General features: G+C 40.0%; 55 protein-coding genes, 1 pseudogene, 1 riboswitch and 1 other annotated feature (1 of these 58 running past the window's edge). Of the genes and pseudogenes, 7 read left to right on the forward strand and 49 right to left on the reverse strand.

The window, feature by feature from the left end:
• Positions 1-440: 440 nt before the first annotated feature.
• The 22 genes from ACYQ1I_RS11195 to rhuM form a co-directional block, all read right to left on the reverse strand.
• Complete coding sequence (locus ACYQ1I_RS11195; RefSeq protein WP_459761520.1) at positions 441-827, reverse strand: nucleotidyltransferase substrate binding protein; 387 nt, start codon at positions 825-827, stop codon at positions 441-443.
• Positions 820-1,107 carry a nucleotidyltransferase domain-containing protein gene (locus tag ACYQ1I_RS11200; RefSeq protein ID WP_459765361.1) on the reverse strand — a complete coding sequence of 96 codons (288 nt, stop codon included), beginning with the start codon at positions 1,105-1,107 and terminating at the stop codon, positions 820-822. Before ACYQ1I_RS11200 ends, ACYQ1I_RS11195 begins: the two co-directional genes overlap by 8 nt.
• 314 nt (positions 1,108-1,421) lie before the next feature.
• Positions 1,422-1,844, reverse strand: a complete 423-nt coding sequence (locus ACYQ1I_RS11205; protein WP_459765363.1) for a hypothetical protein — start codon at positions 1,842-1,844, stop codon at positions 1,422-1,424.
• Between the two features lie 283 nt (positions 1,845-2,127).
• Positions 2,128-3,327 carry a hypothetical protein gene (locus ACYQ1I_RS11210; RefSeq protein WP_459765365.1) on the reverse strand — a complete coding sequence of 400 codons (1,200 nt, stop codon included), beginning with the start codon at positions 3,325-3,327 and terminating at the stop codon, positions 2,128-2,130.
• The gene (locus ACYQ1I_RS11215; RefSeq protein WP_459765367.1) at positions 3,302-3,727 is read right to left on the reverse strand and encodes a hypothetical protein; all 426 of its coding nucleotides are present in this window, start codon (positions 3,725-3,727) and stop codon (positions 3,302-3,304) included. Before ACYQ1I_RS11215 ends, ACYQ1I_RS11210 begins: the two co-directional genes overlap by 26 nt.
• Positions 3,720-4,439: an ABC transporter ATP-binding protein gene (locus ACYQ1I_RS11220; RefSeq protein WP_459765369.1), complete on the reverse strand. Its 720-nt coding sequence runs from the start codon at positions 4,437-4,439 to the stop codon at positions 3,720-3,722. The genes ACYQ1I_RS11215 and ACYQ1I_RS11220 overlap by 8 nt, the downstream gene beginning before the upstream one ends.
• A 55-nt stretch (positions 4,440-4,494) precedes the next feature.
• Positions 4,495-5,760, reverse strand: a complete 1,266-nt coding sequence (gene yfmH, locus ACYQ1I_RS11225) for an EF-P 5-aminopentanol modification-associated protein YfmH (RefSeq protein WP_459765371.1) — start codon at positions 5,758-5,760, stop codon at positions 4,495-4,497.
• A gap of 95 nt (positions 5,761-5,855) precedes the next feature.
• Entirely contained in the window at positions 5,856-7,133 is a 1,278-nt protein-coding gene (locus tag ACYQ1I_RS11230) for a M16 family metallopeptidase (RefSeq protein ID WP_459765373.1), read from the reverse strand.
• Positions 7,134-7,160: 27 nt separating this feature from the next.
• Entirely contained in the window at positions 7,161-7,646 is a 486-nt protein-coding gene (locus tag ACYQ1I_RS11235; protein WP_459765375.1) for a GNAT family N-acetyltransferase, read from the reverse strand.
• A 23-nt stretch (positions 7,647-7,669) separates the two neighbouring features.
• A complete protein-coding gene (locus ACYQ1I_RS11240) occupies positions 7,670-9,769 on the reverse strand; it encodes a cobalamin-dependent protein (RefSeq protein WP_459765377.1) in 2,100 nt (699 codons plus the stop codon).
• A gap of 15 nt (positions 9,770-9,784) precedes the next feature.
• Positions 9,785-11,542 (reverse strand): ABC transporter ATP-binding protein, encoded by a 1,758-nt coding sequence (locus tag ACYQ1I_RS11245; protein WP_459765380.1) that lies wholly within the window; start codon positions 11,540-11,542, stop codon positions 9,785-9,787.
• A 31-nt stretch (positions 11,543-11,573) separates the two neighbouring features.
• Positions 11,574-12,935 (reverse strand): B12-binding domain-containing radical SAM protein, encoded by a 1,362-nt coding sequence (locus ACYQ1I_RS11250; protein WP_459765382.1) that lies wholly within the window; start codon positions 12,933-12,935, stop codon positions 11,574-11,576.
• Positions 12,936-12,953: 18 nt separating this feature from the next.
• Positions 12,954-13,898, reverse strand: a complete 945-nt coding sequence (locus tag ACYQ1I_RS11255) for a radical SAM protein (RefSeq protein ID WP_459765384.1) — start codon at positions 13,896-13,898, stop codon at positions 12,954-12,956.
• Between the two features lie 18 nt (positions 13,899-13,916).
• Complete coding sequence (locus ACYQ1I_RS11260) at positions 13,917-14,207, reverse strand: PqqD family protein (RefSeq protein ID WP_459765385.1); 291 nt, start codon at positions 14,205-14,207, stop codon at positions 13,917-13,919.
• 2 nt (positions 14,208-14,209) lie between these two features.
• Positions 14,210-15,268 carry a radical SAM/SPASM domain-containing protein gene (locus tag ACYQ1I_RS11265; protein ID WP_459765387.1) on the reverse strand — a complete coding sequence of 353 codons (1,059 nt, stop codon included), beginning with the start codon at positions 15,266-15,268 and terminating at the stop codon, positions 14,210-14,212.
• Between the two features lie 23 nt (positions 15,269-15,291).
• Positions 15,292-16,812, reverse strand: a complete 1,521-nt coding sequence (locus ACYQ1I_RS11270; protein WP_459765389.1) for a radical SAM protein — start codon at positions 16,810-16,812, stop codon at positions 15,292-15,294.
• A gap of 163 nt (positions 16,813-16,975) precedes the next feature.
• On the reverse strand, positions 16,976-17,122 hold the full coding sequence (locus ACYQ1I_RS11275; protein WP_459765391.1) for a hypothetical protein: 147 nt from the start codon (positions 17,120-17,122) through the stop codon (positions 16,976-16,978).
• Between the two features lie 454 nt (positions 17,123-17,576).
• Positions 17,577-17,984, reverse strand: a complete 408-nt coding sequence (locus ACYQ1I_RS11280) for a hypothetical protein (RefSeq protein ID WP_459765393.1) — start codon at positions 17,982-17,984, stop codon at positions 17,577-17,579.
• A complete protein-coding gene (locus tag ACYQ1I_RS11285; protein ID WP_459765394.1) occupies positions 17,959-18,867 on the reverse strand; it encodes a GNAT family N-acetyltransferase in 909 nt (302 codons plus the stop codon). Before ACYQ1I_RS11285 ends, ACYQ1I_RS11280 begins: the two co-directional genes overlap by 26 nt.
• 447 nt (positions 18,868-19,314) lie before the next feature.
• On the reverse strand, positions 19,315-19,530 hold the full coding sequence (locus ACYQ1I_RS11290) for a hypothetical protein (RefSeq protein WP_459765396.1): 216 nt from the start codon (positions 19,528-19,530) through the stop codon (positions 19,315-19,317).
• A gap of 345 nt (positions 19,531-19,875) precedes the next feature.
• Positions 19,876-21,060, reverse strand: coding sequence for a helix-turn-helix domain-containing protein (locus tag ACYQ1I_RS11295; RefSeq protein WP_459765398.1), 1,185 nt, complete (start codon positions 21,058-21,060; stop codon positions 19,876-19,878).
• 229 nt (positions 21,061-21,289) lie between these two features.
• On the reverse strand, positions 21,290-21,685 hold the full coding sequence (rhuM, locus tag ACYQ1I_RS11300) for a RhuM family protein (protein WP_459765648.1): 396 nt from the start codon (positions 21,683-21,685) through the stop codon (positions 21,290-21,292).
• Between the two features lie 558 nt (positions 21,686-22,243).
• On the opposite strand from rhuM, the gene ACYQ1I_RS11305 reads away from it, so the two are divergent.
• The 3 genes from ACYQ1I_RS11305 to ACYQ1I_RS11315 all read left to right on the forward strand — a co-directional run bounded on the left by ACYQ1I_RS11305 (position 22,244) and on the right by ACYQ1I_RS11315 (position 25,376).
• Complete coding sequence (locus ACYQ1I_RS11305; protein ID WP_459765400.1) at positions 22,244-23,527, forward strand: hypothetical protein; 1,284 nt, start codon at positions 22,244-22,246, stop codon at positions 23,525-23,527.
• A 318-nt stretch (positions 23,528-23,845) separates the two neighbouring features.
• Positions 23,846-25,162: a helix-turn-helix domain-containing protein gene (locus ACYQ1I_RS11310; protein WP_459765402.1), complete on the forward strand. Its 1,317-nt coding sequence runs from the start codon at positions 23,846-23,848 to the stop codon at positions 25,160-25,162.
• A 31-nt stretch (positions 25,163-25,193) separates the two neighbouring features.
• Positions 25,194-25,376: a hypothetical protein gene (locus ACYQ1I_RS11315; RefSeq protein WP_459765404.1), complete on the forward strand. Its 183-nt coding sequence runs from the start codon at positions 25,194-25,196 to the stop codon at positions 25,374-25,376.
• 56 nt (positions 25,377-25,432) lie between these two features.
• On the opposite strand, the gene ACYQ1I_RS11320 is transcribed toward ACYQ1I_RS11315, so the two are convergent.
• Together ACYQ1I_RS11320 and ACYQ1I_RS11325 are read right to left on the reverse strand one after the other, a co-directional pair.
• A complete protein-coding gene (locus ACYQ1I_RS11320) occupies positions 25,433-25,756 on the reverse strand; it encodes an AzlD domain-containing protein (protein ID WP_459765406.1) in 324 nt (107 codons plus the stop codon).
• A complete protein-coding gene (locus ACYQ1I_RS11325; protein WP_459765408.1) occupies positions 25,746-26,462 on the reverse strand; it encodes an AzlC family ABC transporter permease in 717 nt (238 codons plus the stop codon). The genes ACYQ1I_RS11320 and ACYQ1I_RS11325 overlap by 11 nt, the downstream gene beginning before the upstream one ends.
• A 125-nt stretch (positions 26,463-26,587) precedes the next feature.
• On the opposite strand from ACYQ1I_RS11325, the gene ACYQ1I_RS11330 reads away from it, so the two are divergent.
• Positions 26,588-28,087 carry an aminotransferase-like domain-containing protein gene (locus tag ACYQ1I_RS11330; protein ID WP_459765410.1) on the forward strand — a complete coding sequence of 500 codons (1,500 nt, stop codon included), beginning with the start codon at positions 26,588-26,590 and terminating at the stop codon, positions 28,085-28,087.
• A 1-nt stretch (position 28,088) separates the two neighbouring features.
• Here the strand turns inward: ACYQ1I_RS11330 and ACYQ1I_RS11335 are convergent, their stop codons facing one another.
• From ACYQ1I_RS11335 to tnpA, 19 genes are all read right to left on the reverse strand, one after another.
• Entirely contained in the window at positions 28,089-28,709 is a 621-nt protein-coding gene (locus tag ACYQ1I_RS11335) for a response regulator transcription factor (protein WP_459765412.1), read from the reverse strand.
• 47 nt (positions 28,710-28,756) lie between these two features.
• On the reverse strand, positions 28,757-29,842 hold the full coding sequence (locus ACYQ1I_RS11340; RefSeq protein WP_459765414.1) for a sensor histidine kinase: 1,086 nt from the start codon (positions 29,840-29,842) through the stop codon (positions 28,757-28,759).
• A 38-nt stretch (positions 29,843-29,880) separates the two neighbouring features.
• A complete protein-coding gene (locus ACYQ1I_RS11345; RefSeq protein ID WP_459765416.1) occupies positions 29,881-30,567 on the reverse strand; it encodes an ABC transporter permease in 687 nt (228 codons plus the stop codon).
• Positions 30,564-31,298, reverse strand: a complete 735-nt coding sequence (locus tag ACYQ1I_RS11350) for an ABC transporter permease (protein ID WP_459765418.1) — start codon at positions 31,296-31,298, stop codon at positions 30,564-30,566. Before ACYQ1I_RS11350 ends, ACYQ1I_RS11345 begins: the two co-directional genes overlap by 4 nt.
• Before the next feature lie 2 nt (positions 31,299-31,300).
• Complete coding sequence (locus ACYQ1I_RS11355) at positions 31,301-32,245, reverse strand: ABC transporter ATP-binding protein (protein ID WP_459765420.1); 945 nt, start codon at positions 32,243-32,245, stop codon at positions 31,301-31,303.
• Between the two features lie 162 nt (positions 32,246-32,407).
• Entirely contained in the window at positions 32,408-33,304 is an 897-nt protein-coding gene (dapA, locus tag ACYQ1I_RS11360; protein ID WP_459765422.1) for a 4-hydroxy-tetrahydrodipicolinate synthase, read from the reverse strand.
• 12 nt (positions 33,305-33,316) lie between these two features.
• On the reverse strand, positions 33,317-34,834 hold the full coding sequence (locus tag ACYQ1I_RS11365) for an FAD-binding protein (protein ID WP_459765424.1): 1,518 nt from the start codon (positions 34,832-34,834) through the stop codon (positions 33,317-33,319).
• A complete protein-coding gene (locus ACYQ1I_RS11370; RefSeq protein ID WP_459765426.1) occupies positions 34,831-36,729 on the reverse strand; it encodes a TRAP transporter permease in 1,899 nt (632 codons plus the stop codon). Before ACYQ1I_RS11370 ends, ACYQ1I_RS11365 begins: the two co-directional genes overlap by 4 nt.
• Positions 36,730-36,830: 101 nt before the next feature.
• Positions 36,831-37,892 carry a TAXI family TRAP transporter solute-binding subunit gene (locus ACYQ1I_RS11375; protein ID WP_459765428.1) on the reverse strand — a complete coding sequence of 354 codons (1,062 nt, stop codon included), beginning with the start codon at positions 37,890-37,892 and terminating at the stop codon, positions 36,831-36,833.
• A 16-nt stretch (positions 37,893-37,908) separates the two neighbouring features.
• The gene (gene pdxA / locus ACYQ1I_RS11380) at positions 37,909-38,946 is read right to left on the reverse strand and encodes a 4-hydroxythreonine-4-phosphate dehydrogenase PdxA (RefSeq protein WP_459765430.1); all 1,038 of its coding nucleotides are present in this window, start codon (positions 38,944-38,946) and stop codon (positions 37,909-37,911) included.
• 42 nt (positions 38,947-38,988) lie between these two features.
• Positions 38,989-40,143: an iron-containing alcohol dehydrogenase gene (locus tag ACYQ1I_RS11385; protein WP_459765432.1), complete on the reverse strand. Its 1,155-nt coding sequence runs from the start codon at positions 40,141-40,143 to the stop codon at positions 38,989-38,991.
• Position 40,144: 1 nt separating this feature from the next.
• Positions 40,145-41,404 (reverse strand): four-carbon acid sugar kinase family protein, encoded by a 1,260-nt coding sequence (locus ACYQ1I_RS11390; protein ID WP_459765434.1) that lies wholly within the window; start codon positions 41,402-41,404, stop codon positions 40,145-40,147.
• Between the two features lie 271 nt (positions 41,405-41,675).
• Positions 41,676-43,601, reverse strand: a complete 1,926-nt coding sequence (locus tag ACYQ1I_RS11395; protein WP_459765436.1) for a sigma 54-interacting transcriptional regulator — start codon at positions 43,599-43,601, stop codon at positions 41,676-41,678.
• A 162-nt stretch (positions 43,602-43,763) separates the two neighbouring features.
• Positions 43,764-44,090, reverse strand: a complete 327-nt coding sequence (locus ACYQ1I_RS11400; protein WP_459765438.1) for an MGMT family protein — start codon at positions 44,088-44,090, stop codon at positions 43,764-43,766.
• Between the two features lie 138 nt (positions 44,091-44,228).
• On the reverse strand, positions 44,229-45,947 hold the full coding sequence (locus tag ACYQ1I_RS11405) for a carbon starvation CstA family protein (protein WP_459765440.1): 1,719 nt from the start codon (positions 45,945-45,947) through the stop codon (positions 44,229-44,231).
• Between the two features lie 92 nt (positions 45,948-46,039).
• Positions 46,040-46,292, reverse strand: a binding site (T-box leader).
• A 161-nt stretch (positions 46,293-46,453) separates the two neighbouring features.
• The gene (thiE, locus tag ACYQ1I_RS11410; protein ID WP_459765442.1) at positions 46,454-47,089 is read right to left on the reverse strand and encodes a thiamine phosphate synthase; all 636 of its coding nucleotides are present in this window, start codon (positions 47,087-47,089) and stop codon (positions 46,454-46,456) included.
• Positions 47,079-47,894, reverse strand: coding sequence for a hydroxyethylthiazole kinase (thiM, locus tag ACYQ1I_RS11415; protein ID WP_459765444.1), 816 nt, complete (start codon positions 47,892-47,894; stop codon positions 47,079-47,081). Before thiM ends, thiE begins: the two co-directional genes overlap by 11 nt.
• Before the next feature lie 24 nt (positions 47,895-47,918).
• On the reverse strand, positions 47,919-48,410 hold the full coding sequence (thiW, locus tag ACYQ1I_RS11420) for an energy coupling factor transporter S component ThiW (protein WP_459765446.1): 492 nt from the start codon (positions 48,408-48,410) through the stop codon (positions 47,919-47,921).
• 157 nt (positions 48,411-48,567) lie between these two features.
• On the reverse strand, positions 48,568-49,044 hold the full coding sequence (tnpA, locus tag ACYQ1I_RS11425) for an IS200/IS605 family transposase (RefSeq protein WP_459762763.1): 477 nt from the start codon (positions 49,042-49,044) through the stop codon (positions 48,568-48,570).
• 185 nt (positions 49,045-49,229) lie between these two features.
• Positions 49,230-49,343, reverse strand: a riboswitch (TPP riboswitch).
• A gap of 289 nt (positions 49,344-49,632) precedes the next feature.
• Here tnpA and ACYQ1I_RS11430 point away from each other — a divergent pair.
• The 3 genes and pseudogenes from ACYQ1I_RS11430 (at position 49,633) to ACYQ1I_RS11440 (ending at position 52,207) form a co-directional block, all read left to right on the forward strand.
• The gene (locus tag ACYQ1I_RS11430) at positions 49,633-50,442 is read left to right on the forward strand and encodes an RDD family protein (protein ID WP_459765448.1); all 810 of its coding nucleotides are present in this window, start codon (positions 49,633-49,635) and stop codon (positions 50,440-50,442) included.
• 11 nt (positions 50,443-50,453) lie between these two features.
• Positions 50,454-50,786, forward strand: coding sequence for a PadR family transcriptional regulator (locus ACYQ1I_RS11435; protein ID WP_459765450.1), 333 nt, complete (start codon positions 50,454-50,456; stop codon positions 50,784-50,786).
• Positions 50,787-51,157: 371 nt separating this feature from the next.
• Positions 51,158-52,207 (forward strand): annotated as a pseudogene (locus ACYQ1I_RS11440) (IS256 family transposase).
• An 893-nt stretch (positions 52,208-53,100) separates the two neighbouring features.
• On the opposite strand, the gene ACYQ1I_RS11445 reads toward ACYQ1I_RS11440, so the two are convergent.
• The 6 genes from ACYQ1I_RS11445 to ACYQ1I_RS11470 all read right to left on the reverse strand — a co-directional run.
• Positions 53,101-53,451 (reverse strand): hypothetical protein, encoded by a 351-nt coding sequence (locus ACYQ1I_RS11445; RefSeq protein ID WP_459765452.1) that lies wholly within the window; start codon positions 53,449-53,451, stop codon positions 53,101-53,103.
• Between the two features lie 234 nt (positions 53,452-53,685).
• Positions 53,686-54,417, reverse strand: coding sequence for a hypothetical protein (locus ACYQ1I_RS11450; RefSeq protein WP_459765454.1), 732 nt, complete (start codon positions 54,415-54,417; stop codon positions 53,686-53,688).
• 221 nt (positions 54,418-54,638) lie between these two features.
• On the reverse strand, positions 54,639-55,121 hold the full coding sequence (locus ACYQ1I_RS11455) for an L-2-amino-thiazoline-4-carboxylic acid hydrolase (RefSeq protein ID WP_459765456.1): 483 nt from the start codon (positions 55,119-55,121) through the stop codon (positions 54,639-54,641).
• 38 nt (positions 55,122-55,159) lie between these two features.
• Positions 55,160-55,870 carry an ABC transporter ATP-binding protein gene (locus ACYQ1I_RS11460; RefSeq protein ID WP_459765458.1) on the reverse strand — a complete coding sequence of 237 codons (711 nt, stop codon included), beginning with the start codon at positions 55,868-55,870 and terminating at the stop codon, positions 55,160-55,162.
• Entirely contained in the window at positions 55,857-56,633 is a 777-nt protein-coding gene (locus ACYQ1I_RS11465) for an ABC transporter ATP-binding protein (protein ID WP_459765460.1), read from the reverse strand. The genes ACYQ1I_RS11460 and ACYQ1I_RS11465 overlap by 14 nt, the downstream gene beginning before the upstream one ends.
• Positions 56,634-56,665: 32 nt before the next feature.
• A protein-coding gene (locus ACYQ1I_RS11470) for a branched-chain amino acid ABC transporter permease (protein ID WP_459765462.1) crosses the window boundary here: on the reverse strand, positions 56,666-57,671 show its 3' portion. 47 nt of this gene lie beyond the right edge of the window; the window shows 1,006 of its 1,053 coding nt (coding positions 48-1,053); the start codon falls outside the window, past its right edge; its stop codon occupies positions 56,666-56,668.

Raw genomic sequence — 57,671 nt, forward strand, 5'->3', positions numbered from 1 at the left:
TGGTTATTCCAGATAAAGCTATTGCACCTGCTAACAACATTATGGCTATCCTTTTAGTCATTTTTTTATTCTCCTTTCCATAATATTTTGTAATACTGCTAAACTAATTAACTAAATATACTACCTCCTCCCATCTATCTTCTTTAGTATTATTTACTTCAGACATAATTAGTTATTTTATTTCTACATGCTTTTTATTTCGTTATATTTTGCTTTATAAAATCCGTAAAGATTCTACCATATCTTTCAACATTAGGATATCATGCTCTTTTTTCCAAATCAACCAATTTTTGAAAAAATTTTATTATGATTTTAGACTTATTCATATTTTAGATGAGAGAATTTAGGGTAAATAATCATTTAGAAAATGTTTATTCTAATCAAAAACAACCCCTAGAAAAATTTCTTTAAAGAATTCACCAAAGGTTGTTTTGTAATTTCTATTGAATTTTACTTAAAAGCATTTGAAATTCACTAACATAGATATCTACGATTCTTTCAGCGATTTCCACAGCCATGGTTTCTTGATAAATATGGGAGGTCATATTTCTATCATTTAACATAAGGAGCCAGTTTTCTTCATTACTAATGAGCCCCTGGGCGTAGGCCTCTTTAATAACTGCTTTGGGTGAATTTTTATCTGCAATCCCTAAATTTTCAAGATATACCTTAGTGGTTTTCCAGGAAAGCTCATAGGTAAATTCAAATCTTTGTATAAGCCCGTCACGAATAATGCTGCTGTTATGGAGCTTATATTGGTCGACGGCTTCCTTTAATCTTGCCAATGCGTTCTTAAAATTAAACAATTTATTGTCTAACTTATTCATAGATCGTCACACCCTCTTCCTGAATACTTCTTACCAATAATTTATCTGTATGCTCTCTTATAAATACAACATCTATTTTTTTCAATGTATTAATTTCCTCTATATCAGCACAGAACAGCGCCCTGTCAATATCTGATAGATTAGCCCCAAAGACGGCAATATCATAATCGCTGTCGGAAGAATGGTCTCCTCTTGCCCGGGAGCCAAACAACAGAATTTTCTCCACCTTATATTTAATTGCAATTTCTCTGATTTGTCGTAAAATATCTTCCTTCATCATTATTTGCAACCTTCTTTTTCTTTAATATGGTATATGCCACTATATTAGCATATAAATTCTGCTATGACAAATGAAAGTACACGACAGGATTCTTGCCAATAATAAAATTGGTGAACCATTAAATCGGCTCCCTTAGCTTCTTTATCTCATCTTCCTTACTAAAGAGCACGCAGCCGCCGTCATGCTCCTCATCTAAAGAAATAACCTTCAGTAAATGGTTATTGAACCCTTCACTGAAGGTCTACAAAATATGCTTAATTAAGCCTGCGGCTTTTCAAAAATATACACCAGCTATTTTTCACTCTACATACCCGTTAATTTAAATCTTTAATCTCTTCATAAACCGATCGTGTTTTTTCAGGATTTTTATAGTTAATAATGATAATTTCTTCGTCGGTGGTAATTTGTATATAGGGCCCATTTCCTGAGTGTAAAAACAGCCTTGCCCTTTCAATTTCATCCATTCTAAAGGTACCTTTTTTAAGGCTGAACATTGATAGAGCATTGATCTTATTTCTTACGGTGGGTATCTCTTCCCTTAATGTCACCGCTTCTATCGAATCGGTTTGAATGGTTATGCCATACATGCCGCCTATTTCTAAGACATTATTCTCATGCGTAACTTGACTTTCCCGAGTACCTAAAAAAAAGACTACTGCCAAGCCCAACACAACTACAATAGAAACAATCATCTTGACCTTGGATAAATTATTTTTACCATTAGAGCTTTTTAACATTGATCATCTCTCCTATTCCCTATTTTTTTATGACATTTTATGACACATGGGAAATTATGTACTTTGATAATTTGAAATAAGTCATAATTTCCGTCATGTGCCTCAACAAAGTCTTTAGGGTGTGTCTGAATACTCCGAAGGGTGCAAATTTTACTGAATTTTTATTCCAAGCAAGGCGCTTTTTTGAAGGCATACCAGGAGTACGTCAAGGAAAAGCAACGCTGCGTGGGACAAAAAAGCGGTGAAAGATGCCCTTGAGTGGGTTTTCAGACACGCCCAAGTATTAAGGGGCTATATCAATGAATTTTTCTACATACATTTCATAAATTACATAGCGTGTTATGATATAAAATACAAACAGTAACCCACTTAAAATTAATATGATGCTGCTGACCTGCCACCCCCCCAAGAGTTTTACTAATCCGTAGCCGAAAAAACCTACAATCATTCTAATTAAAAGAGAAAGTAAGATATTCAGATTATTCTTGACTGCCGCTGTAGGATTAGTCCAATTTAAAAATGGCCTTTCGATATTAATAATCATGTCGATGCTTGAAAAGAACAGCGTTGCCGTAATGCAAAAGGCTATTGCAATTAAAATTGAAGTTAAATCTATCGGTATAACGAATAATACCAATATACCCAGAATTAAAGAACCCATCAGCTTTATCACTAAGGTAGAGTAGATTCGATACCTAATATTGTCTTTGGCACTGACGGGTAGCACCTTGGTTTCCCAAAATGCCTTTCCCTCCCTTGTAATGACAGTGGCCGACAGACTTCCTAAAATAGCCGGAGTTGTGATTACCGCCGTATAAATAAAGAGTCGATAGGGGGCCAGGGCCTCAGATTTGAAAATATCCATTCCAACCTCGCCGGTAAACAGTACAATGACAAACATTAATATGGGTACAAATATGGTCAGCACCGTATTTAAGAAAAATATAGGATTGCCCAGGATAATATTGATATGTCTTCTTACCATTTGGAATCCCTTACTTTTGCTTTTATAATACAGCTTTCCTCTGACAGCAGGAGCCCCCTCCTGATTGAATTTCATCAATGCCCGATTATACAACATCTTGGCAAGGCCCCTTAAAATCCATAGCAACACTAAATTGAAGACGATAAACAACAGTCCATGAAGCATTGATCCCTCTATCGTTTTGGTTAGCCAAATACTTGGAGGAAAACGACGGCCAATGGCCATTAACGGGCCATCTTGCTGAAGCAGCAAATGATTAAGCTCCTCAGGCCTCATTTGTATATTGCTAGACATCATCTGTATTAAAATAATAGCCCCGATCAAAATTAAATTTCCCACCACAACCATTAAATTTCTTCGCTTTCCGCTGCCTATTACAGACATAAAGGGTAGCAGAACAATTGTAGCAATGATCATGGGTACTAAGGGAGAAATCAACAGGGCTAAGATCCCCACTAACAAGCTTACAACCTTAAGGCCTCCTATGGTTCCGTACAATACAATTGAGGTACCTAAAAAAAAAGCAGGAAATAACCAAAAGATAAATATAAATCGATGCCAGCTTGGAAAAAACAATGGTATCCTCCCTAATCGGCAGGGTTGCAATGAGTCTTAAATCCTTAGCATAAAAGAATATCGAAATAATAAGGGGAATACTGGTAAAAACAATTAGAATGGTGTTGGCTATGTACATGTAAGTAATCGTCAGCTCTGGAAACCCCACCATTAAAAAGGTATGATACAGCTCTAAAACCAATTGAGCGGCTGGTAGAAGCAAAAGAACCGGTATAAACATAACCAATATACCCAAGTACTTGTTTTTTACATTTAACTGTTGCGTATATTTACTAAAAAAATCTAAAACCTGTATTTTAGTCAACGATACAAATTTATTCATCCTTCGTCATCTCCAGAAAAATTTCTTCTAAGGTAGCACTGCTGCTCTTTTTAATATTTTCCAGCGTATCACAGGCAATGAGCTTGCCCCGATGTATAATTGCCACCCGATGGCAAAGATTTTCAACTACTTCAAGTACATGGGATGAGAAAAACACCGTTCCGCCCCTTTCACAGTGTTCCCGCATAATGTCCTTTAATATTTTAGCTGAATGGGGATCTAGCCCTACCATGGGCTCGTCAAGAATAAAAAGGTTGGGATTGGGCAACAGGGCCCCTGATATTAACAGCTTTTGCTTCATACCGTGGGAATAGGAATTAATGGTTTGACCAAGGGCATCATAGATAAGGAAGGCCCTTGTATATTTTTCGATTTGCTCTTTTCTTTGCTTAAGGTCTACCTCATACATATCGGCGATAAAGTTTAAATAATCAATTCCCTTTATGGCATCAAAAATAGTAGGATGATCTGGAACAAAGGTAAAGTTCTTTTTTGCCTCAACGGGCTCCCTGGCTATATCTTTACCGTTTATTTCAATTGTTCCCTCTGTTGGAGCAATAATTCCAGTAATCATTCTAATGGTTGTAGTTTTGCCCGCCCCGTTTGGCCCAATAAAGCCGATGATTTCTCCTTTTTGTATTTCTAAATCCAAGTTATCTACGGCTTTTTTGTTATTAGCGTAGACTTTTGATACATTTTTAACAACCAACATAATTTACACCCCTTTGTTGTACTCTGTCCTACTATGTCCCTTTAAGCTAAACCAATCAATGAGAACTAATAATAGATGCTGCAAAATAATCTAAATTAAAATACTGATTAAATCCACGACGAATGTCATCTATGGAAATACTTCGATATATTTGAAAAAAATCAAATACTGTTACACCCTTAAAGCAGGTATAGGGAAAAATCTGACATAGCCAATCCGTAGAATTGACTGCTTTAAAAAAATCCCTGGCGTATAGACGCTTAATCCTTTCAAGACGATTTTCATCTAGCTCAGCTTTATCAAATTCCGCAACTTTTTCAAGGAATTTTTCAATTAATTGATTGGTAAACTTTGATTTTGCTTCAATATACGAAAGCCCATAGCCTTCATCCATTAGAACATTAAAATCCAATTTCTTACTTATTATATTATTATTTATTAAAGCCTGTTGCAAGGGCGACTTTTCTCCCGTCAGCATTTCAAGTATAAATATTACTATCGTTTCCTCCTGTATCATTGATTTTAACTGTATTTTTTCAACATCAATCTTAAAGCCTAAATTAATTATCGGCTCAGAAATTTCCATAGTAACCTCTATCCTATTTAGATTAATTTCCTTTTCCCAGGAAAGGCCTGTCAATGGATTGCAAATGGCAGTGTCATTGAATTGAAATCTTCTATCTATTAAATTGATTATTTCATTTATATCAATATCGCCAATAATCAGCAACATCATATTTGCGGGCTGATAAAAGCGCTTATAGACCCTTTCAAGCTCCTGCGAATTAATCCTGGCAATGCTGTCCTTTGACCCCAGTATATCTGAATTAATCGGGTGATCTCTATATAGCCCCTTCAATAAATTATAAAAGACCCTGCGCTCTGCCTTATCATGATACAACATAATCTCGTGCTCTATTATTTTTCTTTCTGTAACAATGGCTTCGTTGCTGAAGTCTGGGTTGAAAATATGGTCTATGAAGGCCTCAATACATTGTTTTAACTGAAATTTAGTACACTTCAAAAAAAAGCTGGTATGACTGAAATCCGTCAGGGCGTTGGCAAAGCAGCCCATTTCTGCAAATCTTGAAATGAGGTTTCTATTTTTACCCTTAAATAGAATATGCTCCAAAAAATGAGCAGTACCATTGGGAGCATCCCCTATGGTAAGGGAATCGTATACCGAGCCGTAGCGGATGCTCCAGGTAAAGTGGCACGTACCATAACCTTTTTGAGGAATCACATGGATCTTTAAAGCATCGTTGTCGATGACGTAAAGCTCCTCTTTAATTTCCGGGTAATAAAGTTTACTGATCTTCATTTAAAATCCCTCCAAAGGCCCAGTCCCTGTATCACCTAAAATGACTGCTTATCTCTTTGAATGCTTAACATCTTATTTTCAGGTGATACAAGGTACTAGACTTCAGCCCTTAGCTGATAAATAGTGTCCAGCTTAATTTTCTGGGAAGCCCTCACCACCGCTTCCTTGGTTACGCTGTTTATTTTCTCAATATAAGTATCGATATCGTCCAGTGTACCTGCCAAATACTGCTTTAAATAATAGTCAATAATCGTAAACTGTTTATCTTTAAAGGAATTAAAATCCGCTGTCAGGCTTTGTAGGCTTATGTTCAGCTCCTCATCAGTAATGCTTCCTTCCTTAATCTGCTCAACCTGCTTCAAAATTGCTTCTGTCACCTCGTCTGCCCTGCCAATATCTGTGCCACTGCTAATCACCTGAAGACCTTTAAATTCCTCATAAAAGGAAAAGGCATCATACACCAAACCCATTTTTTGCCTTAGATTTTCAAAGAGCCTGGAATATAGACCGCCCCCAAGAATACTGTTATATACCAGCATAGCATAGTGGTCGGAATCACTTCTGATAATATTGGTTCGATAACCCAGAGCCAGTCGTTCCTGGCTTAAGCTTGTTCTTTCAATGATTTTTTTAGGAAACTTAATTTCCTTGTTGGTTTTATTCAAAACCACTGGTTTTTTTTCTGGGTGACTTTTAAAAACATCCATGGCCCTTATGACTGCTTCCTCCTCCATATCACCAATGACTATTATACAGATTGGTAATGAGGTCATCATATCCTCATAATGCCGATGAATGATTGGCCTATTCAAATGATTTAAGTCCGCTATATGATTATATTCCCCAAGGCTGAAGGCCTCCTCCTTACACATTTCCTCCAGACATCGGCTAATGGCATAGGCTGATTTTTTTTGCATTTTACCCTCAGCAAAGTGTTTCAGGTTATTAATTTCCTGAAGCAAATCTCCTTCCGGCAGCATGTTATTTTCAAGCAAAGGCCCTTGTAAAAATTGATACAGGAAGGAAAACACGTCTTCAAAGCTATTGGTTCCCATATATTGATCTGAAATATATTCAGCATAAAACTGTATGATTTGATATTCTCCCTTCCTTGTGATTTTACTCCCCAGGCCTGTTATCATCAAATCCTCCTTCAATTCTTCAACTGCCCCTGCGGAAGGATACATATGGCTTCCCTTAGTTAAAATTCCAGATACAATGGCATTTTTAAAAACCCGCTGTCGATCCAAATTATCCAGCATAAATAAATTAACTGAGTTGGTTTTAAACCTGGTGCTGTACATATGAAACACATCGATTCCATTTACAGCGTATATTTTTTTCATCCCTTCTGCTGCTTCAACCTTATTCATTTTCACCATTCCTTCGATATAGTCCTTCTATTCAAATATCATTCCATATAAAACAAGATCATGGTTTTTCCTTCTGGCATGACGCAGGTAGCCCTCTTGTTTAAATAAATGTCTAATCATTAGCACCTGCCTATCAATATTTTCACCAGGTACTGCAACAGAAATTTTTATCATGCCCTTGTCTTTTCCGTATTCAATTAATTGGGTAAGGAGCTGGGACTCTATTTCTGCCCTTCCATCCTGGGGCTTTACATAAAAGGTTGTCACAGAAAGACTATCATTTTCTGGATCGGTCATTTTATTGGCCAGGGCCCCGATTATGCCTACCATTCCTTCCTGGGAGGCAGCATAAAAGATAATTTCCACCCCTCTTTTCAGACGCTCCCTTACTATATCTCCTCTACCATACATCATTGCAGCTGCTTGAGGTATTTCTTCCCCAGCGGCAGAAGCAATCAGTTGACTTATTTCCTCTGCCATTTCCTCATCAGCCTGGTACACTCGAACTTCCATTTAAATTACCCCCTTACCTTTTATTAGTTTGCCTGTTTAAAATCAATAACCCCTTTTTGATAAAGCTGTTTCATTGAAGTAATTAGATCATTGACGATATAGGCCTTTTCAGTATAATCATCGGTATATTCCCGAGAAATTAGTTCTGCCACTTCCTTCGTGTTCAGTAATTCATTTCCAAAGGATAAATTTAAAATAGCATATAGGGTTTCATTGATTTCAAGTAGGCTTGTTTCGCCGTCTACCTTGGCATATAGATACATTTTTTCTTTCTCTAATTTCTTGGGTTCTTCCAGCTTTTTTTCTAAAATCAAGCTTTTATGCAGGCTGACAAAATCATATTGGAGCTTGATGACTCGATAATTAGGCTTTAAAAAGGGTCTATTGTGTAAAATATTGACTACAGTACCCTTTTCAGCAGCCTCTTCCCTTACCTCCTCCAGCATTTCAAACTGTACCAGCAGATAATCCAGCAACTCAGAAAGAAATTCCTTTACTCCAAAGCCCTTCCTTTGATAAACCCCGGCATATTCTTTGAGTAGCTTTAAAACAAATCTTTCATTATGGGCAATCCGCTGGGGTGAATTCATTAAGCCACTATATTCATAAAATCCATCTATAAATTGCATAAATTCCGTCACTGTACCAAAGGCCATTACCAAGTATTTCAGAGCGTATTTGAATATGTTCTTTAGCTCATTATCTAAAAACACCTTTTTAAATAGAATTTTTTGTTTTTCCTCCGGTATGGAATGGATACGATGTACCGTGATATTGCCATCCTTTTCAGTCAGACTCTTTTCTAAATAGCTTGACAAACTGTCGATGGTAAGGGAGGAATCATATTGTTCAGGCTGACAGAATAATGGTGAAGCTGGATCTGATGAAAGCCTCAAATAAAAGGCTTCAATATAATGGGCATATTCGCTGTTCAGCTTCCAGAAGGCCTTTCTGTTTTCCTCTACATCATCCTCTGTTTCATAGGGCAAGGGATAAGAAAAATACACCCAGGTATAGATTTCTTCCTGCTGGAGCCTTTCAATGGTTTGATAGAGCTCTTCATTTGAAAAATAAAAGCCCCTGACCTTTCTTCTAACTTTTTCAGAAATCGTTTCAGGCGAAATTTCAAAAATAAGGTTGGCAGTCGTTCGCTTAAATTTGGTAATCACTTCCTGTGAGGGCAAGCCCCAAAAACCATAAATGATATTGATATCAAGCTTTTCTTCTTGAATTTTCCTTAGCCAGCCAGTATACCTTGGCTTTGTCGGATTCGGATCAAAGCATACGTAGAAATCCCTGTAGCCATGGGCCATTGCTTGCTTAATCGTTTTGATAATATGATCATCATCCATATACATACATTCGTCTCGATAATTTAGTATTTTTTGCGCCTTTTTTCCGCCACCACAAAAGAGACAGTCTACACTGCACCCCTTACCCGTAAGCAAAAAAAAGGTCTTTCCCATCTTGAAGTCTGATATTGGAAAACTGCCGATAAAGCCCATATTAAGGGCAAAATATTGACTGTTTTTAGCTGCCTCGTATTGATATAGGTATCGGCTGAAGTTTCCGTACTCTATCCCTTTAAGGTCTTGATAACAGCTTACATAATAAACATCATTTACAGTGCAGATGCCATTATTTCGCCATATTAGATTTGGTATTTTGTCTAGGGTAGGTTTATTTTCTTCAATGGCCTTGAGCAGCATCAAAGTCGGGATCTCGCCATCCCCCTTTATTACTGCATCAATATAGCAATACGTTTCAATAAGCTCCTGGGCATAAAAGCTGGCTGTGTACCCACCCATAAAAATATATATCTGGGGATTTATTTTCTTGATTTCCCTGGCAATATCCAGACATTCCTTCAACATTGGAAACCAGTGGGCAGAAAACCCTATTGCCAGTGGGGAATCCTGTAGGTATTCCGCCAAATCAAAGGTACCCTTTATATCCTCCTCAACCTTGGTATGAATAATTTTTGTATCAAAATCATTTTTGGTCAGGTAATCTGCAAGTCCCCAAAGTCCCATGGTGATAATGGGAGTAATATCGTTGTACCTACTGCAGTGAAACAGATATACCTTTTTATTGTTCTTATTCAAATTTACCACCTTTTTCATTTAAAATTTAGTGTTCTACGATATTACCTTATTTACTTTTCCGGTAATTTGATTGAGGCTTTCCATATATTTTTTATAATTTTTCTTTAGGGCATCATAGCTTCCAACCTCTATAACAGTACCCGCCTCTATCAGTAGTATCCGATCCACGTGTTTTAGTACCTCAGTTTTATGGGTGATCAGAATCATCGTCTTATTTTTTATTCCAGTGGCCAGAATATTGTTTAAATAATTTTCCGATTCCAGGTCATAGTTAGACGTGGCTTCATCAAAAATTAAAATTTTAGAATTCCGGGCCAGGGCCCTGGCAACTGCAATCTTTTGCCTTTCTCCACCGGAAAGCTGTGCTCCATTTCTGCCGGTTATACTCTCGTAGCCATGGGGTAGTAAGTCAATGAATCCCTCTGCTCCACTTTCCCGGGCAGCCCTTTCTATTTTTGAAGCATCTAATGAAGAAAACAACGCAATATTTTTTTTGATACTGGTATTAAATAAATAAACCTCTTGATTGACAACGCCAATCATTTTTCGGTAGTCTTTAAGGTTAATTTCTTTAATATCCAGTCCATCCAGCAAAATTCGCCCCTCTAAAGGCTGATAAAACCTCAGCAGCAGGTTGATAATGGTTGTCTTGCCAGATCCATTGGCACCAATAATCGCTACTTTTTCTCCCCCTTTTATTTCAAAGCTGATATCCTTCAGAACAGTCTCCCCTTGATCATAGGCAAAACTGACATTTTCAAATTTTATATTCCCTCCTATTTCTGCACCAATTTCCTTATATTCTGCCTGTGACGCTTCTTGTTCTATTGTTAAAAAGGCCAGATGTCTTTTTGCAGAGGGCAATATACTGGAAAAGCTATAGGCCACATTTAAGATGGCCGATATAGGTTGTGTTACATATACACTAAAGGTAATGAAGGCGAACACGCCCCCTATGGTAAGATCATAATTGAAGGCCAATAACGCCCCCATTACCGTTAATGTATTAATAATAATCTGGTGAATCAGCATTTCAGACAGTTCATTCATTTTATCCATAAAGGCCATTTTAATATTGAGCTTTACGATATTTCTTTGCTTCTTCACAAACTCACCTATTTTAATTCCATCGATACCCCATAGCTTTATTTCCTTTATGCCGCCCACCGTATCACCAAACCAGGCTGAGTATTCACGGTTAGACTGCATATATTGAATATATAGTGCCCGTCTTTTCTTTGAAAGGTATTTAACAATGAAAAAACGAAAGGGAATAATCAATAGAATTAATAGGGTTAGCCTCCAATCAATGATTGTCAAGCCAATAACGCCACCCAGCATTTTAAAAATACTGGTGACGACAAAGAACATGCTTCTGTCTGAAATCTTAGAAATATTTGCCACATCTGCTTCAATGGTATTTAAGGTTTCTGCAAAGTTCTTTTGATTAAAATATGATATTTTTAATTTAAGCAAATGCTTAAAGGCCTGATTCCTTAGATTATACGGCAGCATGCTGCTAATATAAGCCCTGTATTTTGTCTCTAACAGTCCAATTCCTTGATCAATCACCACTAAAGATATAGTGAGTGCTGCAAGTCGAATTACAGCAACAATATCTGACTTCAATAAACCGTTGTCCATTAATTCTCTGCTGACCAAGGGAAGTAATATATTAATGCCTGCCGAGGCCATTACACATACAATCACAATAATCAGTTTACGGCTATATGGCTTAAATAGTGAAAGCAGCCATTTAATAATCCTACGATCCTCCTTTAAGCGAAACATGTAACCCCCCCCTTATCCAATCAAAATTAAGCTATCGGTCTAAAATCATGATGCCCCTGGAATAATACAGGTTGATTAGATTATTGACCTTGTCATATCCATCATTTCCCAAATTAGGATGTGTCTTTTGAAAAAAGCTGTTGGCCTGTAAGTCCAGGCCATACCATTTAGCCTGATCATAAAGGGATTCATCAACCTGAATATTAAAATCCCTCCTTCGTCTCCATAAATCAGAGGGTATGGGGCTCCACCAGCTTATATTACTTTTAATTCCATATTCTTCATAGAGATTTGCTGCAAATTGAACGGTTTTAATACACTCCTTTTCTGTTTCCCACGGCAAACCTACAATATAGGTACAGAATAGGGAATCAACGATATCATGATACTTGTATTTTTTAAGTATGTTCTCTATGACATCGGTTGTATAGCCCTTTCGTACCAGCCTTAGCCCTTCATTATAGCCCGATTCAATTCCCAATAGAAATCTGAATATCTTATTGGCCGGTAAAGCCTCCATAATTTCCTGATCTGCTAAATCTCCTAGCCTGCCTTCAAAAAAACAGCTATAGCTGTCTTGATCCTCTCTCATACCTTCAAAAATGCTTAACATTCTGGACTTATTGGCAGAAAAGCAATCATCAGCAATAAAAATAATTGGCTTAACGCATTTTTTTTCAGCCCATGCTACGGTCTCCTTCATCTTTTTAAAGGCCTTCTCTGCAGTTAGGCTCTTCCAGCTTTTTTTGTGGGGAATTCCACAAAAGGCACAATTATACAGACATCCCCTTGAGGTTTCACAGGGAATTCCGATATATACCTTATCGGGTAAAGCTTCAAAATTAGGAAACACCACCTCGTTATATTCTGCTTCTGTCATTGGTGCCTCATCGGGATTTCTAACAACATTACCCATCTTGTCTTTAAACGTAATTCCCCGTATTTTCTCCAAACCCCTCAGACCTTGATCTTTAATGGTATTGATCACTTCGGGCAATTTCTTTTCACCTTCGCCTCGTATAACAATGTTCGCACCAGTCTTTTTCAATACGTAGGAATCCAGCTCGGAAGGATGAACGCCACCCAGAATAATGGGAATATCCTTGCTGACGCTGCGAATTGCCTCAATAACCATTGCGGTTGAATACCAGTTGAAGGAATTAGAGGAAAGAGCGACCAGATCGACATCGTGCAGCAGGTCCATTGCCAGTCGTTCAATATCCTCTAACATATCGAATTGATGATAGTAATAAGGGTCTACTATTTTTACCTCATATCCGTGCTGTTTCAAAATTTCTCCCAATAGATAAATTGCAGTCGATGTTTGATTATTAATTCCTTTAGTGAAGCTGCCACCTATGGTTACTGTAGGAAATGTAATTAAGATCTTCATTGTTCCCCCCGCCTTCTTCTATATGGCTTTCTTAATAAATTCATCCATGCTTACTTCTATTTCATAATTGGTAAGGTAAAGAAATTCCTGCTGACCATAATACTTAAATTCTCTGAATTTTTGTCTGATATCCCCGTGAAACCAAAAGTTTTTCATGTGGTTATTCCAGATTTCCTTCAGGTCATGGTCTAAAATGTTGCCGCCAGAAATCTGCAGCCATTGATTGAGAATTGTATTGCCCTTTTCTTTAACATACACTGAGTAATAGGGTTGCTTCTTATTGATTAGATTTTTTACATCGGTATTATCATCCCTTACAAATATTCTAAAATTCTGTTGGTATTTTTTCTTATACTCTGAAGTATCAACCATAACGTCATTTAAATCTGATTTTGAAAGCTGAAGAGCTTTAAGGGCCTTTTCATTAACATTCATAATCGGTATTAAGGTAATTTGTTCAATATTAGAATAGTCTTTGAGACTTTGAAGTATTTCCGGCAGTTGCTCCTTGCTCTTACCATTGAGAAGTAAATTAATTTCTACGGGCTTGTCCCGAAAGGCAGTAAGGGTATGAAGGATATTTTTATAAGACTTCTCTCCAATTAGCTGGTTCAATTTATCGGTTATGGGCAGCACCAAACTGCTGCTTAAGGCTGCTGCTTTCATTCCGGCAGCTTCTCTGATTAAATCGCAATTGGTACTTAATTTTACAAATATATTTTTACGTTTAAATACTTCCATTGCCTTGACCAGGGTATCGCCATACATCAGGGGCTCTCCCCCGGTAATATTGACAATTAATGGGTTGCAATCCGCAATTTTTTCTGCAATATAAAGGACTTCCCTTTCCTCTAATTTCGGTGTTAAATGATTGGAGGAACAATTATAGCAGAATTCGCAGGAGCGGGTACAAGCCCTGGTGATTTCCCACTCCACAAGGGCGGGCGAAGCAAATAGATTCATCGTAAGCCCCCCATTCAATCAGCTATCTGCCAGGAGCTTGATAATTTGATTTTTACTCATAAAATTCAGAAAATCCTCTACATCTTTTCGAATAATATCGACACTGGGGGCGTCGTATTCTTGATATAATTTCTCTACGATATCATTCACAGATGTTTTGCCGTCACACAGCTTGAAAATGGTAGCGGCTACAGGATTTAATATATTGATATTTCCTAGTTTAGGGTTTAAGTAGGTAATATAGTCTCCCGTATCACCATCCCATCGCCATCTGATTCCCAAAACTTTTGGATACAAGCTGCCTTCCATATTCAAATAACCTCCTTAATGAAAATTTTTCCTTCAGTATTATCAAGTATTTCTCCATCCTTAATGACCACATCACGATTTAAAATATCAACAACAGTAGGGTGTACCCATCCATTTCTCATCCGTTTCCAAATATCCTGATAAGACTCTGTTTTCAAGTTGCCAAAATAAATTTCTAAATATGGAGATAAGCCTAAATTGCCTTCTGCGGTAATTCTGGCCATTGTAGTTATATCCAGCTCCCGACCCGATTTAATATGTACTGTGGGATCTCCGTACTCTATCTTTAATTTTTTATTATCATTATGCTTAATTAAGTCTAGTATTCTATTGTATTGCTCGTCTGTGGGCCTCACCTGGTCTGTATCCTCCTTAGCCCTGCCAGAAATACCAAGCTTTTGCGTTCTCAATGCCGCTGCCCCTAATTCATAGCAAAGCTCATAGACCCGTTCAAAGTCGTCTGCATTATGACGATTGGCTGCAAAGGCAACATGCACGTACATGCCTAAATCAACAAATAGCTTAATGGCATTAATCGCCTCATCATAAGAGCCTTTTCTCCTTCTAATGGAATCATGAATTTCTGCTGTGGAGCCATCAAGACTCACCTGAACGGTATTGACACTGGCTGCAATCTTCTGTGCTTTTTGTTTGTTTAAATTGGCTCCGCTAACCACTGTTCCTACATTGATGCCTGCCAATCTTAAATACCTGATTAAATCAAAGTACTCGGGCCTCATGGTGGGTTCCCCGCCGGTGACACAAATATTAAACAGCTTAGATTCAATTAATTGATCTGCCACATCAAACAACTGCCTGGAGCTTAACTCATCGACCTGCCTGGGTGAATTGTTATAGCAGTAAATACAATTTTGCGGACACTTGGCTGTAATTTCCCAAATTAACATCATAGGAGAGGCCAGATATTTGGGAAACAGCTGTTTTTCCTTAGCTTTTCTAAATTGTTCTATGGCATTATCGTTTAAATCCATAATATCCTTTGCATAATAGTTGTTATCTGAATATACCTGAATCAAACCATTTCGGGATTTTAACGTCATTTTAACCTTCCTTTCGCTGGTTTTTATACCGTCTTGCCTAGCTTTTTCATCTGTACCTTTCTGCAATCTTCCCCAGGACTACCTACCACCTCGCCATATTTTTGGAATGCCCTGACATGACACCCGCCTGTACAATTTTGAAATTCGCAGCTTTCATAGCAAGGTAAATCATAGCTTCTTATCTTTCTAAAGGCATCGGCCTGTACCCACACCTCTTTAAAATCCATGTTTAAACAATCACCGGGAGTAATTTCAATGCTGCTGCCCGCAGCAGGACACAGGATCACATTTCCATGGGGATTAATAGAGCAATGGAATTTTCCTGCACCGCAGAAGGGTAATATACGGTTGGGGTCCATAATTTGCATTACCTTATCGTCTTCATCCCGCATAAAGGTACTTGTTGGTACCACCAGGAAAAATTCATCGCCATACTCCTGGTTGGCCCACTCCTTTACCTCTCTATAAAATTTTTCCAGCCTTGCCCCTTCTTCTATGGGTATATTGATTTCATCCCAATTGCTTCTAGCCCTGCCACCAGGCTCAAGGGGGATTGCTACCAATTCCCTCACTCCAATTTCATAGGCGGTTTTAATGATTTTTTTCAGATTGTATATATTTTTTTTGGTGGCAGTAACATTACACCTGACGGGTATTCCATTTTCAAGACAGGCTTGAATACCCTTTACCGTTTTTTCGAAGGAGCCTTTAACTCCTCTAAATTCATCATAGGTTGCTGCATCGTAGCCATCAAGGTTCCCCTCAACCTTGTAGCATCCTAATTCCTTTAATTTTTGAGCAGCTTCATGATCTATGTAGGTCATATTGGATAGCAGACAAAAACCACCAAATCTTTCTGTAATCCGTTCCATAATTTTAAAAATATCCTTACGCATCATGGCTTCACCGCCAGATACAAAAACCTCAAATACTCCAGCGTCAGCCAAATTGTCTATTACCTTAATCCAATCCGCTGCACTTAACTCACCCTCTAGGTATCCCTGGGGAGTAACGTTACAATCAGCATCTGCAAAGCAATGAATACATTTCAGGTTGCAGTTATGGGTAAATTCAATTAATACATTTAATGGCGCCGATAGCACATTGGGCTCTAGTCCCAAAATCCCCTTTCCCTTAAAAAAGGGGGGCTTTTCCCGGGATTGAACATTAAAATTCAAACCATATTCCTCAAATCTTTTTTGCACCGTTACTGCTGCCTCATCCTGGCCATTCAACGCTTTAAACTGATTGATGTCAAAGCCTTCATCCTTTACAATTCGCCTGTTTAAGGCAAAACCAATATAATTGATTACATCATTGTATATAGTCTGCTCGTCTGAATCATATTCTTCCTGCATTTGACCGATAATGTCATTAACAGTATGCCTGCCATCACACTTTGAGAGTATGTCATAGGCGATCTCATTGACTACATCGATGGTAAGGCTGTTTCTTAACATATATATTCCTCCCCAGGATTCCTTCCTGAGCCTGCCGTTGAAGCTGGGAGTACAGTTTAATAGCTGGTCGATATTAGTACGCATATATTTTTCTCCTTCTACAGTATTTTTTGTTCTATTCACCTTTGGAAAAAGAAAATCTGATAGCTTTTTTATTTATATAAGGGATAGGTGTAATTAGCGTTATTTATATTTGTTAATTAAACGCTACTGCAAAACTGCTTGTACAAATAAATCTTATATGGAATTAACCCCAGATCCAGGCTGGCCCGATTCCAATAGCCCAACCAGCACCTCCAACAATACCACCCACAACTACAGCAACGAGTGCGCCATCAGGTTCAATTTCACCACCAAAACTAACAGAAGCCGGTGATTGATATGCCTTTTTCATCGTTCTTCTCCCCCTTTCTTAACCTATCCCTTTATATACAAGAATAAAGAACCTAATTGAAACTTATAGCAGCTAACCTCTATACATTACAAAACATATAGATTTATTTTAACATTTTAAATTTTGTTATTTTATTTTTAAACATTATAACATTATAAATAGTGAATATTTTGTAAAAATTTGAAGATTCAACCTTTTTATTTATTACATTTTGATTACAATGGATAATTATTATCTATTAGAAGTTGTATATTGGAACATCTTTAACTCATTATTTAAAGTGGAAAGCCGTTTTTAACTACAGCATAATAGATAGGTAGTCTCGATAATATAATGAGAGAGTGTTAGAGTGGGATTTTTAGGCTATAAAAAAATGAAGTTCCAGAGTATAATGATAAATGTCGTTGTGGTTTATGTCTTATGTATTGAGTTGCATGTCGGCAGCCTGGTTTGTTTATAACAGATAGATCGTATGGAAATCCAAAAAAACAACATCAATATCATCAATATCTATTGCTTCTTTTAATGGTAAAATTGGAGCATTAAACATTCCTCCAACAGTTGATATGTTTCGTTTTTTTTGTAGGTCATAATGAACGATAATTTTCCTTTGAATTAAATTATCTAAGATATTTTGAACTTGTTTTGCATCAATTTTGAATTGCTCAGAAATTTCTTTTATAGCAGATGGTAAAGTTTTAGGTATGTAAAATCTATAAATAAATTCCTGTAAAAGTCCACTGATTGGTGTTTGCCAACCTTCTGTCGTACTGTAAAGTATATTTTCTCCTGAATCATGCAATATACATAAACTTCCATGAGTTTTATACAATTTTTTATCCATTGAAACCACAGCCTTCATATATCTGTGAAATGACAGTTTCATAGAAACCTAATTTCTGATATAAATTCGCAGCTTGATTATCAAAGTCTGTGCTTAAAAAAACCTTCTCTTTACCTCTTTTTTCACTTTCATTTAAGACATGTCTTATCAAAGAAGCACCTACCCCCTGACTCCTGCAATTACTTTTAACACCAACATATTCTAATCTCGAAAAATTTGTGCCTTCTACCATACAAAATTGGACAACTCCAACACATTCAGCATTTGAATCTCTATAAACTGCAACTTTACCCTCAGTAAATAATTCTTCTTCGATATCACTTGATTCTTCCCAATTAAATACATTATAAAATACATTCATAGCTTCAGCTTTCATTTTTGAATCACATATGGATACCGTTTCTATACATGATAATTTTATATATTGACTTTTCCAATTCACTAAATCAAAACACATTTCTTTCTGAGTTTTTTTATAAGTCCAACCCAATGATTGAATAACTTTTTTACTAACTATATTATTATCGGAAATAACCACTTGTATTTTTTTAAATTGTTTTGCATATTTTACAAGGTATTTTTCTATAATTTGGCGAACATTTTCTTCAGAATGATATTCTTTTCCCAATAATGGTCCAATTAAATAGGCAAATTCATTCTCTGGACTGAACAGTAATCCAATTAAACCAATAAAGTGCCTTTCATCATAAATAGCTATCAGAGAATTTTCAAGGGTGTTCTTATAAATTTCAATTTCTGAAACAAGTTCTTTAAAATTATCACATCTTGGATAACCCATCTCAAGAAATTTCTCTTTATGTATCTTTTTAATTAACATATCTGATAACTTATAGTGAACTTCACTAAATTCTTTTAAATTAATTATCTTGATTTGATACATTTAATACTCCTCCTCCAATAAGTCCTGTTTCCAATAGCAATGTATATATAATCATCAAGACACAAGTATGTTTTTAATAACTAAATAAAATATGTTTTACTTATTTTTGCTTTAAGATTACATTAATGTGTTCTTGGACGACTACCTCCTAAAATAGTCAAATCCATATCAAAAGGATTACTTTCACATACTTCTACATTTAAATTACCAATTTCTTTTTCAATTTCTAAAGTATTGCTTTCAATTGAAAGCTCATTTAATTTTTTTTCTAAATCTTTTTAAACTCATATTTTATATGAAGGCAATTGATTCGGACTTAAAAGATTGGTGTAAAAGAAACCACAGGAAAATGAAAATTTATTTTGAACCAAGTGGAGCATTAGTGACATTAAGTGGATATCTTGTGACTCAAGTAATGTCAGTCTGCGAAAGACAAGATTTGGATTGTCAGATGGTTACTGTTGATAGTTCTGCATGGAATTTATCACCGTGGCATAAACAAGTGTAATAAAGGTAGGTGCAATTAGAAAAACAACTTTGAATAACCTTTACTGTGTGTTCTATTTGCATAAAATCATAAATCAAGCAAGGGGTTTCAACTTTTTTAGCATAATAATACAAACTTTCTTCTGGAGATTTATATAAATATTGACTTTTATCCATTATTAACCTCTCCCTTCAATTTTATTTTATAATGAAGCATTAAAAATATTCTCCTAGTAAGTTCTCTTCAGGCCTTTTTCAGCTTTTTTGATTATTTTAAATAATATTAATATCACAAGCTGTAAGTTATTACTTATTGTCTAATAATATCAAATAAATTCTGAATATTTTGTAGAAATTTGTATATTCATAATTTTCTTATATATAAAATTCTTTTCCATATCCATACCTAATTTCATTGGCAAATTAATTTATTTACTATAAGTTGATTAAATATATACAATCATAAAAGAGGCCGGGCATATTTACCCAAACCTCTTAAATTCAAACTGAAATTTAGTGCTCTTATCGTTTTCTTGCCTTGATAACAAAAGTTACCGGAAGCATCTTTGCTTTTTGGGCAAAACTACTGTCCTTCGATTGCAATATTTCATTATCAGACTCCTCAATCATTTTCTCTATGACAAATCCAGCTTTTGCTAGCGCATTCACATAAGTTGATAGTTTACGGTCTGATAAGGATAGTACACCACCATCAACAGATACCGAATACCAAGATTCATCAAAATAACATTTCTTGAAAACAAGCATATCATTTTCTACTGCAACACATTTGTGTACGGGATGAGACCAACTGAAAATAAAAACACCATCTTTTTTGAGATAAGAAGCAATCCGACAAAAAGTACCCTCAAGGTCTGTAGTCCAGCCTATGCCATAGACCGAATAAACAAAGTCAAAATAATCTGCTGGTATGCCACATTCCTCTTCCATAGGGGAGCAAATCAAATTTGCTGAAAAATTGCATGCCGCTAAATGTTGCTCCGCCTTTTCAATCTGTTCTTTTGATATATCCATGCCCCATAGTTCAGATGCTTTGCATTCACCCATATACTGCAAGGAGTGACCAGTTCCACAGCCTATCTCCAGTATCTTTTTTCCTGATATATTGCCAAAAAGTTGGCACTTTTCTTCTGAAACAAATGCGCCATAGAAGGGCAGGGCAGTTGTTCCTACAACATCATTCCCTTTTGTATTCCAGAAAATTTCGTTTGTTTTATGTACAGTATCCTTGTCCATATCGACCGTTATAGCATAGCCAACCTCTCCGGCCCCAATAATGTTTGCTCTTTGATTTGAATCCTTCTCCACGACAACGCCCTCCATTAATACTAATTTGAAGGTAAGGCGTGGAAAAGGTTTAAACGTTACCCCCTTGTCTCGAACCAAGGATGGTGCTAAACCATGTAATTGACTAAAGGCTCTAGAAAATGCAGCTTGGGATTGATAGCCATAACGCTGTGCAATGTCAATTATTTTTTCTCCTTTTTGGATATCCAAGGCTGCCACAGTTAATCGCCTGCGGCGAACATACTCGGATAATGAGATTTGAGTTAGGAAAGAAAAAATCCGCCGAAACTCCCATTCAGAGCAGTTCATAAATTGCGCTGCTACGTAATAGTCTATCTTGTTAGAAAGATTGTTTTCAATATATGCCATTGCCTGGTTCATTCGCTTCTGCCAATCCATAACCTCACCTCCTGTAAGGATTATATCAAAGAGTTTGAAGACATTCTTTGCAGTAGGTGTATTTAAATGCAAAGTTTTATCATCACCATGACAGAAAACCTTTGGTTGTTCTTCATCACACTCAAGGGCCTAATCCTTTGATATTACGAACTTTTATAATTTTTCAAGTTTAGTGAATACTTCACAATGCGTTGTATATGTTTTACAGATGTTTTTATAATACGAATAGTCACTTATTACTTTCATCATTCTTAATGCTATTTGTTAATCTGTCAAAATCAGATTGAAAGATCCTGTCCTGAATGATACGGTATTTTTCAAATTCACTCTCTGCAAATTCCTTTGCAATAGTAGCCGTCACCTTTCCTGCGTTCTCTAATATATCCTTTTTATTGAATTGTAAGAATTCGTTTAGCTCCTTAGCCCAGTCTTCCATTCTCATAGGGATGTTTCTTTCAGCTTGGCTTTCTACCCCCGGATTACAAATTTCGCAGCACGCTGTTGCCCATTGTCTAAATTGCGTTGCTCTCAATGAATTCACACGATAGCCAACGGATATGATGGCATCAAGATTACTGAACAGAACATCTCTGTTTATTTCTCGGGTTCCCTCTTTTTGAACTATCCGATTTTTTCAGATAATTGCTTCTTATGTTATTTCACCATCAGCATAGATTTTTTTAAGGTGCACAGATCCAAGTAATTCACTCGAGGCCTATTCTTCTACTATATAATTTAAAAATGTTTTTTCTCATCTACAGTTTAAAAGATAAACAAGAACTTAATTCATATTACAGATTTATAGTTTTGCTTTCATTTTTTGTGTTTTTTCATAACTAGAATTATTTGAATGACATTTTCTCTTTCATGTAATTAATTAAAATTGAATACCAAATATTATATTTGTTTTCTAATATCTTACATTTTAATATTCGGCATAAATTCCAAAGTACCTTTTTTGATGTTAAAAAAATTATAAATGTTATTATATTTGCCTCAAGATTGAAAATTATAATATTTTTAGACAAAATGAGAAGTTTTTTCTCTTTAGATATTGACAAATGAAGCCATTATGTATATATTTGTGACAAATGGAAGCGTTTTACTTTTAGGATAAAAATTTGGGGGAAGTGAGAATCAAATGAAAATACTTAGCGCGGGGGAAAAAATCAAAAAGCTACGGATGGATATAGGGCTTAAACAGGAGCATTTAACCAACAACGAAATAACCAAGAGCTTAATCAGCATGATTGAAAACAACAAAAGAAACCTTACTTACCGGGCTGCCACAGTCATTGCCGAGGCTTTGAACAAATACTATGTCAACCTTGGCAGGGAAATTACAGCAGATTATTTACTGGAAACCGAGGTGGAACAGGCCCAACGCCTTATCAGAGAAAGACTTGAGGAAATGAGACCTCTAATTGATCAGCCTAATATAGCTCAAGAAAGACAAACCGAAGAAAGCTTTGAAATGTTAATCAGCTTTGCCCAAGAGTGGAAGCTGGATTTACTTGTGGCTGAATTGATTGAGAGAAGAAGTGAATATTATTTTAATTCTCATAAGTACAATGAAGCTATCAGCAACATATTAACAATAGTTGAATATTATCTTTCTTTAAGTGATTATAATAAAACTGTAAGGCTTTATTTTCGTATTGCCTATAATTTTTTTCGTTTAATGTTGTATCAACAAGCCTTAGTATATTATAATCGTGCCCTTGAATTGATGGATACTTGTACCATTGAAAATGCAGAAAGGGGTAAATTAATAGCATATTATAATCGTGTATTATGTTACTATAATCAAAAAAAATATGACTTAGCATTAAAAGAAATTTCACTGTTTAAAATCTATTCAACGGAAGAGGATGATTATCATTTCCTTATATTATTAATGGAGGCAAATATTTATAGAGACCTTAAAAATTATGATAAAGCGAAAAGAATCTATAATAAATTATTAAAGCAATCGTCTAAATTAACTACTAATACAAAAACATTAGTATATGAAAATTACGCCGAATTATGCCAACTTACAGAGGATTATGATGGATGTCTTAATTACATTAAACATTCCCATAACTATCCAAAAGATGAATTAGATTCTTCCTATATTCCTTATTTGTATCTATGTGAAGCTACAGCCCATTGGAAATTAGGTAATCATCAAAAATCTCTTGATCTGACACAAAAAGGAATTGAGCTTTGCAAGAAAGCATTAAATGTTGAAACGCTATTGGATTTACACTTCTTGCTAATAGAATTATTTTATGAACAAGAATATTATGAGAAAATTGAAGAAAGTCTGCATCAATTAGAAGATTATCTTAAATTATACAGTATTAATAAAGGTTTAATCGACATATACACCTATCAAATAGAATTTTACAGCCGAATAGGGGAAATAGAAAAATGTAAGGAATGTACTGCTAAATTAAGGGCCCTAAGAAAAGAAGCAGTATAGATTATAGTAGGAACCAATGAATTTATTGGTTCCTTTATTTGTCCCCCTAAAAAAGTAACTAACATTTCAAATCAAAACTCCATCCTTGTTACATGAATTTAACACAAAGTTTAGTTAAAAAAAAATTATTTTGTACAAAAAAATGCATATTTAATAAGAATTCTGTAATTTTCAATAAATTTAGGGTATATTATGTTTTTTTCGTTCAACACGATTTGACTTTACAGATTGACAAGGAGTTTATTTATCGTTATATTATTATTAAATGGAAGTGTTTTACTTTTCTGAATTATAGGACAAAGGGGGGATAAAAAACTTATGAAAATTATCAGTACGGGGGAAAAAATTAAGCAGTTAAGAATCGACATTGGATTAAATCAAGATGACTTGACAAACGACGAAATAACACGAAGCTTAATCAGTATGATTGAAAACAACAAACGAAATTTAACCTATCGTGCGGCTAAAGTTATCGCTGATTCATTAAATCAATACTATATTAATTTAGGGAAGAAAATTACACCTGATTATTTATTAGAATCTGAGGTTGAACAGGCCCAACGGTTAATTAAAGAACGGCTCGATGAAATGCAGCAATTAATTGATCATCCTATGGTGGGAAACGAAAATCAAGTAGTTGAAAATTTTAAAAAGCTTATAGAATTCGCTAGACAATGGAAACTTGATTCTATGGTAGCACAGTTATATGAAACAAGAGGAAAATACTATTTTAATACGTATCGATATAATGAAGCAATAAGCGACTCAATCAGTGCACAGGAATATTATTTAGAGAAAAAAAACTATGATAAGGCTATTTCTTTATATATTCGTATCGGCAATTGTCATTATCAGTTAATGCTATATGATCAAGCTCTACTTTACTACAATCGGGCATTTAATATTGTTCAAAATTATTCAACTGAAAATACCAGTAGAGATAGAATGCTATTACATTATAATCTCACTCTTTGCTACAGTAGTCAGAAAAAATACGACTCAACTCTACAAGAAATCGCAAGCTTCAAACAATTACCCGAACATGAAGAAGATATTTATAATCTAATGTCGTTGTTAGAAGCTAATACTTATCGTGATCTACGTAACTATGATAAAGCTATACGATTGTATAATAAGCTATTGAAAAAACAGCTTTCAGTAAATACAAAAATGCTAGTATTTGAAAACTTTTCCCAATTATATCAAGCAAAAGAAGATTATGAGAAGAGCCTACAATATATAGATGTTTCATTTGAATTTAAAGACGATATAGAAGCTAATTATTTACCATATTTATACCTTAATAAATCTCGGATATATTGGAAGTTAGGGAAAATCAAAAACGCTATCTCTTTAATAGAAAATGGGCTGATTTTAGCAGAAAAAGTGGCTAAATTTGAAACAATACTTGATTTGCATTTTTTATTAGTTGAGATATACCTTGAAACAAATAAATATGTTAAGGCAAAAAATATTTTGGAAAAGCTAGAGTGTTTTATAATTGAAAACAATCTCAAAGATATGTTATTTTACATTTATACATATTATATTGACCTCTGTTATCTAACTGGGGAAATGGAAAAATGCCTAATCTATACATCTAAACTAAGAGCAATTAGAAGTGAAGGTATATAATTAATCATAATAATCTTGGGAGGTAATTATAATGAAAAAATTAAGTAAAATCTTATCAATAGCAATATGTTTTTCACTATTCGTTTCTGTCCAGGCTATTGGAATTAATTCTAATTTTAGCAAGTGCAAACAAGTTAGGGACAAGTCTATAATTACACAATCATTTAATGGTGGTTTTACAACCTTTAGTAACCCTAACCCAATGGAACGTTAAACATCAACAGAGTATTTTTCAATAAAGGCACAGTACATTTACTGTGCCTTGTTTTTTCATCCCCCCACTACCTTCAACAAAACCATTGTAGTCATTCCCAAACCTAAAGTCCAAACAATACTTTTTGATTTATAAGCCACTAGCGCTGCTACTATACCGCTCAAAAGATAATGGTTAGATAGTGAAATATCCAGGGTGTCCTGGGGCATCAATAAAGATGGAACGATTAAAGCGGTTAAAATGGCAATCGGTACGGGCTTAATCCATCGGTGAAGCCATGGAGGAACCCCGGTAACCTTGAACAATGCAAAGGCTCCAATCCGAGTTAAAAAGGTAACTACTGCCATGGCTAAAATAATGATCATTACATTATAACGCATTTTTCTCATCCCCCTTAGTCAGCAGTCCCCCCACCAGGCATGAAAGCAGACAGGTAATGATAATATACCATTTTCCCGGCAAGTAAAGGGCTGTGATGACAGCCGTAATCGCCGCCACAATACAGATGATTCGATTATTCCTGTCTGACAAAAGGGGCAATAGTAAAACTAAAAAAGTTGCCGGCATGGCAAAATCAAGGCCCCAATCCAAGGGATTAGGAATATAAGCTCCTAGAGAAACCCCCAGGGCTGTAGCAGCAAACCAGGTTCCATATAAGCTCAGGCCTACCCCCAGGTGGTAGTGGCTGTTGTATCCATGGCTCATTATTCTGGAGCTGACTACAGCAAAGGCTTCATCGGTCATTAAAAAGGCCAGCAGCGACTGTAGGGGCACCGGCAGCTTTTCCATATGGGGTGCCAGAGAAAACCCCATTAATAAGTGCCTTAGATTTAATAATAATGTTGTGGCCACAATAAGCCCTCCTGTTATACCGGCCCCCAGCATGGTAATGGCGGTAAATTGGGCGGAGCCTGCGAAAACAATGGCAGACATCATTATCGTTTCCAGGGGCTTCAGCCCCACTGTGATTCCCATAATACCACAGGTAATACCAAAGGGAACGGCCCCGATCAACAGGGGAATGCTATCTATTGCGCCAGCTTTAAATTCATTGAGTACAATCGGTCTGTCAATTGTCTTCCCCATTACAACTTCTCCCTTCTCAAAAATAAAAATAATATATTTACTTTACCAGGCAGGAGAATCAAAGTAAATATCCAATTAGATAATAATAATTATAAATTGGATACCAAAAGGGGGTATTTTAAAAAATGGATATGTACAATTTACTTAATTCCCATGAGTTGGATGCCGATTCAGGAAAAGCAAGATACCTTCAAATTGCCGATTTAATTACCAGCTATATCGAAAACCAGATCATAAAAAGCGGAGCAAAGCTCCCCCCTGAACGGGAGTTGGCAGAAATGTTCAAGGTGAGCAGAACGACCGCCATTAATGCCTATCGAATTTTAGAACAGCGAGAATTGATTGAAACCCGAGTAGGCAGTGGCACCTACGTATTGGCCCAAAATAGTAATCCTCAGGGGGAGGCAGAATTACCTTGGTCTCAAATTATTCCTCCCATGCAGCAAAGCCCAACCGCCAATTTACTTCGGGATTTAGTAGCAAACGTTGAGACTGAAAATTCTATTTCCTTTGGAGCAGGTGTACCTGACCCTGATATTTATCCCCTGAACTTTTTTAGAACAGTGGAAAATATTGTTTCAGCCCCTGCCTTAAGCCATATTCCAACTGAAGGCTACTGGCCCCTGCGTGAAGAGCTGGTTAACTTTGTACGGGAAAGAAAAATTGCGGCGGCCCTTAATCAGATTATGGTCGTATCGGGTTCCCAACAGGCCCTGTACCTCATCAGCAGAGCCCTGGTGACCGCCGGCGACTATGTTGTGGTTGAATCCCCCGCCTATCTGGGAGCAATACAAGTGTTTGAAAATGCCGGAGCCAGGCTTCTTCCCTTTTCCCTAAAGGATTTTTCCCTCGATCTGCTGGAGGACTATTTTATCAGATATCGGCCCAAGTGCATGTACGTCAATTCCTGCTATCAAAATCCCACTGGCAGATCCCTTTCACCGGGAGAGCAGGCTGGATTAAATCAGCTGGCTAAACGATACCGGGTACTCTTAATTGAAGATGATCCCTATGGCTTACTTTCCTATGAAGAACAGTCCCCCGCCCCCATTCGGTCACTGGAAAGGTCTGAGGGAGTAATTTATATTTCTACCTTTTCTAAAATACTTTTTCCTGGCCTAAGAATTGGTTTTATAGTAGCCAATGAAGCCCTTTTAGATCGATTGACCATGGAAAAGCAATTGGTTGATCTCCATAGCAGTAATTTATCTCAATTGTATTTAACACAATATTTAAAGGAGGGACATTGGAAGGCCCATATTAATATGGTCAGGGAGATATACAAAAAAAGAAGAGATGTGATGGCAGAAGCCCTGAGGCATTATTGTAGCGACTTGATTGACTTTTCCCTACCCCAGGGGGGCTTTTATATTTGGTGTCGAATTAAATTTCCGGTTTCCACCACAGCCCTCATGGATGAGGGGGCCAAGGCTGGCCTGGTGTTTGTTCCCGGTGACGCCTTTTTCTTTCATACAAGAAATCAACCCTTTGTAAGGCTGTGCTATGTCACTCAGGGGGAAGATGCCATTACAGAGGGGATAAAGCGGCTGGCCAAGGCCCTTGAGGCCCTTAAAAGACGAAGTAAAGAAGGTCTTTCCCCTGCTTCTCACCACCCTATTGTTTAACCTAATCCTCTGTATGGCTTTTCCAATAGTAGATTGCCAGCTGGGTTCGATCTCGAAGCTCTAGCTTATCTAATATGATAGATAGCATATTCCGTACCGTCCCCTGGCTAAGGTAAAGCTGTTCGGCAATTTCCTGATTTGAAAACCCCTGGGCCACCAGCTCGGCTATGTCTCGTTCCCGGGGGGTAAGCTGACGAAGGGGCTTTCTACGGGGCTCCATAATTTGTTTTAAAACATTATTGTCAAGTACCGAGCTGCCTGATTCCATAGCCCGAAGCTGTTGAGCCATGCTTGAAACCTCAGTAGATTTTATCAGATAGCCCTCGGCCCCCGCCAGCAGAGCCAGGCGAATATTTTGTTCATCCTGAAAGGTTGTCAGCATCATTACCCTGACCTGGGGCCACCTTTGCTTAATCTGTCTTGTGGCCTGTATGCCATCCATTATGGGCATTTGAATATCCATTAAAACCACATCGGGTAAAGCCTTTTCCGTTTCACAGATATTAATGGCCTGGGCTCCATTTTCGGCCAAGGCTATTACCTCTATATCCCCTTCCCGGTCAAGCAACACCTGAAGGCTTTGACAAACCAGGGGATCATCGTCAACGATTAAAATTCTCACGGTTTTGCCTCCTTTATTATATTATCTTCTCAAGTCAGATTAATTATTTAGTTCATTGGCAAGACACAAATCAACCGGAATCCCCTGCTGCCATCGGTGGTAACACTGCCCCCCACTGCTTTGGCCCGCTGTCTTAGCCCCCTGAGACCCATTCCTGGCCTTAAGACTGTCGCCCCGGTTCCATTATCCTCTATAGAAAGTCTTACAATATGGGGAGTGACATCTAACAGCACTGTAACCCTTGTAGCATTGGAATGACGAATGACATTGGTCAGGCCTTCCTTAAGGCAGGGCTTTAAAATACTCCATAGATAGACCGGTATCCTGGCGGTATCCCCCTCTACCTGTAAATGAAGGGGACAAGCAGTAAATTCCCTGCAAATGCTTTGAAACTCATCAATTCCAGGGGGCTGAATGGGTTTAATGGCATAAACCCGCTCCCGTAAGGCTTGGGCACTGCCTAAAAGCCGTTGCCGGGCTTGAAGGAGCATTTCCCTTGCCTTGGGATCATTCTCCTGCCATAGCTGCTCAAAGGCCTGTAGTGCTAAAACAGAGGCTGTAAGCTCGTGCCCCACGTCGTCATGCAGTTCCTGGGCAATTCGATTTCGCTCAGATAGCTCTGCCATTCGGGCCGTTTGAATATTTGCCAGCAGTAATTCGCCCTTGAGCTTTTCCAATTCATACCGCTGCCGCCGCTCCCGGTCTGCCTCCTGCCGATAGGCCCTGGCACCCCATTGCCAGCTATGTATTATGGTACCCGTCATGGCTGACTGCAATAAAATAACAGCAAGGGCTACTGAAAAATGAGGGTAAAAAATGATATAGGCTACAATGGGCAAGCCAAACCATGGTTTAGCAAGAATCATTGCCTCAAACAGAGGAATGGCCAGTCCGTATGCTGCCTGGGGCCAGAGAAAAGCCATACTGATGCAAGCGGCCTGATCTAGGAGTACAGTCCACCCAGGCAGGTTAAAGCGCCACCTGGCCAAAGCTAATAAAGCCAAAAACAGCAGAAGGACTACCCCCAACTGACTGCTGCTTCTTACCCATAGCAGACTCAGCAGGAGTAATCCCAAAATCCTATAGATCATAATACTTCCTTCTGGCGTTAATTTTTCCCATTCCTTTTCCATGCTCTACCACCCTCTAATACTCGTCAATAACGATCATTTTACACAATCCTTCTTTTACTACCCAATATTAGAAAAGACAAACTAAACAGAAGCATCATACCCAGGGGTAGGAGCAGTTCTCTAGCAGGTTTGCCCATAATTGCCAGCAATACGCCCTCTGCCAGCCAATAGGTGGGCAGAAACATTGCCACCCGTTGAAGAACTGCCGGCATAATTTCAACGGGCCACATAACACCACCGATCATTCCCATTAGTATAATTATACTTGACAGAAGGGTAAAGGCTGCTTCTTTATTGCGACACAGTGTATACCAGGCCAAACAGAATCCAATGGCGGTTAATGAGAAAAAGGAATAGATAATGAACAGCCAGAGGGGAGCCATTAGGGTTTCACCATGATATAGCTTTCCCAATATTACTACCACCCCATTGAGTAAAATTAAAAGCATAGAATAGGCCAGCAGATTTTGACTTAAATATTGAAAATGGGTGATGGGCGCTACACCGATTCTCAGCAGGGTTCGGTTACTGCGGTCTTCTAGAATGATACCGGCCAATCGGGCTGCAATGAAGAAAAGCAGCAACCCGTAGTATTGAAAGCCCATGGGAAGGGGATAGAAATCCCCCACTGGCAGAAAAACTGCTGCAATGGGTAATATCAATATCATAGCCACATTAGATAATTTCCGAAAAAACCTTTTAAATACAAAGTAAAATATCGTCATACCAGCTTCCTCCTTCCCAAAACCGTTGCCAGTAATGCCATTACCGCCGATGCTGCCAATAAAATTCCCAGGCTTAATACCCCCCTGTCTATATTTTTTTGGGTAACAAAGCTAAGAATCGCATTTTCCCCCAAAGAAACAGGATTTCCATAGGTTGTAAGGAAATTAAAGAGGGCATTGTCGGGAAGGCGAAACCAAACGCCTGCCAGGGCCATTGAACCCAGGCCATAGACCTCGCCCAGACGTTCTGCATGCTTAAAGTTTTTAACCCCCATTGCCAGCATCAGAAAAACAAGCTGGGTAAGCAAGGAAAGACTCACCAGTACAAATAAAACGAGGCCTATGCTTCCCCAATTCACGCCATAAACCAATTGAGTATAAATCACCATGACCAGCCCTTGCAGGGCACTGAACAGCGTACAGGTTATCAGAATGGAAAAGGCATGAAGATGGACAGGATAGGGCAGAGAATAAATGCGCCATTTTTTAGCACTAAACAGATCTTCCTTGATATATTCCATTGTATAAAAACCGCCAAATAACTGAAAGGAAACGATTATAGTAATGGAAATTCCGTCGATTACCGGAATTCCCAGCCTCTCATTGAAACCATTGCCTGAAATCATAGCAAGTATCGTAATAATTAGCAAGGGTATGCCTAATAGTATGATTAATGCCAAATACCCCCGAAGCATCCTTCGTAGCGTGAAATAGCTAGACTTTAAAAGCATTTCTATTCCCCCTCTCCATCCCTCAGGCGCTTGCCCGTCAAGGTCAAAAATACATCCTCCAGGGTGGGCTTATCTGCATTGATTGATTTAACTCCCCCGGCTTCCCTTGCAATGTTTAAGGCTTGATCTAAATTCCCCGAGCCTGCCCGGGAGATGATGGTAATTGTTCTACCCTTCAGAATAACCTGTTTAACCCCTTCGATTTTTTCGAGCCTTTTCAGGAGCATTTCTGTAGGCTCCATTACCTCAAGCTGAATTTTTTCCTCATGTTGAATCCTTTCCACCAATTCATCAATGGTTCCCTGGGCAATGATATGACCTTGATCCATAATTACCACCCGGGATGCAATGGCCTGAACCTCCTCCATATAATGGGTTGTATAAAGAATACTGGTACCCTGTTGTTTTAATTCCTTGACGGTTTCAAGTATGTGATTTCTGGATTGGGGGTCAATTCCCACGGTAGGCTCATCCATAATTAAAAATTTTGGCTTATGCAGTAAAGCACAGGCAATATTCAAACGCCGCTGCATTCCCCCTGAGAACTTTTCGGGGAGCTTTCTGGCAAACTTAGTCAGACCTACGAATTCTAACACTTCATCCACACGATTTTTTAATACATTACCCCGCAGTCCATAAATACCGCCGAAAAATTCAAGATTTTCCCTTGCGGTTAGATCTCCAAATACAGTAATTTCCTGGGTAACCAGGCCCAGCTGTCTTTTAATCTCTATTATATGCTCTTTTTGTGGTTTCCCGAAGACCTCAATTTCCCCCGAATCAATTTTAATCACCCCTGCCAGGGCATGAATAAGGGTCGTTTTACCTGCACCATTGGGGCCCAGCAGACCCAGTATTTCTCCCCCGGCAATATCTAAATCAATATGGTCCAGGGCCAAAAACGAACCGTAGCGTTTAACAACCCCCTGCATATGTGCTATTACCATTTGAATTCCTCCCAGCTTATTATTTTATTAATATTATCATAGCAAAGGAAGGCTATACCGAATAGTGACAAATGTAATGGTGACATATGTAACTGCCTATTAAACTAAAAAACCCTGCAATTAGGAGTACATGCCTCCTTTTACAGGGTTTAAATCATGATATTAGGATTTTTTGTAGGCCTGGTAATGGGTATCTATGGTCTTGATAATGGCCTCCCTGGCCTGGGGTGAAATGATTCCAAAGGGCCTTCGACAGGGGCCCACAGGCTGACCGATTAAATTGGTAGCAGCCTTAATAATGGAATTGGGGTTCCCGTATTGAAAGCAGTCTCTGATGGGTCTGATGGAATCCTGGGCAGCCCTGGCCTTTTCTATATCGCCATTTTTCCAACGCTGATAAATGCTGACCATAATTTCGGGTAAAACATTGGCTACAGCCGTAACGCCCCCCTTGCCCCCCGCCATCAGGGTCCATAGAATTAACGAATCGTTACCCGACAATACTGAAAAGGTACTGGCATCTGTTGTCTCAATATAACGAAGTATGTTATCAAAGCTCCCGCTGGAATCCTTTATTCCCACAATATTGGTATGCTTTTTCACCAGTTTTTCAACTGTTTTATACTCGATCTGATTCCCCGTTCGGGCAGGAATATTATATAGTATAATGGGCAAATCTGTTGACTGGGCAACGGCGCTGTAATGTTCAAAAATTTCTTCCTGGGAAATGGCTGCAAAGTAGGGTGAAATAATGGAAAGGGCATCTACCCCTATTTTTTGGGCCTCCTTGGAAAGCTCAATGGTGTCCTTCGTTCCAACACAGCCGGTGCCCCCATAAATGGGCACCCTTCCCCCTGCTTCTTCAACAAAGATCTCTAAAACCCTCAGCTTTTCATCCTTATTCAGAATATAGGCCTCTCCATTGGTACCCAGGCAGAAGATACCGCTGGCTCCGGCACGGATTTGCCGATTAATCTGATTTCTAAGCTCCTGCTCATTGATGCTTCCATCCTCAAACATTGGGGTTACAACGGCAGGTATAATTCCTTCTATTTTCACAGACAACACTCCTTATATGATGATACTTTTTTGATAGGTTTGATCTGTTTCAGGATAATCTGTACGCATATGGGTGCCTCGGCTTTCCTTTCTTTCCAGGGCAGCCCGAACCATAATCAGAACAGACTGGGTAATTTGATAGGTCTCTGTATCTTTTTTAATTTCAGGCCTGCTTAAAATTTCTTCTAATTTTTCCTGGGCCGTCGCTAAATCATGGCCGTTTCTGTAAATTCCCAGTACATTGAGGGCAAGCTGCTTAACCTGGGGTACAATTTGTTGATATACCCCCTGATCTTCCAGATAATCTACAGGAAATTCCTCATCTGGTATAGCGATTTGCTTTTTAGCAATGGCCTCGGCGCACAACAGACCTGAAAGAGTGGCCTGAGCGGCCGCATTCCCTGCCAGCCGGCAGGCACCATGGATTGATCCTGCCGCTTCTCCGACGGCATAAAGGCCCTTAACTGTTGATTCGTAGTCTGAGTTAACCTTAATGCCCCCTGAATAGCTATGGGCCATGGGGCCCACCTCAAGCAGCTCTGTTGCAGGATCAATGCCTGCCTCAACCAGTCTATTATAAAACCAGGGGTAGGCCTTTAGGGTCTCAATTGGGATATGCCTTAAATCGGCATAAACCCCTTGGTTTTTGGTTCCCTTTCCGGCCTTTACCTGCTTCCATATTTCATGATTAATGAGGGTTTTAGGGGCCCCCGCCTCTCCCTGGGGCCTGACCTTAAGCATAAACCGTTCCATCTGGGTATTTAACAGATGGGCACCTTCCCCCAGCATGGCCGTGGGGCAGGGTTCTCCCAGGGCGCCAGGGGGGCTAAGCACCACCATTGGCTCATATTCTAGAAATTCCATATCCACCAGGGCTGCACCGGCCTCCCTGGCAATGGCTATGGTATTTCCCTTGATATCCTTTGGATAGGTGGAAATACCAAATAAATTTCCTACGCCACCCCAGGCGGCCACTACGGTAGAGCCATAGGCATTATAGACACCTTCTTTGTCCTTTACGGTAATCCCATAGACCTGATTATTCTCAGACAGGAGCTTTACACATTCACTGCCTAAATAGATATGAATCCCCTTTTCTGTTAAACCATCCTTCAGCTTTTGAAGTATTTCGTTTCCGATTAGTGTATCGGTATTACATAGAGAACGGGGATAGGTTGAGCCCGATGCATGTCTCAATCTGGGGCTTCCATCCTCTAGGGTTGAAAACTCAACATCCCATCTTTTCAACAGCTCGTAGCCGGCCCTGGTGGCATGGCACATTGAAGATACCAGTTCCCGGTCATTAATTTCATAGCCAGCCCTTAGCATATCGTTTATATACTGCTCTGGTGTATCACCATAGGGGTTATTTTCTAGTACAAAATTAATGGCTGCAATATAGGGAGTACCGCCATAGGCTGAAGCATAAATTCCTATATTTCGTTTTCCCAGCTCGTAAAGCCTGGCAGCCGTGGCCAGGGCCCCAAGGCCCAGACCCACAATAATAACCTCATGACGATGCTGCTTCATTCTGCACTCTCTCCTAACTTCACTGATTTTTTATTTCTTTTCATCAACAAATATCCAATCATGATGATTCCCAGACAAGACCCAACTACGTCGGTAATCAATTCCGGCACAATCAACGTAATGGCAGCCACAAACAGAATGGCCCTTTCATACTTTTCAAGGGGTATAAAGAGGTATCCAGCCATGGCCCCAGCAAACAAATAAGTTCCAAAGAAAAGGATGACCGACGACACCACGATCTCTAAGGGAGTACCAATCAGCAGGATCCCTGGATTAAATACAAAGATAAAGGGAATTAAAAAGGCCACCAGTGAAAACCTGAAGCCCGTCCACCCTGTTTTCCAGGAATCTGCCCCGGCGATTCCTGCGGCGGTAAAGGAAGCTAAACACACAGGGGGTGTGATTTGGGCCATAATACCAAAATAAAATACAAACATATTGGCAGGCAAAGCCGGAATGCCCAGTCTGATCAAGATTGGAACAAATAATACATTAGAGACCAGGTAGGCTGCCACCGTTGGAAGGGCCATTCCCAGCAGCATACAACCTAGGGTCGTTATGCCCAGGGCCAATATAATATTGCCGCCCCCTACCCTGGCAATAATTGAAGATACCTTCGTGGCCAGACCCGATTGAATCACGATACCAATAATAATACCGCAGGCAGCCGTTGGTATGGCAATTTCAGAGGCCTGCTTAATGCCCTGAATGATGGATTGACCCAATTCCTTAAGGGGTACATAATTCTGGCCCCCCAGAATGAACCTGCTGATTACGTTGATAATCAAAACACTATAAATTCCCATCAAACCTGCTTTCATCAGGGACGCTCCAGAAACCATATAATACACCAGCACAAAGGCAGGAATGAGTAAATAAAGCCTGGGAAGGATTCTAACGGAGTCAAATTTAACCGCATCAGAATCGGCGTTTAGATGCTTTTTCTTAGCTATGAAATGAACCAGCAGTAATACCGATAAATAATAGGCAATGGCAGGAATCAAGGCACCAAAGGCCACCCTTGAATAAGGTACCCCCAGCATTTCTGCCATAATAAAGGCTCCGACCCCCATGATGGGCGGCATAATTTGGCCGCCGGTGGAGGCAATGGCTTCAATGGCCCCGGCCTGTTCGGGCTCGTAGCCGACCTTTTTCATCATAGGAATGGTCATCACTCCTGTGGTAGATACATTGGCAACTGCACTGCCGCTGACCATTCCCATCAAACCAGAGCTGATAACAGCAGCCTTTGCCGGGCCGCTGGAGCTTTTATCGGAAAATTTCATTCCAATATCAATCAGCAATTGGCCACCGCCGCAGGCAGAAAAAAGTACACCAAACATAATAAAATAAAAGAGATAGCTGGCCGATGTATAAAGGGGTGTACCTAAAATCCCATCGGGCCCCATAATCATCAGCTCAGTAAACTGCTTCAGGTTGGTTCCTCTAAATTTAAACAATGCAGGAGCATATTTTCCGAACCAGGCATATAAAACAAAGACACCGATAAAGCAGGTTAAGGTTAACCCTAATACCCTTCTTACTGCTTCAAACAGGATTACCATCATGACAACCATGGCAATCATATCGATCCCCTCGATGGGGGATATATAGGGTACTCTCCCCTGCAGGCGGGAGGTTTGGCTGACAAAATAATAAAATAAATAGGTAATTCCTATGAAAATAGGGATATCGATCAGCTTCATCCACGGTCTTTCACCGCTTTTATCCGCCGGATTATTAATAAAAACTATCAATAGTGCAAAGAGTAAGTGAACTGGACTTTGAAGCATCGGATGTAACGGTGAAACAATGGCTATATAAAGCTGAAAGATAATCCAGGCAATACTGACCGCCACCGATGCTAAAAATTTTGACTTGTACTTCATTTTCATACGGATTCCCCCGTTTAGTATAATATTATTGCTTATCATCTAAGTGGTAATGAATACAGCATAGTAAGCTGCCTCTATGCTGTATTCTTTTCTATTGTGTTTTATTTCATATAACCCATTTCACGATAGTACCTGATGGCACCTGGATGTAGCTCGGCTCCAGTTTTGGCCGGTTCCCAGGCAGTGGCAGGATCAAAGGTTGAAAGGGCATTATGGGCATTCACCAAGGTTTCCTTTCCTTCACAGATTGCCTTGGTAATGGCATAGGCTGTAGCCTCATCAATATCTGCCGAAGCCAGTACCACCTGGGGTGAACCTACTGATTTAATTTCCCTGTCTTGTCCCTTCCAGGTTTCAGCAGGAATGTTAACGTTTCCCCAACCGATATCGTTTAGTTTTTGTCTGGTGCTTTCAGAAAGCTCAGGAAAAAACATTTTTGTAGTCATACAAAGCTCTGTAGTGGCGGATTGGCCTGCTGCCACGTGATCAATGGTCATATCGGCCTTGCTGTCCTTTAATAAGCTCACAATGGCATCGGAACCGGTTTGGGTTACACTGCCGCCCCAGGACTCTATTGTGGCATAGTCAACACCTAGCACTTCAAAGACCTTGGCTGCTGCCATTTCACCAAAGGCACCGGATGACTTGACGGCAAGGCGAATTGGATATTGATTTTCTACAATTTCTTCCACCGTTGTAAAGCCGGTTCTATCAACAAATTCCTGGGTAAATAGAATGTTAACAAAATCCTGTCCTAATCCCCCCACCAGGGCCCTTACATTGGTAGTGGGCGGATTGCCTAAAATACCATCTTCTGCCGCCCATCTGGCGGGGGCTGCATTTCCAAGGGTTAGATCGGCAGACCCATTGTCGATAATAATAGGTGCCCCTACACCACCGGGAGAAGTGGTTTGTACGTCAATTAATGAACCCTGGGGCAAGGCTGCCTCCATTAGCTGGGTAATGGCGGAAGCATAAACATACATACTGGTTCCTACACTTTGGGTTGCAAAATTCAATTCAACAGGCTGAAGGCTTTCACCTTGCCCCTGGGACCCTTCGGGGCCCTGGGTTTCATTGGAGCCACAGCCTGCCACCAAGGCCATTAACATCATAATCGAAATTACAAATGCTGCTGCTTTAAACGCTTTTTTCTTTTTCATTTTAATTTCCCCCCAATTATTTTCTTTGATTGTTTATGAGTTGAACACCATACTCAATGGCATTAACCAGACTGATCTCGCTGGCTGTTCCTTTGCCGGCACTTTCAAAGGCTGTACCGTGATCAACAGAGCTTCTTATGATTGGTAGACCCAGGGTAATATTAACACCACTGATTTCACCCCATTTTTGCTTTTCACGGTCATAGACAAAGCCCACCATTTTTAAGGGAATATGACCTTGATCATGGTACATGGCCACCACAATATCATACCACCCGCCCCTGGCCTTAGAATAAACTGTATCGGGCGGTACCGGGCCATCCACCAGCATACCTTCACTTATTGCCCTTTCTATGGCGGGTATAATTTCTTCTTTTTCCTCCCACCCAAAGAGGCCATTTTCACCTGAATGGGGATTTAAACCCGCCACTCCAATTCGTGGATTTGGTATTCCCAGGGCCTGACAGGCCTCATGGGCTATTTTGATAACATTGTAGACCCGTTCCTTTTTCACTCGATCACAGGCCTCTCGAAGGGACACATGGGTCGATACGTGAACCACCCTCAGATCCTCATGGGCCAGCATCATCGAATAGTTTTGGGTACCCGTCAGCGCTGCGTAAATCTCTGTATGGCCTGAATAATGGTGACCTGCCAGGTTTAGAGCCTCCTTGTTTAAGGGGTTGGTGACAGTACCATGGATATCCCCTGCAAGGGCCAATTCGATGGCCCGCTTTACGTATTGAAAAGCTGCATTTCCAGCCATGGCCGATACATTTCCATATTCAAGCCTTTCCAGATCAACCACCTCAAGATCATATACGTCAATGGTACCGTAGGTAAATTTAGCCTCTTGAACATTTTTAACGGAATTAATCTTAATATGCTTCATTCCAACAATTTCTGCTGCCTTGGCCAAAACCTTTCCATCTCCAATGACAATGGGCCTTAAGGTGTCGTACAATGGTTTTTTAGCCAGGGCCTTAACGGTAATTTCTGGCCCGATTCCTGCCGGGTCTCCCATGGTAATTCCTAAAATAGGTAAAGAATTCATTGCTTTTTTCCCTCCTTTTTTCATTGCATCTATGTCTTAGGGCTACATTACTTTTTGGTAGATTTCTCTGATATCCTGTAGACTTAAAGGCTTAACGTTGTTATCCAGAAGTCTGGTCACCTTGCTGGCGGCCTCTACTAAGAAGTCTATATCCTCAGCCTTCACTCCAAACTCCTCTAAGCTCGTAGGAATTTGAGTATGATCTACGATTTCAGCAATTAGCTTGATAACATAGCCGGCCCGTTTTTCTGGGGATTCTGGGGCCATGGCGGGATTAACAGCATCGCAGATCATGGCCAGCTTATCCTGGCAGGCATCTTGATTAAAGGCCATCACCTGGGCCAATAAAATGGCGTTAGATACCCCATGGGGAATACGGTATTTTCCCCCTAACGGGTAGGCCAGGGCATGAACCGCTGTGGTTCCGCTGGATGTAATGGCAACACCGCCATAGAAGGAACCCAGTAGCATATTGGTTTTGGCCTCCATATCGTCAGGGTTATCGTAGGCAGCCTTAATACTGGTTAAAATCAGCTTTGCTGCCGCTAACGCATAGGTATCACTAAAGGGGTTGGCTTTCTTGGATGTAAAGCATTCCACTGCATGGGCCAGGGCATCTACCCCCGTTGAGGCCAGTATGTCCTTAGGCAGCCCCTGTATTGTTATGGGGTCAAGAATAACATAATCAGGTATCAGATCATCATTGACAATACCTACCTTTAGATTTTCCTCCGGAACAGTCACAATAGAATTACAGGTAGCCTCTGACCCGGTGCCGCAGGTAGTGGGGATCATAATGGATTTCATGGTCTTTTTGCCGATGGACGGGTTTTTCAATAAATCTCTGATGGTATAGTCTGCATTCTTCAATATTGTATAGAGTTTAGCCACATCCATGACGCTGCCGCCCCCTATGGCAATCATGATCTGCCCCTGGGAATTTTCAACTGCTGCCATCATCTTTTCAACATCCTTTACGGTAGGCTCCGGCACCAGCTCATCAAAGACCTCATAGGCTACACCGGCCTCCTGTAGCCTGGTGAAGACCAGGTCTCCCAGCCCCGAGGCAAGGATACTGCCATAGGTAAAAATCATGGCCTTTTTAACCTGCTCCTTTTCCAATATCTCCTTTAACTGATCAATGCTCCCTTTACCACCATAAACCTTGGATGGTAATTGCATGGAATAATTTTTCATTTTAACAGCCCTCCAGTACCTTTTCTTTTCTATTTAAATATTCTATTACCTCAACCAATACATTTTTTTCCCCAAAGCCTCCAGATTTTGTCACAATGGAGGTGTTATGGGCCTTTCCCCCTATGATTCTGCCAATGGGAACCCCGGCTGTTATTTCATCCTCCAGCTCGATTCCCTGGGCCTTCAATACACTGCATATTTGTAAAGAGGTATCGCCCCCTGTGGAAACAATGGTCTGGGGCCTGACTATATCGTAGGCCTGGTGGACAATTTCTCCCAATACCCTGGCAATTAGCAGTGCCTGACTATTTTCTTCCTCTGAGCTTCTTAAAGTCACAGCATATTCTTTAAAAAGACTGGTTACGGCAATAATCAGGAGCTTTTCGCCATTTTCACAGCATTGGGTTATTTCCTGAATACACTGTACCTTTACGGCTTCTGCCCGGCCAGACTTGATTTCGTCGGCATCTACCAGAATGATGGGAGCCCCAAAGGTGTCGGCAATCCTTTCAACCTGTTCTGCGGTTTTAACACTCCTTGACCCCACCACCACCATTGAAATGGTATTGATGTCCTTTTCCTGATCTTCCCTTGGCTGGTTCATTTTCCTTTCATTGCTTAAATGTCTGGCCAGCCCCGCACTGCCGCAAAGAACCTTATTCTTGTCAATCAGCATAGAGGTGGTTTTAATTGTAGCCAGGTCTTCATCATTGACAGCATCAAGTACAAATATTTCCTTTCCCTCATGATGCCTTTTTAAGACATACTCCTTTAAATATTCAGCGCCCCTTCTAATGTCAGCCAGGCTGATGTTGCAGGCCTGCTTATTGGTTTCTTCATTAAAGATCGCCGTCACATCTACCTTTTTATTGTCGGGTAAATACAAAATACCATTTTCAATTATTCTGCCATTGTCTGGAAAGCTCGGTGCCACCAGGGCAATTTCAGCCCCCAGGCCATCCATTACGGCCTGCAGCTCAATAGCGGGATTGCCCCTCATAATTGAGTCTACCTTTTTATAGAGATAATCTATATTCAGCTGACCGAGCTCCCTGGTTAGGCTGTAAACCTTTTCATAAGCGTCACGGCAGCTCAATGACCGGGTATCGGTGTTGATGGAAAGCACCTCATATTTCTTCAAATTTTCCTTCCAATCATCATTATCCAGCAGTACCTTTACCATTGTAGAAAAACCATTAATCTGATATTGAACGCCCGTATCGCTGGCCCCTGTTAAATCATCTGCAATTATTACAACCATAGCATCACAAACCTCTCAATCTATTTGATGCCCTTTAGTAAAGCAAGGGTTGTGCCAACTTTTAATATTTGATTTTTTAATAGCGCGTAAATAAGGGATCATACCTTTAAAAATCCTCGTTTTATAGAGATGAAAAAAAGAAAGATAAAATCAAATCGGCTCGGATTTAATTCCATCTTTTTACAATAGTAATAAAATTTTATTTTTTATATGTTTTATTTTGAAACCATTTATGTTTTAAATTGAAACATGTTTCTTTCTGCAACAAGGCCTACTGCTTTATGGTTCTCCAAAGGGTGGAACGATGTATTTTTAGTATTTCACAGGCCCTTGAGGTGGACTGCCTTACCCTGTCATACACCGAATGAATATAGTATTGCTCCAGTTCCTTCAAGCTGGGCAGGCGATTCAGCTGGGCTTCAAGGTCTGCAACGATTTCCTTTGCAGGCAGATGGTTTTCTTCATAATTGACCTTAGGCCCTTTTTCATAATCCTGCCTTCCCACTGTCAAATCCTTTAAGGTAATTTCCTTCCCTTCGCAAATAATAACGGCCCTTTCCAACATCCCCTCTAATTCCCTTACGTTCCCCTGGTAATCATAATTCAGCAAAAAATCCATGGCCTCAGGGGAAAATTTTTTCACTTCCTTTTTATATCGTTTCGCATACTTGTCCATAAAATATCCCGCCAGGGCTTCTATATCCTTCCTTCGATCCTTTAATTGGGGAATTTTAAAGGAAAGAGTATTGATCCGATACAGCAGATCCCTTCTAAAGGTGGCTTCTTCAACCATTTGCCTCAGGTCTCGGTTGGTGGCGCAAATAATTCTGATATCCAGGGGAATCACCTTGTTGTCACCGACCCGCATAATTTCCCTTTCCTGAATAACCCTTAACAGCCTTCCCTGCATATCCAGGGGCAGCTCACTGATTTCATCCAGAAAAATGGTTCCCTTGTGGGCCAGCTCGAATACTCCGGCCTTTCCACCCTTTTTAGAGCCCGTAAAGGCCCCTTCCACATAGCCAAAGAGCTCACTTTCAATTAAGCTGCTGGGAAGGGCCGCACAATTCACCGCCACAAAGGGCTCCCTTCGCCTTCTACTCTCATTGTGTATGCTTTGGGCAAATAGCTCCTTTCCTACCCCAGAAGGGCCTTCGATCAGCACCGAAGAATCATACTGGCTGAATTTTTTGGCAACCTCAATGCAGTGCTTCATTTTATCACCTTTATATACAATGGAATCAAAGGTGTATTTGGCCACAAATCCCTTTTCCATCAGCTTTGTTCTGATTTCTCTTTCCAGGTTCTGTACCATGGCAACGTTTTGCATAATTGCCACAGCCCCTTTTCCCTCACCATTGACCATAATGGGAATATTGCTGAAGGTGAACTTATCACCCTGAATGGTTCTAATTTGATCAACCACTGTTTTACCCTCGGCTACCTCCCGGGCAATATCTTTAATATCCGATACGGCCTCGATACTTTTGCCCATTACCCCTTCCTTATTTACCTTGAATATTTCCTGGGCAACTCGATTGAAGGCAATAATACGATTATGATCATCGGTGGCAATCACACCGTCGTGAACACAGTCAATTAAGGCTTCATATCGTTTCGTACGCTCCAGCTCATTTTTATAGGCCGATAAGATTCCCTGGGCCTCTTCAATGGCCCAACGTATTGAATCTTCCCCGCTTTCTATTATATGACATTGATAGCCCATTTTTCTGCAAACGGTATTGACAATGGCATCCCCCATAAAGGTATAAATTCCCTTTGAGACACATTCCCTGATTTTTTCCGTCAGGTTATCATGGTCAAGAATATCAATCTTTACAATATTAATTCCCTTCATATCCTTTAACAGATCATAGCCATAAATGATATTGTTATAGCCAATGATGGCGACTCTTTCATTTTTGCCGACTATATGCCGTATGCTGTTCAAAACATCATAGGCACTGATTTTTAGTTCTACAACTGGCGTATCCAGCCCCTTCTTAATCATGGTAAAGGTACCGCCCCGGGAAATCAGCACATTGGCTCCCCTTTCCAGGGCCTGATGGGCCTGATCCAGACCCGTCTTCAAATCTCCCAGGGCAACGCCTACATTACTGTAGCCATTTTTTTCTATTACATTCTTAGCCACCCGATACATACTTTCATAGGGGGCAATCAGCACAATTTCCTTCATTGCTTCCTCCACCGTTTCTTTGAAATTATACTTCTTAATTTAATATGATAATTTTAAAAATTTTCTTTCTATTACTTCATCATTGTATCAATTGACATTGAAAAAGTAAATTCAATGGGGAATTGTAATATTTTCTATTTCCTCTTAAGGCCATGGAAAAACCTAGAGATCTTTCTCTAGGTTTGGCTGCCATAGATGAATCTTCATATTTATTTTTCCAGATTGGTCAAAGGTAACCCCTTCATCCTCCAGAAGGGCCCGCTGTCTTCCAGGGCCTCCAAAGATATGATCTGGTGACAGGGCTCCTTTTTGATTAACCACCCGATGACAGGGCGGCTTCAGCCCCCGGGGAACACTGGCCATGGCCCACCCCACCATCCGTGCCCCCCTTGGGCGACCCAGCATCATGGCAATTTGACCATAGGTGGCAACACTGCCCGCCGGGATTTTTTCAACAATTTTATAAACACTTTGAAAAAAACCCTCCATTGAAACCTCCAAAAGTTTGCTATCTCGATTGTCAGTTGATATAGCTTTTTATCTATTATAGCACTTTTCCGGGCCAGGGCCTACTTACTAGCTCCTTTTTTCATCAGAATTCTGTGTATTGTATCTATATTATTTTAATTATACCTCTATAATCCTTTCCGTTTCCAGCTTTTTATCAGACTTTGACTTTGAATCACCCTTTTCTGCAATTTTCTTAAAGCCCGAAACAGCAACTAAAAAGCCCAGCCCCATGAGTAAGACGGCAAAAATGATCTGCAAGCCGTCGCTATGAAGTACGAAATCATTGGTAACAAAGAGCTTCAGCAAAATTTTATAGATGGTCTGACCCAGGGCTGTGAAGGTCACCGCCAGCATAATGACCATTGGTCCCCAAAGCATAAAGCCTGCCCGGTTGGTTTTCTTCAAAAATACTGCCAAGGCAATTAGGGCCAGGGCTGAAAGCAATTGATTGGCCGATCCAAACAGGGGCCAAATGTTTTGATAGCCGCCGACGGCCAATAAATAGCCCATAAACAAGGTAATGCCGGTGGCAAAATATTTATCTGTCAATATTCTTGTTAAGGTCGACATATTTTTTTCATCGGTCTCTGCATCCATGAACAGCTCCTGGAAGGAAAGCCTTCCAACCCGGGCCACGGAATCCAACGAGGTTAAGGCAAAGGCACTGACCGCCAGGGTAATAATGGCGAAGGAGGTGGCGGAAGGAATACCTAATACATTCAGAAAGCCTGCAATGGCCTGGGCAAAGATGATAGGCGGTGTACCCTGGGGCAAATTTCCCCCCACTGCCATTGACCCAACGGCAATCAGGGCGATCACCGCCAAAAGGCATTCCAGCAGCATTGCACCAAAGGAAATGGGCAATATATCCCTTTCATTTTGAATTTGCTTCGAGCTGGTTCCCGACGATACCAGGGCATGGAAGCCTGACACGGCACCACAGGCAATGGTTACAAATAAAATGGGAAACATCATTTGGCCATTTACATTAAAGCTGGTAAATGGGGCCAGCTCTATGGTGGGATTATAGACAATTACCCCAATAACCGCCGCCGACATCATGGCCACCAGTAAAAATGAATTAAGATAATCCCTGGGCTGCAGCAGGGCCCATACTGGTGTTACAGAGGCCACAAATACATAGGCAAATACAAAATACAGCCATGCGTTTCTTGAAAAATAAATGGGAAAAGCCAGCCCCAGGGCAATGGATGCCACCAGCAGGGCAATCCCCACCGCCGTGGTAACCATTGATGAAGGCTTCTTTTTCTTAATCAAGATACCAAAGGCTACGGCGGCCACAATGAATAGCAGCGATGTGGCGGCAGTGGAACCATTGGCCGTATTTAATGCCCCCTCTGCCGTAAAGCCATTGAAGGTTCCTGCAACAATATCTGCAAAGGCAGCCACCACCAGTATAGAAAATAGCCATACAAAGAGCAGGAAGAGCCTTTTCCCCAATTTCCCGATATATAGCTCGATAATGTACCCGACGCTGCGCCCCTTGTTCTTGACCGAGGCATACATGGCGGCAAAGTCCTGAACTGCTCCGAAAAATACGCCCCCAATTAAAATCCATAAAAGCACCGGTACCCACCCAAACATGGCCGCTATGATGGGCCCGTTAATTGGGCCAGCCCCTGCAATAGAAGCAAACTGATGGCCAAATACAACCCCTGATTTGGCAGGAACATAATCTACTCCATCCTCCAATTCATAGGCAGGCGTTTTGGCCTGTGGATCAATTCCCCAGCTTTTGGCGAGCCATCTGCCATAGGTCAGGTATGCCCCTCCTAATACCAGAAATGCAATAAACATCATTAATACACCATTCACTTTACTCACCCCTAAATTATTAATGATAATCATACCAGCAGAAAATTCAAATGGTAAAAAAGACAATTAAAAAAGCCCTCGCCCCTTTTAATGTAAGAGACGAAGACCTATACCCCGTGTTACCACTCTTGTTGCTGCAAAGCAGCCCCTCGATCATATCAAACGGCCTATAGCCACTTCGATATGCTTCCCTTTAACGGGGGAATGCCGGTTTCACCTACTGGGCCATAGCCTTTCAGTGAACAGCTCCCAGGTGAGTTAGCTTTAGGCTTCATATCGTCTTGCACCCCCCGACGACTCTCTGGAATGAAATTACCTAAAGCATATCCTGTTCATTGCTTTGGATTTTGAATTTTCTATTGGAACAAGTTTATCACCTGACTGTAGGCCTGTCAATAACTTTTCGGAATATATTTTATATTCCGAATATATTGGTATCGTTTTCAAAAATCTATAGTTTAGTTATTGACTATGGGAAATCCTTTTCAAAAAAGTTTAAATTTTTCTTATTTTTTTAGTTTATCGGCAATGGCCCTTAGCTCCTGGGCGGCCAGCATAACAGAGGGGGCTCCCAGCAGGGCAGATACCACCGCAATACCATCTATTCCTGTGGAAAATATAGTATCGGCATTTTCCTTGTTAATTCCGCCGATCCCCACTACTGGTACAGCGACCTGCTCCTTGATCTGCTTCAGCAGCTCTAAAGATACCTGCCGGGTGTCGGTCTTGGTATTGGTGGGAAACAACGCACCTACCCCAATATAATCTGCTCCCTGGGCCTGGGCTGCCAGGGCCTCCTCCAGGGTAGCTGCCGAAACCCCCAGCAGTTTATGGGGCCCAATGAGCCTTCTTACTATTTCCGGCGGCAGATCCTGCTGTCCCACATGGACCCCTTCTGCATCTACTGCCAAAGCGATATCCACCCGGTCATTAATAATTAAGGGAACATGGTATTTGGAAGTCAAGGCCTTAATAGACCTGGCCAATTGATAAAATTCAAGGGAACCGGCCTCCTTTTCCCTCAATTGAACCAGGGTAGTCCCCCCTAAAATGGCTTCCTCCACCTGAGCCAAAAGGCTTTTTTCCCTTTGAAAACCTCGATCGGTTACAAGATACAGCCGGTAGCTTACATTAGGCTTCATAGATTTTTCCCCTTTCTATCAGTATTTCCTTTGAAAGGCTTGCAAAGGCATCAATCAGCCGAAGGCGAAAGCTTCCTAAATGGGTTGGGCTGGCCAATTGATCAAAGGCAATTTCCCCTGCTATTCCCATCATCATAATCCCCAACAGGGTTCCATGCAGGTTGGATTCCCCCACAGTACAGCAGGCTCCAATGATAGAAGCCGTCATACAGCCCGTTCCTGTTATTTTCGATAGGATTTCGTGGCCATTTTCAATGCAGTAAACCTGACTGCCATCAGAAACAATGTCAACTACCCCGGTAATGGCCACAACACATTTCAACTTCCTGGCAAGAGAAAGGGCAATTTCCTTTCCGCCTTCCCGGGGGTCGTCCAATGAATCGACCCCCCGGGTCTGACCTTCCATACCATAGATATTTTTAATTTCCGACATGTTCCCCTTGACAACCGCCAGCTGAACATTTTCAATAATATGGCTTACTGTTTCAGTTCTTAGTTTGGTGGCTCCAGCCCCTACAGGGTCAAGTACCACTGGAATACCAGCACGATTGGCCCTTTTACCGGCCAAAACTGACGACTCAACGGTTCGTTGATTCAGGGTGCCAATGTTCAACACCAGGGCCTGGGCCAGGGCTGCCATTTCCTCCACCTCTCCCGGGTCATCGGCCATGACTGGCGCCGCCCCCACAGCCAGGGTAATGTTGGCACAGTCGTTTACGGTTACATAATTGGTAATGTGATGTACCAGGGGCTTCTTTTCCCTTACTGCTTTTAAAAGTCCTCCTAAATGCTCCTTTAGTTCCATAGTTAACCTCCTGAATATGATTTTTTATGCTTCCATGTACTTTTCCAGGCCCAACCGCTTGAGCTGATTTAAGAGGACAAACCCAATGATTACCCCTCCCAGTGAGCTTAGCATAAAGGGCCCCACAAAGAAAAATAGCGCTGCTTCGTTCCCCATTAAATAGTTGGCCAGGGGATAAGCCGCCAAGGCTCCCAAAAAACCTGTTCCCACCAGTTCCCCCGCCATGGCCCAGATGAGTTTTTTTCTACGTTTATAAAATACAGCAGCAAGCCAAACCCCCAGTATGCTGCCGGGAAAGGCCAGCAGCGAACCTGTACCAATGAAATTCCGAAGCAAGGATATGGTAAAGGCCACCCCTGTTCCATAGGCCGGCCCCAGTAGGGTGGCGCTCAGCAGGTTAATGGTATGCTGTATGGGAAAACACCTGGCCGCCCCTACTGGAATATAAAACAGGTGGGCAGTGGCTGTTCCCATGGCACTTAACAGTGCCGCCGCAGTCAATTTTTTTAGATTCATGCTTCACCTCTTTACTTGAATTTTTAAATAATCAAAACTACCCGCTCAGCGGGTAGTTTGCTCAGCCCTAGAAGGGCATGTTACTCGCTTGAGCCTTAAGGCTCTTTGAATGGTTCGCCAACTGCTTGCATTTACGGGCTGCTGCTTAAGCAGCTCTTTACTTCTTTTTGCCTTTCTTTACTTGCTCTCCCGTAAACGGGTCCATATATTCTTGTAGGCTGATTTGATCATTAGCTATATCTTCTTGTATTTGATTTTTCACATACTCTCTTATTGCTTTTTCATTGCGTCCTACCGTGTCCACATAATAACCTCTACACCAGAAATGTCTATTTCCATACTTGTATTTCAAATTCGCATGTCTATCAAATATCATTAGTGAACTTTTTCCTTTTAAATACCCCATCACACTTGAAACACTATATTTGGGTGGTATTGCTATCACCATATGTACATGATCCACGCAGGCTGTTGCCTCCAGTATTTCTACACCTTTTTGCTCACATAACTTCCTTAGAATCTTTCCTATGTCAGTTTTGATCTTCCCATATATAGCCTGCCTTCTATATTTGGGTGCAAAAACTACATGATATTTACAACTCCAGGTAGTATGTGATAGACTATTCTTATCCACTTCGGATCCTCCTTTTGTTTTTAAAATTGGTTGGCGAACCTTTTTTATTCTAACAAAAGGAGGTTATTTTTTCTGCTCATAGCTAAAGCTTTTTGGAACCCCCGGTAGAACCGGGGGTTTTCGATATACAAAAATAAGCACAAATCCCATTGCAAGATTTGTGCTTAATGACGCATGATAAAATATGCTTCTTAAATACACTTTCCTACGCTGGCATGATCCAGATCAGGTATATGGGGATCAAAGACATTACAGGGTCTTTTTCTCAGTTGGCCTTTCCAACTCTCCCAGTGCTTTCAATTCTTATTCAGTTTTAAAAAAAATGAAATACTTTAATTTCATGGTACCATACTGGGGGTGAGTTGACAATAAAATAGAAATTAAATAAAACGACGATATTTAAGGTGGAATAATAAGGTAAAAGATTGAAATTTAATGATATATAGTTCGTCAAATCTTTAAATAAGCTTGGTTTGGAGTACAACAATTTGAATTTTGCATATTGATATAGGCTATTGATTATTAAATAGTAGCGTGATACAATAGGAAAAAGGCTACTGTTCAATAAGTAGTAAGGAGGAGTGATTAATGAAACAATTTGAATACTTGAATGAGCTGAAAGAAAATCTTGAAGGGAAGCTTCCGCCTGATGCTATAAAGGATATTTTAACTGATTACGAAAGCTTTTTCGTATCTGGTAGAGAAGATGGAAAAACCGATGATGAAATATCTGTAGAGCTTGGCTCGCCTGCATTTTTAGTAAAATCCCTTCTTGAACTACATGAGGAAAAGCAAGTAACGCCATTAGATAAACACATCTCTAATCCAGGGCGCAGGTTATGTGCTTACTTTATTGATGCCATAATAGCCGTAGTTCCTGCCTTTGTCATTACATTTGTTTTAGGAAGTGCTATGTTGTCTTATGTTATTTTAATTCTGTACCCAACCCCCTTAGTGGGAACATTAAGCTATCTGGGATATGCCAGCTTTGAGGAATATACAATCACCCAGGAAGAAGTTATTAATATAAACCCCCATGACACAATATCGGTTTCAGAAGATGGAGCAGAAAACATTCAGCAAATTAGTAGAAGGCCAACCCCTACATCAATTGCCTTTGCAATATTCGGTCTTGTATTCTATATGTTCTATTCATTGGGGGCCGCCCTGATTTTCAAAGGCCAGACTGTTGGAAAGAAGCTTATGCACATCAAGGTGTGCCGCTCAGATACATCAAGTATAACAAGGGGTTCTATTTTTAGCCGTGAGTTTTTAGGTAAATTCCTCATAAACTCCATTCCAGTTGTACCCTTAATCTCACTATTCACGATTCTGTTTACCAAAGAACATAAGGCGCTCCATGATATGCTGACTGATACCATTGTGGTGGAAGCTTAGGGGGTTGTATCATGGATACGCAAATGAAAAAGGGTGTACTGGAAATGTGTATTCTATATAAGCTGAAGGATGAGGAGCTTTACGGATACGAGCTTATGAAATCAATTCGACAGTTTTTCCCTGATGTCTACGAAGGGTCAATCTATACCATTCTTCGTCGATTAAACGCAACGGGTTACACCCAAATAACCCAAAGAAAATCCTTGAATGGCCCTGCAAGAAAGTACTATCACATTACAAAAACCGGTTTAGAATATCTCAATCGAATGCTAAAGGAATGGGAAGGGATCGTAAACAGTGTTTCTTCTTTAGGAATTAAAGTTCAGAATCATGACCACCTATAACATCCGTAAAATAGGTGGTCTGCTCTAGCTCTATAAGAGGTTGTTACCGGCCAGCGCCTCCAAGACGCTGGCCTTGCCATTTTCACTAGAACTATAAAGGGTCAAGTTATTATACTGAGTCCCTTCCACCTAACTTGTCTTTTAATACGTCATATATTTTTGCTCTTACATAAAATCTTAATGTTATCTCATTTAGTTCTACTGTGTTGGATATACTTCTCTGAAATGATTTAGTTTCATTATATAACCAAAGCTTTCCAGAGGGTGTAAGATTATTTGTGTAAAGTAGATTTATGATATAATCTACCTAATTCAAAATGGAGGCTTACACTATGGCTAAGAAAAAACGTAATCCCGCTTCTGACGAAGTAATGAAGTATCTGTTTCAAAACTATGAGATCAAGTCTGCCCTGGACATTCAGGAGGCTCTTAAGGACATGTTTGCTGATACCCTGGAGGCCATGCTCGAAGCAGAGCTGGATGATCACCTTGGCTACGCCAAAAATGCTAACAATCAAGCGACCACCAGTAACCGCCGTAATGGTCACAGTACCAAAACCGTGATCGGTCAGTTGGGAGATACTCAGATTAATGTTCCAAATAAAGGCCAGAAGGATGTCGCAGGAATTGAAGAAAAAATCCTGGCTATGTACGCAAAAGGACAATCTCAAAGAGATATTGAAGCCACAATCCAAGACATTTATGGCTTTGATATCAGCCATGAAACAGTTTCAAAGATTACCGACAAAATTATTCCCCTTATCAAAGAATTCCGTAATAGAGCGCTACAAAGGTGCTACCCCTTTGTATTTGTAGATGCCATGTACACACCAGTAAAAACAGAGTCAGGTACAGGCCAGAAAGCCCTTTATAACGTGATAGGAATTGATCCAGAGGGTCATAAAGATGTTCTAGGATTTTGGTTATCCGAAGATGAAAGCAGTAGACACTGGCTACAGATACTAGAAGAAATCAAGAGCCGTGGTGTAGAGGACATAATCTTCATTTCTTTAGATGGACTTCCAGGGCTAGAAGAAACCATAGGAGCCAACTATCCTAGTGCAATCCAACAACGGTGCATTGTTCATCTCATGAGAAATAGCACCAGATATATCCCCCGTAAGCACTGGGCTGAATTTGCTAAAGATATCAAAGGAGTCTATCGAGCGGTTAGTTTAGATGAAGCTAACAGCTTATTCCAAGACTTTGAGACTAAGTGGAAAGAATACGCTGCCGCGTTAGCGGTATAGAGAAACAGCTGGGCATCGGTAGAAAATCTCTTTAACTATCCCAGTCATATTAGAAAAATCATCTATACAACCAATACCATAGAAAGTTATCATAACCAATTAAGGAAGGTAACCAATCGAAAAGGAGCCTTTCCCAGTGAGACAGCACTCTTCAAGTTTGGTCTATCTTAGAGTCACCGATATTAAGAAAACATGGGATCGACCAGTCCAGAATTGGGCAAAAGTACTAAATCAGCTAGTGGTATTATTTAAAGACAGAATTACCCAGCATCTACGATACTAGGCAATAACTTTACACAAATTTCTTGACAGGTCCGCTTTCCATATAATCTTTCCTTTAGTATGTAGGAACCAGTTCCCTTAAAGATATAATTAAAAAGCTTAAAACAATATTAGGGCTATACTTTAGAGATTAATTTGGAACCCTGTTCACCATGAAGGAATAGAATGGAATTGGAGACCCACAAATAAGTAATTGTCGATAGAAAGATGATAAATTTACATTGAATTATATTCAGTATATCAAAATAATGTTAAAATAAAAATAGTTATCGTTAGACTAATGATTAGTATGAAGGTAAAAGTGATGTTTTAGTAAAAACATGTATTAAAGCTTAATTAATGTTCACCTGTGAAAGGAGGTTTTATTTTGAAAAATAATTTACCCATACTAATATCTACTATCTTAGCAATTTTTGTTTGCGCTCGACTTCTCTATATTACAAAGAAAAATGATTATATCTTTGAACCATTTGATATTATCAAAACAAAAAGTTTAGATTCTTGGTTCTTTTTAGCATATGTATTATCCTTTGCATACTTAGCATGGGATTCAAATTTAATTGCATTTAGTATTTTTACTATCACTTTTATACCTACCGTATGTTTTATATATTATAAAAATTATTTAAAGACTAGAGAAAATAAATATCTTCTATATGTTTTATTTTTATCCTTTATCCTAGTGAGTCTTTTTATTTACATGTACAGCCTACGGTTCTACCATAATTAAGATCTATTAAATCGAAGGAGGTGAGTAATTATTTTACCCACCTCCTACTCGATTACTCTTCTACTGCTAACCTAAATTCGTTAAGGGGTAGCCAACCACCTTTAACGTGGTATTTATATTGTTGTTCTAGACGTATCACAGCATTGTCATCTGCTGTTTCAAGCTCATTAAGACATTGTAGAAGCTCATTTTTATATTTATTATAAAATGTATCTCGTGCTACCTGGGCCGCACCTATGAGACCTAGTATTGAACCTGCTAACGTGTAAACTGTTCCTATCAGAAGACCAGCTATAGAAATTACTATACTAGATATTCCAGTGTTTATATCCCCAACCTCTGCTTCCATCTCTCCTCTTGTCATTTCAATAGCTACCCATTTTCTTTCGCCTACATCTGGCATAATAACATCTCCTTTAATTTTTTTATTTTGGTAAGACTCTTCCTGTTGGCCAACTTGTTTCGTCTTACATTATATAAAAAGAGATTTAAGTGAAAAAAATCAACCATTTTTCAAAATTAATTTTAAAATTTTTTAACCCAAATTGCCAAGAAGTCTTCCACCTTAAGTGGTGGTAGTTCACAAAAGGTTGACGATTGAATTTTTCCTTTATCTTATTTTAATAGGGTGCCATTTTTAGGTTAGCTTTAATCGTTTATTCCCAGTTTTATAGAGCATAGCTCGGATTTGCTTCAATCTATTGAAGTTTTCTTCAAAGGAAATACCAGTGGCTTCCTTTAGGCCTGCTTCAAAGTCTTTTTTGTAGCTTAATACGGCATCGGGATACAGGCCAATGACATGGAGCTGGTTCCACCCGGGGATCAGTGGATTATGACGAAATATTTCCACTGTTTCCAGTGCAATAAAATTGTAGCACCATTTCCGTTCCATCATAATGTACTTCATTGCAGGGCCATTGTTGTGGATCATGATTTGTCTAAATTCATCAAGATGGGGCTGGTACACATCAACGTATTCAATGGCGAAAAATAAGGGAAGACTTCGCTGCCGGGCCTGGGGACTGGCTTCTGGATAATTTGAGTTGGGTGTACTAACCAAAAGCTCCCGACGAATCAGCTCTTTTCCTTGAAATTTCGGTAGTCCTCCCAATTCTTCTATAACCTGATCTGCTACTGATCGGTTGTTTAATTCCATTAGCTTTAAATGATTCCATGATAAAAAGCTACCCTTTTTAATATTTTTAAAAAGATATTGATAGACTTCCTGGTTTTTGATTAAGCCCCCCTGCTTCCAAGCTTCGACCCTGGGTAGATAATATAATTTCAAATATTGGATGTACTCTTTACGACGGTTTTTGGGAATATAAGCACTTTCTGCCAGGTAATAGGTATCATTCAACGGCTTCATACGCTAATTCCTTTCATTTTTAATGACAGCTATGATAAACTGCTTATTTTAATTATATACTAGGGCTGGTAAAATTACTGCTCCCCCTGGATTTTTTTATATTCCTTGAAATATCGGCCACATTTAGTATTTTAGCCCCAGTAGACTATAGCAGGGCTTAACGGTATAAAAAAAGACGATTCCTTTAAGAAATCATCTTTTTTTATGGGGTAATTTAACAGTTATTTTACCTTTTTAAAGGCGACTTCACAGACATGATGGCCCTGGGCAATGGTTTTGCCTAAATTGAATTCAAAGGCATCAAATTCATTGGCAATACCTCTGTCTCCCTCCATGGCAATATCACAAAGCTCTGCAATGAGCTCTTCGTCATCTGTGAGTTTTTGCCAGGCTGCCACCAGAGGGCAATAGTGAAATTCGATGTTTAAGGCTTCCTCTGAAACCTGTACATCCATTTCAAAGATTTCCTTTACATTTTCGTTGGCAAAGGCTTCGGTAAATTCCTTTAAATCATCGGTTTCGGGCAGCTTTACCTGGCCATGGAAGCAGCCACAGTTAAAAATTGCCCTTCTTGCAAAATCTGTGCTTAAGCCTTCCTTTTTGGCTTCCTCAATGAGAAGATAAAACCAGGTAGCCCGATGCTCAAAGGCAGCCCTTAAATCTTCTATCGCCTTATTTTTTGGTGTCGGATTATTTTTGATCATTTAAAAACCTCTTTTCCTTCAGATTTAATTAAAATGCTTCAGGTTACAAGACCCAAATATGCCTCTTTAACCTGCTGGTGATTGCTTAATTCTTTAGCGTCACCCTGTAATGTGATTTTCCCTGTTTCCAATACATAGGCCCGATGAGCTACCTGCAGGGCCATATTGGCATTCTGTTCAATCAGCATAATAGTAGTACCCTGCTTGTTTATCGAACGGATCAGCTCAAAAATCATGGCAACTATATTAGGAGCTAACCCCAATGAAGGTTCATCCAGCATTAATAGCTGGGGCTCTGACATCAAGGCCCTTCCAATGGCCAGCATCTGCTGCTCTCCCCCCGAAAGGGTGCCTGCCGCTTGATTTTGTCTTTCCTTTAACCTGGGAAACAGCGCATAGACCCGCTCAAAGGAATGTTGTATTTTTTTCTTATCTTTTTTAATAAAGGCCCCCAGCTGTAGATTTTCAGATACCGACAGACCAGGAAAGACCTCCCGCCCTTCGGGTGCCAGGCTGATTCCCAGCTTTACAATTTCATGGGGGGCCATGTTTGAAATCTCTTTCCCTTGAAAGGTGATCTTCCCCCTTGAGGCCTTTAACAGACCCGCAATGGTCAACAGGGTGGTTGATTTTCCTGCTCCGTTGCTCCCGATTAAAGAGACAATTTCCCCCTGATTCACCTCCACATCAATTCCCTTTAGGGCATGTATATTACCATAATGGGTATTGAGTTGATTAATTTTCAGCATAATTCTTCTCTCCCCCCAAATAGGCTTCTATTACCCTTGGATCATTGGCAATTTCCAGGGGCAGCCCCTCTGCAATTTGCTTTCCATGATCAAGCACATAGATCCGGTCAGAAATATTCATCACAACCCTCATATCGTGCTCGATTAAAAGGATGGTATAACCCTGATCCCTCAGAGCCCTAATAAAATGAAGCAGCTCTTCCGATTCCTGGGGGTTCATTCCTGCTGCCGGTTCGTCTAACAATAACAGCTTTGCACCGGTTGCAATGGCCCGGGCAATTTCCAGCTTTCTTTGGTTACCATAGGAAAGGCTGTCGGCATAGTCATGTAATTTATGGCCTAATCCTATGGACCATAAAATTTCAATGGCTTTTTTAGTCCTTTCAGCTTCAAGGGCTCTGTATTTTTTCGTTCGAAATATGGTATCAAACAGGTTATAACGGGTATTAAGGTGGGTTCCCACCAGAACATTTTCGATAACCCGCATATTGGAAAAAAGCCTTATGTTTTGAAAGGTTCTGGATATTCCAGCCGCTACTATCTCCTGGGGACTTTTACCGTGAATGGGCCTGCCCTCGAAGCGGATTTCTCCTCCATCAATTTGGTAAACCCCTGTCAAAATATTAAATATGGTTGTTTTACCGGCTCCATTGGGGCCAATAATGCTGATGATTTCCCCTGGGTCTACCTTAAAGCTGACCTGATCAACCGCCACAAGCCCTCCAAAGTGCTTACTTATTGAATTCACCTCAAGAATTGCCATTTGTGTGTGCTGCCATGGAGTGCTTTTCAGCTCTATCCCTTGACAGCTTCCTCCTTTCCACGAATTGCCCCGCTCCCTTTCTTTGCCAAGTGGGCTTGGTATTCCCGCGCTTCTTTAGGAAGACGGTAGGGAGCCTTTGATCGCCAGCCCAATAGCCCCTGGGGCCTAAAGCGCATCATCAGAACCAGAATGAGGCCATAGACTACGAATCTGTATTCCGCCAAAGACCGAAGCACCTCAGGAAAGGCAATTAAAAGGGCTGCTCCTGCATACATTCCCCTCATGGTACCCATTCCCCCTAAAATAACAATGCTGATAATGAGTATGGAGGTATCAAAGGTAAAGGTATTGGGGTCAATATAGCGAATCATGTGGGCATAAAAGCTGCCTGCCATACCAGCAATACCGGCGGATATGACAAAGGCCAATATTTTATAACGGGTGGCCTCAATTCCCATGAATTGGGCTGCCATTTCGTCCTCTTTAATGGATATAAAGGCTCTGCCGATCTTTGAATGAATAATCAGGTAGCAAATCAGGGAAACAAGGCCCACCAAAGCAAGCATCAAATAGTACAACCCATGATTGGCGAGGGTCAGCTCATAGCCAAATATGGCAGGCCTTGGAATATTTCGAATCCCCAGGGGGCCATTGGTAACTGATTCCCAATTAAACAGAATCATTCTGACCACTTCTCCAAAGCCCAGGGTGGCAATGGATAAATAGGTGCCTGTCAGCCTTAGGGTAGTTATAGCCAGCAGAAGACTGCTGAGGGCCGCCACTATGATTCCTGCCAGCATGGCCCCAAAGAAATTGAGCTGAAGGCCCGTGGCCAGTAGAGCCGATACATAGGCCCCGATGGCATAAAAGGCCGAGTGCCCCAGGGAAACCTGGCCGGTATAGCCGGTTAAAATGTTTAACCCCAGGGCCAGCATGGCATAGATGCCAATCATAATCATAATTCGCAAGACATATTGGGATAGCCCTAAAAATGGCAGCAGGAGCAGCACCACAATCAATCCGACTATAAAAATAAAC

The sequence above is a fragment of the Alkaliphilus crotonatoxidans genome (genome assembly GCF_054658015.1).

Coding starts and splice junctions, on each gene's coding strand:
- ACYQ1I_RS11195 (WP_459761520.1), bottom strand. CDS start 827: ATGAATAAGTTAGACAATAAATTGTTTAATTTTAAGAACGCATTGGCA.
- ACYQ1I_RS11200 (WP_459765361.1), bottom strand. CDS start 1,107: ATGATGAAGGAAGATATTTTACGACAAATCAGAGAAATTGCAATTAAA.
- ACYQ1I_RS11205 (WP_459765363.1), bottom strand. CDS start 1,844: ATGTTAAAAAGCTCTAATGGTAAAAATAATTTATCCAAGGTCAAGATG.
- ACYQ1I_RS11215 (WP_459765367.1), bottom strand. CDS start 3,727: ATGAATAAATTTGTATCGTTGACTAAAATACAGGTTTTAGATTTTTTT.
- ACYQ1I_RS11220 (WP_459765369.1), bottom strand. CDS start 4,439: ATGTTGGTTGTTAAAAATGTATCAAAAGTCTACGCTAATAACAAAAAA.
- yfmH (WP_459765371.1), bottom strand. CDS start 5,760: ATGAAGATCAGTAAACTTTATTACCCGGAAATTAAAGAGGAGCTTTAC.
- ACYQ1I_RS11230 (WP_459765373.1), bottom strand. CDS start 7,133: ATGAATAAGGTTGAAGCAGCAGAAGGGATGAAAAAAATATACGCTGTA.
- ACYQ1I_RS11235 (WP_459765375.1), bottom strand. CDS start 7,646: ATGGAAGTTCGAGTGTACCAGGCTGATGAGGAAATGGCAGAGGAAATA.
- ACYQ1I_RS11240 (WP_459765377.1), bottom strand. CDS start 9,769: ATGAAAAAGGTGGTAAATTTGAATAAGAACAATAAAAAGGTATATCTG.
- ACYQ1I_RS11245 (WP_459765380.1), bottom strand. CDS start 11,542: ATGTTTCGCTTAAAGGAGGATCGTAGGATTATTAAATGGCTGCTTTCA.
- ACYQ1I_RS11250 (WP_459765382.1), bottom strand. CDS start 12,935: ATGAAGATCTTAATTACATTTCCTACAGTAACCATAGGTGGCAGCTTC.
- ACYQ1I_RS11255 (WP_459765384.1), bottom strand. CDS start 13,898: ATGAATCTATTTGCTTCGCCCGCCCTTGTGGAGTGGGAAATCACCAGG.
- ACYQ1I_RS11260 (WP_459765385.1), bottom strand. CDS start 14,207: ATGGAAGGCAGCTTGTATCCAAAAGTTTTGGGAATCAGATGGCGATGG.
- ACYQ1I_RS11265 (WP_459765387.1), bottom strand. CDS start 15,268: ATGACGTTAAAATCCCGAAATGGTTTGATTCAGGTATATTCAGATAAC.
- ACYQ1I_RS11270 (WP_459765389.1), bottom strand. CDS start 16,812: ATGCGTACTAATATCGACCAGCTATTAAACTGTACTCCCAGCTTCAAC.
- ACYQ1I_RS11275 (WP_459765391.1), bottom strand. CDS start 17,122: ATGAAAAAGGCATATCAATCACCGGCTTCTGTTAGTTTTGGTGGTGAA.
- ACYQ1I_RS11280 (WP_459765393.1), bottom strand. CDS start 17,984: ATGAAGGCTGTGGTTTCAATGGATAAAAAATTGTATAAAACTCATGGA.
- ACYQ1I_RS11285 (WP_459765394.1), bottom strand. CDS start 18,867: ATGTATCAAATCAAGATAATTAATTTAAAAGAATTTAGTGAAGTTCAC.
- ACYQ1I_RS11290 (WP_459765396.1), bottom strand. CDS start 19,530: ATGGATAAAAGTCAATATTTATATAAATCTCCAGAAGAAAGTTTGTAT.
- ACYQ1I_RS11295 (WP_459765398.1), bottom strand. CDS start 21,060: ATGGATTGGCAGAAGCGAATGAACCAGGCAATGGCATATATTGAAAAC.
- ACYQ1I_RS11305 (WP_459765400.1), top strand. CDS start 22,244: ATGGATATAGGGCTTAAACAGGAGCATTTAACCAACAACGAAATAACC.
- ACYQ1I_RS11310 (WP_459765402.1), top strand. CDS start 23,846: ATGAAAATTATCAGTACGGGGGAAAAAATTAAGCAGTTAAGAATCGAC.
- ACYQ1I_RS11315 (WP_459765404.1), top strand. CDS start 25,194: ATGAAAAAATTAAGTAAAATCTTATCAATAGCAATATGTTTTTCACTA.
- ACYQ1I_RS11320 (WP_459765406.1), bottom strand. CDS start 25,756: ATGCGTTATAATGTAATGATCATTATTTTAGCCATGGCAGTAGTTACC.
- ACYQ1I_RS11325 (WP_459765408.1), bottom strand. CDS start 26,462: ATGGGGAAGACAATTGACAGACCGATTGTACTCAATGAATTTAAAGCT.
- ACYQ1I_RS11330 (WP_459765410.1), top strand. CDS start 26,588: ATGGATATGTACAATTTACTTAATTCCCATGAGTTGGATGCCGATTCA.
- ACYQ1I_RS11340 (WP_459765414.1), bottom strand. CDS start 29,842: ATGGAAAAGGAATGGGAAAAATTAACGCCAGAAGGAAGTATTATGATC.
- ACYQ1I_RS11345 (WP_459765416.1), bottom strand. CDS start 30,567: ATGACGATATTTTACTTTGTATTTAAAAGGTTTTTTCGGAAATTATCT.
- ACYQ1I_RS11350 (WP_459765418.1), bottom strand. CDS start 31,298: ATGCTTTTAAAGTCTAGCTATTTCACGCTACGAAGGATGCTTCGGGGG.
- ACYQ1I_RS11355 (WP_459765420.1), bottom strand. CDS start 32,245: ATGGTAATAGCACATATGCAGGGGGTTGTTAAACGCTACGGTTCGTTT.
- ACYQ1I_RS11365 (WP_459765424.1), bottom strand. CDS start 34,834: ATGAAGCAGCATCGTCATGAGGTTATTATTGTGGGTCTGGGCCTTGGG.
- ACYQ1I_RS11370 (WP_459765426.1), bottom strand. CDS start 36,729: ATGAAAATGAAGTACAAGTCAAAATTTTTAGCATCGGTGGCGGTCAGT.
- ACYQ1I_RS11375 (WP_459765428.1), bottom strand. CDS start 37,892: ATGAAAAAGAAAAAAGCGTTTAAAGCAGCAGCATTTGTAATTTCGATT.
- pdxA (WP_459765430.1), bottom strand. CDS start 38,946: ATGAATTCTTTACCTATTTTAGGAATTACCATGGGAGACCCGGCAGGA.
- ACYQ1I_RS11385 (WP_459765432.1), bottom strand. CDS start 40,143: ATGAAAAATTATTCCATGCAATTACCATCCAAGGTTTATGGTGGTAAA.
- ACYQ1I_RS11390 (WP_459765434.1), bottom strand. CDS start 41,404: ATGGTTGTAATAATTGCAGATGATTTAACAGGGGCCAGCGATACGGGC.
- ACYQ1I_RS11395 (WP_459765436.1), bottom strand. CDS start 43,601: ATGAAGGAAATTGTGCTGATTGCCCCCTATGAAAGTATGTATCGGGTG.
- ACYQ1I_RS11400 (WP_459765438.1), bottom strand. CDS start 44,090: ATGGAGGGTTTTTTTCAAAGTGTTTATAAAATTGTTGAAAAAATCCCG.
- thiE (WP_459765442.1), bottom strand. CDS start 47,089: ATGAAGCCTAATGTAAGCTACCGGCTGTATCTTGTAACCGATCGAGGT.
- thiM (WP_459765444.1), bottom strand. CDS start 47,894: ATGGAACTAAAGGAGCATTTAGGAGGACTTTTAAAAGCAGTAAGGGAA.
- thiW (WP_459765446.1), bottom strand. CDS start 48,410: ATGAATCTAAAAAAATTGACTGCGGCGGCACTGTTAAGTGCCATGGGA.
- ACYQ1I_RS11430 (WP_459765448.1), top strand. CDS start 49,633: ATGAAACAATTTGAATACTTGAATGAGCTGAAAGAAAATCTTGAAGGG.
- ACYQ1I_RS11435 (WP_459765450.1), top strand. CDS start 50,454: ATGGATACGCAAATGAAAAAGGGTGTACTGGAAATGTGTATTCTATAT.
- ACYQ1I_RS11445 (WP_459765452.1), bottom strand. CDS start 53,451: ATGCCAGATGTAGGCGAAAGAAAATGGGTAGCTATTGAAATGACAAGA.
- ACYQ1I_RS11450 (WP_459765454.1), bottom strand. CDS start 54,417: ATGAAGCCGTTGAATGATACCTATTACCTGGCAGAAAGTGCTTATATT.
- ACYQ1I_RS11455 (WP_459765456.1), bottom strand. CDS start 55,121: ATGATCAAAAATAATCCGACACCAAAAAATAAGGCGATAGAAGATTTA.
- ACYQ1I_RS11460 (WP_459765458.1), bottom strand. CDS start 55,870: ATGCTGAAAATTAATCAACTCAATACCCATTATGGTAATATACATGCC.
- ACYQ1I_RS11465 (WP_459765460.1), bottom strand. CDS start 56,633: ATGGCAATTCTTGAGGTGAATTCAATAAGTAAGCACTTTGGAGGGCTT.